This is a genomic window from Streptomyces sp. NPDC059649 (assembly GCF_042734445.1).
GTDB lineage: Bacteria > Actinomycetota > Actinomycetes > Streptomycetales > Streptomycetaceae > Streptomyces.
Window position 1 is genome coordinate 27224 of the sequence record NZ_JBHWDV010000024.1, and the last position, 55368, is coordinate 82591.

Consider the following 55368-nt stretch of genomic DNA (forward strand, 5'->3'; position numbering starts at 1 on the left):
CCCCGCGCCCCCGCCCGCCTCGGGGGGGGGGGGGGGGGGGGGGGGGGGGGGGGGGGGGGGGGGGGGGGTGGGGGGGGGGGGGGTGGGGGGGGGGGGGGGGGGGGGGCCCCCACGCCGCTCTTTGTCGTGCCGCTCCGCGTTTGGGCCGAGTTGGGCCTGATGCTTGGCTCGGCCTGGTCGGGCCTGGTCGGGCCTGGCTTGGCCTGGTCCGGTGAGGGTGGAGCGGGGGCGAGGGGCTCAGGTGGCGGGTGCTCCGGTGGTGGGTCCGGTAGGGGGCTCGGGCTCAGGTAGCGGGAGTTCAGGTGGTGAGGGTGAGGCTCGGGCTCAGGTGGTGCTGGTGCGGTGGACCTTGGTGTTGGAGGCCTGGGCGCGGGGCCGGACCACCAAGAGGTCGATGTTGACGTGGGAGGGGCGGGTGATCGCCCAGGTGATGGTGTCGGCGACGTCCTCCGCGCTGAGCGGCTGGTCCACACCCTCGTAGACCTTGGCGGCCTTGTCGGCGTCCCCACGGAAACGGGTGGTCGCGAACTCGTCGGTCTTCACCATGCCCGGGGCGACCTCGATCACCCGCACCGGCTCACCGCACAGCTCCAGCCGCAGCGTCTCGGCGATGACATGCGCACCGTGCTTGGCCGCGACATATCCGCCGCCGCCCTCGTACGTGGCATGACCGGCGGTGGAGGACAGCACGACGACGGTGCCGTCCCCGGAGGCCGTGAGCCTCGGCAGCAGCGCCTGGGTCATGTGGAGCACGCCGAGCACATTGACCTCGTACATCGCGCGCCAGTCCGCGGGGTCCCCGGTGGCCACCGGTTCCGCACCGAACGCGCCACCGGCGTTGTTGACCAGGACGTCGACGGACGGCAGCGCGTCGAGCGAGGCCGCGAAGGCGTCGACGGCGGCGCGGTCGGTGACGTCCAGCGCATGGGCCTGGGCGTCCGGCAACTCGGCGGCGAGCGCTTCGATGCGGTCCTTACGGCGGGCGGTGAGCACGACGCGGTACCCGGCAGCAGCCAGCGCCCGCGCGGTCGCGGCCCCGATACCGCTACTCGCTCCGGTGACAACAGCGGTACGAGCCTCCGCACCAGAAGTTTCGGCGCTACGGGCATCGGTGCTGCGGGCATCGGTGCTGCGGGCGTCGGTGCTACGGGAGTCGGTGCTGCGGGCATCGGCGGTCATGACGCTCTCCTCGGAGCCGGTGGGGACGACGGAACGGCGGAACGGCGGAACGACGGGACGACGGGACGGCGGATCGGCGGCTGTCGGCACGACCGTTGTGCGACCCGACCGCACTCGCGGTGTGGCCAGGATATGCAGCCCCTGATCAACTGCTGCTCAACTCCCGATGAGCGCTTGATCAATGGCTGGTTTGGTGGACGGTCAGGGTGCGGCCGCCGGACGGTCAGGGCGCGGTCGGCGCGCGCTGTGGCGGGCTGGTGGGGAGCGGCGGCCGGTCAGGGGTTGGTTGGGGGCGGGCGGTGGTCGGGCCCGAGTTTTGAGCGGTCGCGGCGTGGTCGGGGCGGGCTGGGGGTGGCGAGGGGGGTGTGGTCGCAGGAGGGCTGTGGGTGGTGAGGGGTGGTCGTAGGAGGACTGTGTGGGTCGGCAGGGGGTGGCTGGGGAGGCCGGTGGCGACTGGTGTGGGTCGGCAGGGGGTGGCTGGGGTGGCCGGTGGCGGGCGGTGCGGGTGGTCACGGGGGCGTTTGGGCCCGGGCCGTGGGTGGTCGCGGGGTGGCCGGGCCCGGAGCGTGGGTGGTCACGGGAGCGTTCGGGCCCGGGCCGTGGGTGGTCGCGGAGTGGTCGGAGACGGCCGCGGGTGGTCATTGGGCGGTCGAGGGCCGGGCAGTGGGTGGCCGCGGGCTGTTGAGGGAGGGAGCAGTGGGCGACTGGTGTGGGGACGGTCAGCGGCTCCTGGGGGCGTACATGATCACTGCCATCCCGGCCAGGCAGATCAGCGCGCCGATGACGTCCCAGCGGTCGGGGCGATAGCCGTCGGCCACCATCCCCCAGGCCAGCGACCCGGCGACGAAGACACCGCCGTACGCGGCGAGGATGCGCCCGAAGTTGGCGTCGGGCTGGAGCGTGGCCACGAAGCCGTACACGCCGAGCGCGATCACCCCGGCCCCGATCCATGCCCAGCCACGGTGTTCGCGGACCCCCTGCCACACCAGCCAGGCCCCGCCGATCTCGAACAGTGCAGCAACGACGAACAGGGCAGCGGAACGCGCGATGAGCATGCGGCGAGCCTAAGCCCGGCCGGCTCCGGCGCTGCGCGGTCCCTTCCCCCTCTCTCCTCCCTCCCCCACCCACCTCCACCTCCACCTACTCTCCCGCCTCAAACACCCCCCAGCCACCCCCGAGGCACCCCCGGAGCCACCCGCGAGGGCCACCCCGAGCCATCCCCCGGGCCACCCCGAGGCACCCCCCCCGGGCCCACCACCGAGGCACCCCCCGAGCCACCCCTCCCAGGCCACCCCGAGGCCCCCGGGGCCCACCACCGAGGCACCCCGCTCAGCGCTGTCAGTGGTGCATGAGAGCTTCGAGTCATGCTGATTGAACGGGCTTATGTGGACGTTCCGACGGGTACGGGGGCGGCCGAGGACGGCTGGCCCTGGACGGTGCCCTGTGTCCGGCAACTGGCCGCGGAAGGGCTGACCTTCCGCGCGCCCGTCACCTTCCTGGTGGGCGAGAACGGTTCGGGGAAGTCCACGCTGGCCGAGGCCCTGGCAGAGGGCTTCGGTCTGGATTCGTACGGTGGGTCGGCGGGCTACAAGTACGCCTCCTCCCGTGAGGCCTCGCTGCTGGGCGGTCTGCTGCGGTTCGATCCGACGCAGGAGGGGCGGCGGATGGTGCGGGGGCCGCGGACGCGTCGCCGTGGCTTCTTCCTCCGGGCCGAGACCGCGCTGGAAGCACTCAACGGCGAGCGGAGTACCCAGCGGCTCTCCCAGGCCCCGGACGAGATGAGCCACGGCGAGAGCTTCCTGCTGGCCTTCCGCGAACGGTTCGCCGAGCGCGGGCTGTACGTGATGGACGAGCCGGAGGCCGCGCTGTCCTTCTCCTCCTGTCTGGAACTGGTCGGGCTGATGGACGAGTTGGCACGGATCGGAGCCCAGGTCGTGTGCGCCACCCACTCACCGCTGCTGACGGCCCTGCCCGGCGCGGACATCGTGGAGGTCGGCGAGCACGGCATGCGGTCGGTGGAGTGGGCGGAGCTGGGCCTCGTCGACCACTGGCGGCGATACCTCAACGACCCGCGGGCGTATCTGCGTCATGTGCTGACACCGGGCTAGGTGTGCCGGTGCCGGTGCCGGTGCCGGTGCCGGTGCAGACGCAGGCGCCGGGCCAGGGCTAGCCGGGCCAGGGCTAGGTGCGCCGGCGCCGGGCTCAGTCGCGGAGAGTTCCGGCACCTGCCGCGGAGCCGACACCCCCAGCAGAGCTTGCCCCCCAGCAGAGCTTGCCCCCCAGCGGAGCCGGCACCCCCTGCGGAGCCGGCACCCCCTGCGGAGCCGGCACCCCACGGTGGAGCTCCCCCGGGCGGAGCTCTGCCCCGGGCGGAGCTGGCACTCACCCCCCTCGGCGGAGCTGGCCCCCGGTGGAGCCGCCCCCCCCGAAGGAGCTGGCGCGCCCCCGTGGAGCCAGCACCCGTAGGGGCCGGCGCCCCCGCGGAGCCGGCGTCTCCGCAGGGCCGGCGCCCCACAGAACCCACGCCGCCACAGAGCCGGCGCCCCCGCAGAGCCGGCGCCCCCGCAGAGCCGGCGCCCCCGCTCAGCCGTCCGCCTCCGCTCAGCTGTCCGCCTCCGCTCAGCTGTCCGCCCCCGCTCAACCGTTCGTCGGCGCGGCGCCGGTCCACCGTATGAGCGCGCTGCGCAGTGCCGCGGCGCGCTCGGCGGGGGCCGTGGCGTCGGTGGCCCAGGCGATATAGCCGTCGGGGCGTATCAGCAGGGCGGTGCGGCGGCCGCTGTCCCAGGTGGCCGGGATGACGCGGTCGTCGGCCGGACGCAGGCCGGTGGGCTCGTCGGCGGGGGTGATGAGGACGAACTTCCCCTGACGCAGGAGTTCATAGAGCCGACCGCCGCCGGCCAGGCGGATGTCCGGGGCGCGGTGGCCGGCGAGCCGATGGGCACCGGGTCCGGCCGGGTAGCTGATGCCGATGCCGGAAAGCATGCGTATCGCACGGCGGTTTACCGGCCGCAGATGGTTGATGAGCCGCGCGGCGATTCCCCGGACCGCACGCCCGGGAGCGGAGTGCAGCAGGGTCAGCCGCAGGATGGCGCCGCTGCTGCGGAGCACCGCCTTGCCGACGGGATGCCGCTCGGCCTGATAGCTCCCCAGCAGGGATGCGGGGGAGTGGCCGCGTATGACCGCGGCCAGCTTCCAGCTGAGGTTGGCGGCGTCCTGCAGACCGGTGTTCATGCCCTGACCGCCCGCGGGGGAGTGGACATGCGCGGCGTCCCCGGCGAGGAAGACCCGGCCGACGCGGTACTGCGGGGCCTGGCGTTCATCGCTGTGGAAGCGGGAGGTCCAGCGGGCGTCCCGCATGCCGTAGTCCGTACCGAGCGCGAGCCGGGCGACCTCGCGGACCTCCTCGAGATCGGCGGGTACGTCGTCGTCGGCCTGGCGGTGGCGGTTCCAGCCGATGATGCGGTACCAGCCGTCCCCGAACGAGCCGATCAGCGCGAACGCCTCACTCGTGGCGTTGACCGTGAAGGGGGACGGCGGCTCCTCGTCCAGCCGGACGTCGGCGAGTATCACCGAGCGGATCACGGACTTCCCCGGGAAGGGCAGGCCCACGGCCTCCCGGATCGTGCTGCGCACACCGTCGGTGCCGACGAGGTAGGCGGCGCGGGCGCTGCGGATGCCGTCGGCGGTGCGCAGCTCCACCGTCACCCGCTCCTCGTCCTGGTCGAGGCCGAGCACCTCCGAGTCGTACCGGAACACCACGCCGGCCTTCCGCGCCCGCCGCTCCAGCAGCCGCTCGACCTCGAACTGTGGAGTGATCAGGACGAAGGGGAAGCGGGTGGCGAGCTGGCCGGGGTCGAGCGTGGCCTCCCCGAAGAGCCGGAGCCGCGGGATCGGGTGACCGCCGGCGACCAGCTCATCGGCGAGACCGCGGGCATCGAGCTGCTCGAGCGTGCGCGCATGGACGGCGAGGGCGCGGGTGAGGTTGCTGGTGGTGTCACTGCGGCGTTCGAGAAGCGTGACGGACAGGCCCGCCTCGGCGAGGTCCCCGGCCAGCAGCAGCCCCGTGGGGCCGGCACCGACGACGAAGACGTCCGCGATGTCCTCGGCGTCCGCCATGTCTGCGGCGCCGGCACTACCTGCGCTGGGTGCGATGTGCCCGTCGGCCTCCGGGGCGTCCCCTACCTCGGCGTCCCGGGCCGCTCTTACCTCAGCGTCCACGGCCGTTCTCACCTCGGCGTCCCGGGTCGTGCTGGTCCCCTGGTCCCGGGTGCCCGGCCGGTCCGGTGTGCGGTTCGTGGCATCCATGGCTTCCGCCTCCCTTGCGTGCGCCTGGGCCTATGCCAACGCGTGTGGGTCAACGGATGTTGGTCAACACGTGTTGGTCAACGCTTGTTGGCAAGCGTAGGTCGCGTCGGCTTGGCATGTCAACAGTCGTTGGCCTACAGTTGTTGACATGCCGGAAGACCGCTCCCTTACTACTGCTGAGCCCGACGCCCCCACCGATTCCGCGGGCTCCGACACCGCCGCCGGCGCCCTGTCCGCGGGCGGCCCGCCCGCAGGGGCCACATCCGCCGCGGCCCGGCCCGCCGGCCCCGCGGACCCACCCCGCCGGTCCGCCGCGACCCGCGCCGCGATCCTGGCCGCCGCCCGTGACCGCTTCGCCTCGGACGGCTACGAGCGCGCCACGATCCGGGCCATCGCACGCGAAGCGGGCATCGACCCGTCGATGGTCATGCGCTACTACGGCAACAAGGCCGGCCTCTTCGCGGCCGCCTCCGAGATCGAGGTGCATGCGCCCGACCTCAGTCACGTACCGCGGGAAGAAGCCGGCGCCCGGCTCGTACGCCACTTCCTCGAGCGGTGGGAAGGCGACGAGGTGCTGACCGGCATGCTGCGCGTCGGCGTGACGAACGAGGCGGGCGCGGAGCGGATGCGCGGGGTGTTCGCCGAGCAGATCAGGCCGGTGCTCACGGCGGTCTGCCCGGTACCCGAAGAAGCGCCGAAGCGCGCGGCGCTGATCGCCTCCCAGATCCTCGGCATGGCGCTGTGCCGGTACGTCCTGCATCTCCCGCCGGCCGTCGCTTTCAGCCATGAGGAGGTCATCGCCTGGCTGGCGCCCACCATCCAGCGCTATCTCACGGCCGAGCAGCCGTAGGGCGCACGTGCCGGGCGGGGGACGGTAGTTGGGGGCAGTTGAGGCCAAGTGAGGACAGGTAAGGACAGGTAAGGACAGTTGAGGGGTGCTTGACGGGCGGTGCCGGTGCGCCGCCCCTTCAGCCCGCCCCGCCCCGGGCGGGCGCCGCCGTTCAGTCCCCGGACAGCGGTCGCGGCACCCGTGCGGCCACCCGCCCCAGGTGTCCCTCGAAGACCTGGCGCGCCTCCGGAGTCAGCGTGCGGAGCGCCACCATCGCCGTGACGATCACATCGCACAGCTCACTGTGCACGTCGTCCCAGGTGTGGCTGTGGCCCTTGCGCGGGTTCTGACCGGTGGCGCCGATCACCGCCTGTGCGACCTCGCCCGCCTCCTCGGAGAGCTTCAGGATGCGCAACAGCCGCTCCTGTTCCGGTGGCAGCGGGCTCTCGCCGTCGAGCCAGCGCACCAGGTGGTCGACGGTTTCCCAGACGGCTGACGGGGCGTTGGCCGAAGGCGCGGGCGAGGCAACGACCGGGGACGCGGTCGAGGCATCGACCGGCGGAGGAGTATCGGACATGGCCCGATTGTGCCCGTGTCGGGCGGCGTACGCGCCTAGGGTGGATCAACCGCCGTATGTGAAGTGCGGTACGCGAGGCGCGGTAGGTGAACCGCCATAGGTGAAACGCGGCTCACGAACCGCCGTTGATGCACCGCCGTTGACGCACCGTCGTGTACGAAACGCCGCGTACGAACCTCCGTACACGGGCCTTCGTACACAGAGATCCGTGTATGGACATCCGTACTCGGACATCCATACACGAACCCCCCCGTATTGCTGCTGGTTGGTGGAAAGGGGCACGTCGAAGATGGTCGAGCACCGCACGTCCCGCGATCCGCTCCCCGAGGCGCTGGTCGATTTCTACGGTCTGGTGCCGCTGCCGCGTGAGGGCGGACGGTACCGGCGCACGTGGGCGGGGCCGGCCCGGCCCGACGGGCGGCCCGAGGGCACGGCGATCGTGATGCTGCTGACCGCCGAGCCGGGCGACTACTCCGCCCTGCACCGGCTGCCGACCGACGAGATCTGGCACTTCTACCGGGGCGATCCGCTCACCCTCTTCCTGCTGACCGAAGGGCCTGAAAAAGACGGGCAGCTCGGGGCGGCGGAGCGGGCCGGGGCGAGCGCACCGGATGGTGGCGCGGCCCGTACGGTCGTACTCGGGCCGGACGTCCTGAGCGGGCAGCACGTCCAGTTCACCGTGCCGGCCGGTACGTGGATGGCCGCCGAGGTCGCCGAGGGCGGCTCCTGGACGCTGTTCGGCTGCACGATGGCGCCCGGTTTCACCTTCGAGGACTACGAGCACGGGGACGCCGCCGAACTGGCGGCGCGGTTTCCCCGGGAGGCAGCGCGGATCGCCGCGCTGAGCCGGCCATGACAGGGGAGAGGACCCCTTTTGGCCTGAACGGCGGTGGGGCGGGGGCTAGTCCCGGGGAGGGGGGCCCACCGGGCGGATCCGGCCACCTGCCCGATCTCTCCGGGCAAGTGGTGCTCGTCACCGGGGCCGCGGGTGGGGTCGGGCGGGGCATCGCGGTGCGGTTCGCGGAGGCCGGGGCGGCGGTGGTGGTGCACTACCGCGCGGCGGCCGAGGCGGCGCGGGCGCTGGTGGGGCGGATCGAGGAGGGCGGCGGGAGTGCGCTGGCGCTGGCGGCCGATCTGGCCGTCGAGGAGGAGTGCCACCGGCTGGTGGACGAGGCGGCCGGCTGGCGCGGGCGGCTCACCGCGCTGGTGAACAACGCCGGGGTGCAGCCGACGCAGGAACTGGCGGGGATGTCGCTCGCCGACTGGCGGGCCGTGGCGGACCTCAACGTGCACTCGGTGTTCGCCTGCACGCAGGCCGCGGCGGCCGCGATGCGGGAGGGCGGCGGCGGGTCGGTGACGCATATCGCGTCGATCGAGGCGGACCGTCCGGCTCCGCAGCACGCCCACTACTGCGCGTCCAAGGCGGCGGTGGTCATGCATGCGCGCGCCGCCGCGCTGGAGTACGGCCGGTACGGCATCCGAGTCAACAGCGTCTCGCCGGGCCTGATCGACCGCCCCGGGCTGGCCGAGGACTGGCCCGAGGGGGTACGGCGCTGGCACGCGGCGGCACCCACCGGGCGGTTGGGGCGCCCGGAGGACGTGGGCGACGCCTGTGTGTTCCTCGCCTCACCGATGGCGTCCTGGATCACCGGACAGGACCTCGTGGTGGACGGCGGAGTCTCGGCCCGACCTACGTGGTGAGGTCCACGGCACCCGTAGGGGAATGACCCCACCAGCGCACCACCAGCGCCCCGGCCCGCCCCGGACACCAGACCACCCGGGAGACAACGCCGTCCCGGCCACCCCGGCCCGAGGGCCCCGGCGTCCCGGCAACGCCCACCCCGCCCCACCCCCGCCGAACCGTTACGGCCACACCAAGCAATACGCCTGGTGTCCCGCCTCGTGGAGGCGGTGGCTGAAGTCCTGCCATTCGTGGAGGAGCTGGTAGACGGCGAAGGCGTCGCGGGGGCCGCCGCGGTCGGGGACCGTGGACCAGATGAAGGCGGCCGCGCCGACCGATTCCTCGCCGATGCCGCGCAGCGGGTCGACCACGGTCATGGGGAGCTTGACGACGGCGTAGTCGGGGTGGAGGACGACGAGTTCGAGCGGCGGAACCTTATGGAGGGGTATGCCCTCTATGCCGGTGAGGACCATGGCGGCCATGGTCTCCGGCTTGATCTTGGTGAACATCCCGCCCATGCCGAGCTCGTCACCGCCGAGTTCCTCAGGGCGCATGGAGATCGGGACCCGGGCCGCCGTCGCGCCGTTGGGCGCGCCGAAGTATTTGTAGGTCACCCCCATGCGGCCGCCCCTGATGTCCCCACCCTTGATGCCTTCGGTCTCGCGCCGGTGACGGCCGCGCTGGGCGCGCCCGGAACCCCGGTCGTCGGTTCCTTCGCCCAGTTCGCCACCGCGATGCATATCTCCACCCGACCACTCGCAGCCCAAGCCGCGCAACCCGATCATCGTCTCAGAGACCTCCCCCGTCACCGGCGCGCGAAACGCCCGGCCGCACGCCCCCGTGCGCCTCTGAGACCATTGCTTGCGTGACTCACTCGTCCGTCGCCCCAGTTTCGCAGACAAGCGGGGGCTGACGCCCGGTCGAAAGCGAGAGGAATCAAAAAAGGATCGAGCGGGAACCGCGCGGCGCCTTAGGTGGTCCAAGCGGGGATTCCCACGCCGTTGTCAGCCGGGGCCGTGCCCGTACGCCGCCGCCCTCCCTCGTTTATGCAGGTCAGGATCACAGTGTCTTTTCCGTATGAAGCCCCTGTTTCGCAGTCGCTCTTCGAGCGCGCCTCCGTGGTGACGCCCGGCGGCGTCAATTCACCGGTGCGGGCGTTCCGCGCCGTCGGTGGTACGCCCCGGTTCATGGTGTCCGGTACCGGTCCGTACCTCACCGACGCCGACGGCCGCGAGTACGTCGACCTCGTGTGCTCGTGGGGGCCGATGATCCTCGGGCACTCGCACCCCGAGGTGATCGCGGCGGTCCAGGAGGCGGTCGCCCGCGGTACGTCCTTCGGCACGCCCGGCGCGGGCGAGGTCGAGCTGGCCGAGGAGATCGTGGCCCGGATCGAGCCGGTCGAGCAGGTGCGCCTGGTCTCGTCCGGCACCGAGGCGACGATGTCGGCGATCCGTCTGGCGCGCGGGTTCACCGGCCGTCCCAAGGTGGTGAAGTTCGCCGGCTGCTACCACGGGCACGTGGACGCGCTGCTGGCCGCGGCCGGCTCGGGCGTGGCGACCTTCGGGCTGCCCGACACGCCGGGCGTGACCGGCGCGCAGGCCGGCGACACGATCGTGCTGCCCTACAACGACCTGGCGGCGGTGCGGGCCGCGTTCGCCGCGCACCCGGGCGAGATCGCCTGTGTGATCACCGAGGCGTCGGCCGGCAACATGGGCGTGGTGCCGCCGCTGCCCGGCTTCAACCAGGGCCTGAAGGAGGTGTGCGCCGAGAACGGCGCGCTGTACATCTCCGACGAGGTGATGACCGGCTTCCGCGTCAGCAAGGCCGGTTGGTACGGGATTGACGGTGTTCGTCCGGATCTGATGACCTTCGGCAAGGTCATGGGTGGCGGTTTCCCGGCGGCGGCGTTCGGCGGCCGCGCGGACGTCATGGCGCACCTCGCCCCGGCCGGCCCGGTCTACCAGGCGGGCACCCTGTCCGGGAACCCGATCGCCACCGCGGCCGGTGTCGCGCAGCTGCGGCTGCTGGACGACGCCGCGTACGAGAAGGTCGACGCGGTCTCCGCAGAGCTGCGCTCGCTGGTCGGCGGGGCGCTGGCCAAGGAGGGCGTGGCGCACCGGGTCCAGGTGGCGGGGAACATGTTCTCCGTCTTCTTCACCGAGCGGGACGTCACCAACTACGACGAGGCGAAGGCGCAGGAGTCGTTCCGCTTCACCGCGTTCTTCCACTCGATGCTGTCCCAGGGCGTCTACCTCCCGCCGTCCGCGTTCGAGTCGTGGTTCGTCTCGACCGCGCACGACACCGCGGCCGTCGAGCGGATCGCGGCCGCCCTGCCGGCCGCCGCCCGGGCCGCCGCCGAAGCGACGGAATGAGGGGGAAATGAACCAGAACAGCAACGACGTCTCCGCCGGCAACAACGGTGACGACATCACCGTCGTCCACCTCATGCGGCACGGCGAGGTGCACAACCCGGAGGGCGTGCTGTACGGGCGCCGGGCCGGCTACCACCTCTCCGAGCTGGGGCGGAAGATGGCCGACCGGGTCGCCGAGCACCTCGCGGACCGGGACGTCACCCATGTCGTCGCCTCGCCGCTGGAGCGCGCGCAGGAGACCGCGACGCCGGTCGCCGCGGCGCACGGTCTCGACCTGGCCACCGACGAGCGGCTGATCGAGGCGGCCAACGTCTTCGAGGGCAAGACCTTCGGGGTCGGTGACGGCGCGCTCAAGAAGCCCGGCAACTGGAAGTACCTGACGAACCCGTTCCGGCCCTCGTGGGGCGAGCCGTATCTGGAACAGGTCGTACGGATGATGGCGGCGCTCGGCGCGGCGCGGGACGCGGCCCGCGGGCACGAGGCGGTGGCGGTCAGCCACCAGCTGCCGATCTGGATCGTCCGCAGCTTCGTGGAGCGGCGGCGGCTGTGGCACGACCCGCGGAAGCGGCAGTGCACGCTGGCCTCGCTGACGTCGTTCACGTTCCAGGGCGACAAGATCATTTCCGTGGGGTACAGCGAACCGGCGCGCGACCTGGTTCCCTCCCACCTTCTGGCCGGCGCCAAACCGGTGAAGGGGAAGAGCAAGGCCTACGGAGCCTGACACTGCATCAGGTGGCGGAACGTCAAAAGCGCGCAGGAGGAAATATCCGAGCGAGGAACCCGTAGTTCCCGGTGCTCAACATGCCCCCGTCTCCAATGTCCGTTTATATGGATATTGAGTTCGGCGAGCACGGATGGGGACGAGGGTATGCGCGCGATCAGTCGGCGAAACCTGCTGGGCCTCGGAGCGGGGGCAGCCGCGGCGCTGGGCGTCGCCGGCTGCTCCACGTCCGGCCCGCGGGCGAGCGCCGACAAGCAGAAGGTGAAGAGCTCCGTCCAGGCCCGCCCCAAACTCATCGGTGACGGCTCGACAGCGAATTACGGCGCACAGCCGCACCAGCCGGAAGCCCCCGAACGCCTGGAGCCCGGACAGACCCCGCCGCAGTTCGTGGTCTTCTCCTGGGACGGCGCGGGAGAGGTCGGCAACGGCCTCTTCCCCCGCTTCCTCCAGGTCGCCAAGGACCACGGCGCGGCCATGACCTTCTTCCTCTCCGGCCTCTATCTCCTGCCGGAATCCCAGAAGGACCTCTACGAACCGCCCAACAACCCGCGCGGCGCCTCCGCCATCGGCTACCTCAGCGACGACCACATCAAGGAGACGCTGAAATACGTGCGCCAGGCCTGGCTGGACGGCCACGAGGTCGGCACCCATTTCAACGGTCACTTCTGCGGCGACGCCCCGACCTCGGTCAAACACTGGACCCCCCACCAGTGGTACTCCGAGATCGAGCAGGCGATGGACTTCGTCACCAAATGGCGGACCAACACCGGATTCGCCGACACCGAACCGCTGCCCTTCGATTACCGACAGGAATTGGTCGGTGGCCGTACGCCATGTCTGCTCGGCCAGCGAAATCTGCTGCCCGCCGCCCGGGAACTCGGCTGGCGCTACGACGCCAGCGCGCCCGGCGGCCTCCAGATGTGGCCGAAGAAGAAATTCGGCCTCTGGGACTTCCCGCTCCAGCAGATTCCGTTGCCCGGGCACTCCTTCGAGGTGCTCTCGATGGACTACAACATCCTCGCCAACCAGTCCCGGAACTCCACCAAGGCCCCACCGGCCAACTACCCCGGCTGGCGGCAGCAGGCCACCGACGCGTACATCTCCGGATTCCGCCGCGCCTACGAGACCAACCGCGCCCCCCTCTTCATCGGCAACCACTTCGAGCAGTGGAACGGCGGCATCTACATGGACGCCGTCGAGGACGCCCTCAAGCACATCGCCAACGAGCAGAACCCCGATGTCCGCCTGGTGTCGTTCCGGCAGCTCACCGACTGGCTCGACGCCCAGGACCCCGAGGTCCTGTACCGGCTCCAGCAGGTCCCGGTCGGCGAGCGGCCCGCCGAGGGCTGGAAGGAATACCTCTCGGCCATGTGACCCCGAGACCCATGACCCGTGACCCGGCCGGGCGAGGGGGGCGCGGAAGATCCGCAAATGGCCCATGCGAAACTTTTCACATGAGTGCTGACGCCCCACGCCGCCGCACGCGCCGCCGCCGGATCATCCTGCTCGCCGCAGGGGCCGCGGCCGCCTCGCTGTCGCTGAGCGCCTGCGGAGACGGCGCCTCCGGAGGCTCGGCCCAGACCCGCTTCGTCCAGGGCAAGGACGGTGTCGACACCGTCAAGAAGGCCGACCGCCGGCCCGCCCCCGACCTGTCCGGTGAGAGCACCACCGGCAAGAAGCTCGACGTCGCCGACTACAAGGGCAAGGTCGTCATCCTCAACATCTGGGGATCGTGGTGCGGCCCCTGCATCGCCGAGGCCCCCAACTTCGCCAAGGTCGCCAAGGAGACCAAGGACCAGGGCGTCCAGTTCCTCGGCATCAACACCCGCGACTCCCAGAAGTCCCAGGCCACCAGCTTCGAGGAAGAGCACAAGGTGCCCTACCCGAGCCTGTTCGACCCCACCGGCCGGCTCATGCTGCGCTTCCCCAAGGGCAGCCTCAACCCGCAGTCCATCCCCTCCACGATCGCCATCGACCGGCACGGCAAGATCGCCGCCCGCTCGATCGGCCCGCTCACCGAGGACGAACTGCGCGGCATGGTCAAGCCGCTGATCGCCGAGAAGTGATCCCGCCGGAGATGGAACTCACCCAACTCGCCGCCGCCGCGGAGAACCACACCGTCGCCACCGGCACCCTCCTCGCCGCCGTCCCCATCGCGGTCCTCGCCGGCCTCGTCTCCTTCTTCTCCCCCTGCGTCCTGCCGCTGGTCCCCGGCTACATGTCGTACGTGACCGGCGTCACCGGCACCGACCTCGGCGAGGCCCGCCGCGGCCGGATGCTCGCCGGAGCCGGCCTCTTCATCCTCGGCTTCACCGCCGTCTTCGTCTCCGGCGGCGCCCTCTTCGGCTTCTTCGGCAAGACCCTGCTCGACTACAAGGACGTCATCTCCCGCGTCCTCGGCGCCCTGCTGATCCTCTTCGGACTGGCCTTCGCCGGCGTCCTGCAACGCTTCGGGCAGCGAGAATTCCGCTTCCACAAGAAGCCCGCCATGGGCCTGGCCGGCGCGCCGGTCCTCGGCGTCCTCTTCGGCGTCGGCTGGACCCCCTGCCTCGGCCCCACCTTCGCCGCCGTCCAGACCCTCTCCTTCTACGACGCCAGCGCCGTCCGCGGCGCCCTCCTCACCGTCGCCTACTGCTTCGGCCTCGGCGTGCCGTTCATCGCCGTCGCCCTGGCCTTCCGCCGCGTCCTCGGCGCCTTCGGCTGGGTCAAACGGCACTACCAGTGGGTGATGCGGATCGGCGGCGGCATGATGGTCGCCCTCGGCGTCCTCCTCGTCACCGGCATCTGGGACAGCCTGATGTCCGAGCTCCAGAGCTGGGCACAAAGCTCCACCGTTGGGATCTGATCGATGTCCACCAAGACCGACACCCCCCGCGACCCCGGCCCCGGCACCCCCGGCACCGACGACGCGGGCAGCGACCTCGGCGCGGCCGGCTCCCAGCTCTCCACCGCGCCCCGGGAAGACGTCACCCTGCCCTCGCTCGGCCCGGTCGGCTGGGCCCGCTGGTTCTGGCGGCAGCTGACCTCCATGCGGGTCGCGCTGCTGCTGCTCTTCCTGCTGTCGATCGGCGCCATCCCCGGCTCGCTGATCCCGCAGACCAGCATCGACCCCGTCAAGGTCGACCAGTTCAAGGCCGACCACCCCACCCTCGGCGACGTCTACGACACGCTGGGGATGTTCCACGTCTACAGCTCGGTGTGGTTCTCCGCCATCTACCTGCTGCTGTTCATCTCCCTGATCGGCTGCATCATCCCGCGCAGCTGGCAGTTCGTCGGCCAGCTCCGCGGCCGCCCGCCGGCCGCCCCCCGCCGCCTGACCCGGCTGCCCGCCTACACCACCTGGCGCACCGACGCCGCCCCCGACGACGTGCTCGCCGCCGCCGAGCGGATGCTGAAGAAGCGCCGGTTCCGCGCCCACCGCGCCGGCACCGCGGTCGCCGCCGAGAAGGGCTATCTGCGCGAGGTCGGCAACCTCGTCTTCCACCTCGCACTGATCGTGATGCTCGTCGCGTTCGCCGTCGGCAGCCTGTGGAAGTCCGAAGGCGGCAAGCTGATCACCGAGGGCGACGGGTTCGCCAACAGCCTCACCCAGTACGACGACTTCAAGTCCGGCGCCTTCTTCGACACCGACACCATGGAGCCGTTCGGCTTCAGCCTCGACAAGTTCGACGCGACCTACGAACGCTCCGGACCGCAGAAGGGCACCCCGCGGATCTTCCGCGCCCACATCCGGTACTTCTCCGGCGCCGACGGCCAGGAACACAAGACCACCATCGAGGTGAACACCCCCCTCGACATCGCCGGCTCCAAGGTCTACCTGCTCTCCCACGGCTACGCGCCCGACGTCACCGTCAAGGACGGCCGAGGCAAGACCGTCTACAACGGCGCCGTCCCCTTCCTCCCCCAGGACCCGAAGAACTTCACCTCCACCGGTGTCGTCAAGGTCCCCGGCGCCCGCACCAAGGACGACAAGCCCAACCAGCTCGGCTTCCAGGGCTTCTTCGTCCCCACCTTCGGCGGCAAGGGCTCCGGCTCGATGTTCTCCACCTTCCCGGCCCTCGACAACCCGCGCCTGGTGCTCACCGCCTACCACGGCGACCTGGGCGTCGCCTCCGGGCTGCCGCAGAACGTCTACCAGCTCGACAAGAAGAACCTGAAGCAGTACCAGGTCGACGGCCGCGCGGTCGCCCAGATGATGAAGCCCGGCGAGACCATGAAGCTCCCCGGCGGCGACGGCAGCATCACCTTCAACGGCGTCAAGACCTGGGCCAGCTTCAAGATCAGCCACCAGCCCGGCAACGGCCTCGCCCTCACCGGCGCGGTCGCCGCCCTCCTCGGCCTGGCCGGCTCCCTGTTCATCCAGCGGCGCCGCGTCTGGGTCCGCGCCGAACGGACCGAGGAGAACGGCGACGGCGTCACCGTCGTCGAGATGGCCGGACTCGGCCGCAGCGAGTCCGCCCGCCTCCCCGAGGAACTCGGCGACCTCGCCGCGGCACTGGAGCCCGACGCCCCGCTCGCCCCGCACCCCGACCCGGCCACCCCCTCCGAAGACCCCGCGGAGCCCACCGACTCTGACGGTCCTGCTGACCCCTCCGAAGGAGCGCGCGCGTGAACCTCGCCGCCGCAGCCAACGAGACACTGGCGCACAACAGCAATGTCCTGGTCTATTCGGCCATGGCGATCTACACCCTCGCCTTCGTCGCGCACATGGCCGAGTGGGTGTTCGGCAGCCGCAGCAAGGTCGCCCGCACCGCCGCCGCCCTCACCTCCCCCACCACCGCGTCGGCACCCGCCACCGCCACCGCCGAACGCCGCAGCGGCGGCACCGCCGTACTGGAACGGCCCAAGGTCATCACCAAGTCGGCGGCCGGCAGCCGCGACGTCCCCGACGGCCCCGGCGCCGCCGGCGGCACCGAGAAGGGCGACCTCTACGGCCGCATCGCCATCTCGCTGACCGTCCTCGCCTGGGCCCTCCACGTCGGCGGCGTCGTCACCCGCGCCCTGTCCGTACAGCGTGCCCCCTGGGGCAACATGTACGAGTTCTCCACCACCTTCGCCGCCGTCGCCACCGGCATCTACCTGCTGCTGCTCGTCCTGAAGAAGAACGTCCGGTGGATCGGCCTGCCCCTGGTCACCACCGTCCTGCTCGACCTCGGCCTCGCCGTCTCCGTGCTCTACACCGCCAGCGACCAGCTCGTCCCCGCGCTGCACTCCTACTGGCTGTGGATCCACGTCAGCTGCGCGATCCTCTCCGGCGCCGTCCTCTACCTCGGCGCCGTCGCCACCCTGCTCTTCCTCTTCCGCGACCGCTACGAGGCCAAGCTCGCCGACCCCGCCGGCAAGCAGCCCGGCGCCTTCGCCGCCTCCGTCCTGGAGCGCCTGCCCTCCGCCGCGTCCCTGGACAAGTTCGCCTATCGCGTCAACGCCACCGTCTTCCCCCTGTGGACGTTCACCATCATCGCGGGCGCCATCTGGGCCGAGGCCGCCTGGGGCCGCTACTGGGGCTGGGACCCCAAGGAGGTCTGGTCCTTCATCACCTGGGTCGCCTACGCCTGCTACCTGCACGCCCGCGCCACCGCCGGCTGGAAGGGCCGCAAGGCCGCCTGGCTCGGCCTGATCGCCTTCGCCTGCTACCTCTTCAACTACTACGGCGTGAACATCTTCGTCACCGGCCTGCACTCCTACGCCGGCGTCTGAACCACCCGAACCACCACACGGTGCCGTACGGAAAGCCCCCGGGCCCACCCGTACGGCACCGTCGTCATGACGACCACTCGACCCGGACCACGGCCACCCGACCCTGATCACGGCCAGTCGACACCGATCACGGCCACTCGACCCGGTCCGTCACCGCCGCCGGCGCCGCCCCCGCTCCTGCCGCGGCGGCACCTGTCCCGCCCCCGGCAACGTCGGCTTCGGCAGATGCGCCACCTCCCACTGCGCCTCCGCCAGCTGCTCCGCCGTGTCGTCCGGCAGCCGCGGCGGCCGGCGCGCCGCATGCCGGAAGCCGAACGCCGACGTCAGATCGCCGAACGCCGTCCGCCGCCAGTCACTGATGTTCGGCTCCTCCACACCCGTCCAACGCTCCAGGAACTGCAGCACCGACGTGTGGTCGAACGGATCACCGGCCGCCCAGCCGCCCACCGTCCACGGCGACACGATCAGACACGGCACCCGGAACCCCCCGCCGATCGGCAGCCCCCTGACGAACTCGTCCGCGGTCCCCGGCGGCGGCACCGGCGGCGGCACATGGTCGAAGAGCCCGTCGTTCTCGTCGTAGTTGAGGATGAAGACCGTCTTCGCCCACACCCGCGGATTCGACGCGATCGCCTCCAGCTTCTGCGCCACGTACGCCGCGCCCGCCGCCGGCAGATAGTCCGGATGCTCCGACTGGTGACTCGTCGGGATCAGCCACGACACCGCCGGCAGCCGGTCGTTGCGGGCATCGTCCTCGAACGTGCCCGCCGGCTGCGGCCGCACCCCCTTCTCGTACAGGGGATCACCCGGCTGGGAGTCCCGGAACGTCTGGAACTGCTCCAGCAGATTGCAGCCGTAGTCGTCCTCCTCCTGGTACACCTTCCAGCTGATCCCCGCCGCCTCCAGCCGCTCCGCGTACGTCGTCCAGCGGTACGGCTTCGGCGCGGTGTTGTTCAGCACCGGCCCGCCCCGCGTGCCGCCCGGGTCCAGCGTGCCGGTCATCCAGTACAGACGGTTCGGCCAGGTCGGCCCGAAGACCGAGCAGAAGTAGTTGTCGCACAGCGTGAACGCCTCCGCCAGCGCGAACTGGAACGGGATGTCCTCACGCGTGTGATAGCCCATCACATACGGGCCGTTGACCCCGTCCGCCTTCCGGTGCGCCGGCAGCCAGCGGTCCATCTTGCCGCCGTTCCACGCCTCGTGCTGCACCGACCAGGCATGACTCGTGGAGGGAATGGCCTGCGCGCTGGAGGTGTGGGTGTTGAGCCGGAACGGCAGCAGATAACCGTCCGGATTCTCCGCGTCCGGCTGGTGGAAGACATCACGGCCGTCCGGGAGCGTCAGCGCGTCCGGGTCGGCGAAACCACGGACACCGCGCAGCGTGCCGAAGTAGTGGTCGAACGACCGGTTTTCCTGCATGAGCATGACGACGTGCTCGACGTCGTGCAGCGAACCGTGACGTGCGGGTCCGGCGGCGACGGCCTTTTGCACGCTGGGCGGCAACAGCGTCAGCGCGGCGGCGCCACCGACCGCGCCGGCCGCGGAGCCGAGGAGTCTGCGTCGGGTCATGTCGGGCATATGTGCCACTCTCCCTGAGTCGCGTGAGCCCTCAGTGGGCCGACATGACTGTGGCGGCGGGAGAGTTTCCCGGGCAGCGGCAGGAATCTGGACGATGCCTCAATTGGCCGTGAAAGGCCGTCAGTTGGCCATTCCGCGCTACGCCTCGTACGCCACACGAAGCAGTCCCCCACGGACCGCGCGGTGGCCGGAATTACGGGTTTACCGGGCCGCGTCAGGACACGCGGCCGAGCCCCGGAGTTCCCTCGGGTGCAGGGTACGGACACTCCTCGGGCAGCAACCCGGCCGCCCCCGCCACGTCCCCCGCCGCCATCCGCGCCCGCACCTCACGCGCCAGCCCGGTCACCTCCGTGATCCCCACCGTCCACTCGTCCGCGTACCGCCGCGACGCCTCCCCGGCCAGCCCCAGCTGCAGCGAACGGTACGGCAGCGGCCGCAACCACAGATCCCGCTCCGGATCCCACTGCACCCGCGCCGGCGACTCCCGCAACCGCCGCCGCCAGGAGTCCCGGTCCGCGTGCTCGTCCCGGTCGAAGTGCGACAGACACGCATGCCGCAACGCCCAGTCGAAACCCGCCCGGTCGATCTCGACCGCCAGCACCGTCTCCTGCCCGGCCTTCGATGCCCAGCCGCAGCGGTACATCATCCACAGGAACGACGGCTTGATCCACGTCATCCGCTCACGCTTCCACGCCACCGGAAACCGACCGTCCCGCGCCGCCGGCAGCCCCAGCTCGGGCGGATAGGCCTGATAGACCGTGACGGTCCGTTCGGTGTAACGGGCGCGGATCCGACGGAGGGGTTCGGCGCTGGCGTGGTCGGTGCCGGCGGGCTCGGTGACGTGGCGCTCGGTGACGTGGCGCTCGGAGTCGAGGCGCTCGGTGTCGTGCGGGGCGATGCTCATGAGCGGTCATCCTGACCGACGACGACCGGACCGGGCCACCGAATTGCCGCGCCGCGGCAGGGGCGGGACTACCGGCCCGTCAGACCACTGGTCCGCGGCTGATCCATGGCCGGTCCGTCGCTGTTCCGTGGCTAGTCCTTGGCCGACGGCGGCGTGTCCTCGTTGTTGCCCTCCGACGCCTCACGCGCCTTGCGCCGCAGCTCCTCCTCGCGGCGCCGCAGATCCGCCTCCCAGTCCTTCAGCAGCGCCTCGTCCTTCTTGTTCTCCTCCTTGAGGGAACGCAGGAACTCCGGATTGTCGTCCGGCGCCACCCACTTCGCCGTGCTGTGGTTGCGGTGCCACTCCGAAGGCGTACTGCCGCCCCCGCCCGCCACCGCATGCCGGTGCTTGCCCGCCACCAGCCACGCGATCGGACCGATCAGCACCTCACCGAAGAGCAGGATGACGATCACCCAGACCACCTTCGGCAGTCCGCGCACCTGCGACTCGGGGGTGTTGAGGCAGTCGATGAACGCGTAGATCCACAGTGCCAGCACCAGAAGGAACGGCAGATACCTGAGCATTGCGGAACGCGCCCCCTGCACACGACGGCGGGCCCACGGCAGGGCCCGGTGACCCGCCCAGGGTAGTGCGTACCCGATACTGGAACGCATGGCTTACGACGATCTCCGCTCGTTCCTGCGCGCTCTTGAGCGGGAAGGCGACCTCAAGCGCATCAAGGCCGAGGTCGACCCGTATCTCGAAGTCGGCGAGATCGTGGACCGGGTGCAGAAGGCCGGCGGGCCCGCGCTGCTCTTCGAGAACGTCAAGGGCTCGGCGATGCCCCTCGCCATGAACGTCTACGGCACCGACCGCCGCCTCCTCAAGGCCCTCGGCCTCAAGGCGTACGAGGACATCAGCGCCAAGATCGGCGGCCTGCTCAAGCCCGAACTCCCGCACGGGTTCGTGGGGATCCGCGAGGCGTTCGGCAAGCTCGCCGGCATGACGCACGTCCCGCCCAAGAAGGTCAAGGGCGAGAGCGCCCCCGTCCAAGAGGTCGTGCTCACCGGCGATGACGTCGACCTGGACATGCTCCCCGCCCTCTTCACCTGGCCCAAGGACGGCGGCTCGTTCTTCAACCTCGGCCTCACCCACACCAAGCACCCCGAAACCGGCGTCCGCAACCTCGGCCTCTACCGCCTCCAGCGCCACGACAAGCGCACCATCGGGATGCACTGGCAGATCCACAAGGACAGCCGCAACCACTACCAGGTGGCCGCCAAGCGCGGCGAGAAGCTGCCGGTCGCCATCGCCTTTGGCTGCCCGCCGGCCGTCACCTACGCCTCCACCGCCCCACTCCCCGGCGACATCGACGAATACCTCTTCGCCGGCTTCCTCCAGGGCAAGCGGATCGAGATGGTCGACTGCAAGACCGTCCCGCTCCAGGTCCCGGCGAACGCCGAGGTCGTCATCGAGGGCTGGCTGGAGCCCGGCGAGATGCTCCCGGAAGGCCCGTTCGGCGACCACACCGGCTTCTACACCCCGCAGGAGCCGTTCCCCGCGCTGACCATCGACTGCGTGACGATGCGCAAGCGCCCGCTGCTCCAGTCCATCGTCGTCGGCCGCCCGCCGACCGAGGACGGCCCGCTCGGCCGGGCGACGGAACGCTTCTTCCTGCCCCTGCTCAAGATCATCGTCCCGGACATCGTGGACTACCACCTCCCCGAGTCGGGCGGCTTCCACAACTGCGCGATCGTCTCGATCGACAAGAAGTACCCCAAACACGCACAAAAGGTGATGCACGCGATTTGGGGCGCGCACATGATGTCCCTCACCAAACTCATCGTCGTCGTCGACGCCGACTGCGACGTCCACGACCTCCACGAGGTCTCCTGGCGCGCCCTCGGCAACACCGACTACGCCCGCGACCTGACCGTCGTCGAAGGCCCCGTCGACCACCTCGACCACGCCTCCTACCAGCAGTTCTGGGGCGGCAAGGCAGGTATCGACGCGACGAGGAAGTGGCCCGAGGAGGGCTACACCCGCGACGGCGGCTGGCCCGACATGGTCGAGTCCGACCCCCGCACGGCGGCCCTCGTCGACCGCCGCTGGAAGGAGTACGGCCTCTGATGAGCAGCGCCTCCGCCGCCCTCCCGCAGCCCGGCCGCACCAGGGCCTTTTTGCGGCTCGTCATGATCGAGCACTCGGTCTTCGCGCTGCCCTTCGCCTACATCGCCTCCCTGACCGCGATGTACCAGCGCGACCGGCGCATCGACTGGCTCCTGCTGCTCCTCGTCACCGTCTGCATGGTCGGCCTGCGCACCTTCGCGATGGCCGCGAACCGGATCATCGACCGCGAGATCGACGCCCGTAACCCCCGCACCGCCCACCGCGAACTCGTCACCGGCGCGGTCTCCGTGAAGTCCGCCTGGACCGGCGCCCTGATCGCCCTCGCCGTCTTCCTCGGCGCGGCGGCCCTGCTCAACCCCCTCTGCCTGGCCCTCGCCCCGGTCGCCGTGGTGCCGATGGTGGTCTACCCGTACGGCAAGCGCTTCACCAACTTCCCCCAGGCCATCCTTGGCCTCGCCCAGGCCATGGGCCCGATCGGCGCCTGGATCGCCATCACCGGCACCTGGTCCTGGGACGCCGTGGTCCTCGGCCTCGCGGTCGGCATCTGGATCGGCGGCTTCGACCTGATCTACGCCTGCCAGGACGTCGACACCGACCGCGAGATCGGCGTCCGCTCGGTCCCGGCCCGCTTCGGCATCCCCGCCGCGATCCGGGGTGCCCGCGGCTGCCACCTCGTCACCACGGCGCTCTTCGCCTGGTACGCGCTGGCCACCGGCGCCGGCCCGTTCTTCTGGCTCGGCCTGCTGATCGTGGCAGCCGCCTTCCTCTACGAGCACACCATCGTCCGGCCCCACGACCTCACCCGCCTCAACCGGGCCTTCTTCCAGGTCAACGGCTTCATCGGGATCGCACTGTTCGTGTGCGCGCTGCTGGATCTGGTGGTGCGGGGGCTGTCGGTCTGAACGGCCCCGGCTGGGGCCTCAGCGGGCGCTGCCCATGGTGCGGTCGGAAGCGGAGCCCTGGAGCATCAGGGTGGTCTCCTCGATGCGGTCGAAGCGGCCGTCGGCCGCCAGGTCGGCGAACACGTACACCTCCATCCGCACGCTCGTGCCGTCCTTCTTCGTGAGGTGGGCGGTGTGCCGGTCGGCGTACCTGCTGCCGTCGTGCAGCTCCTCGTGGACCTCGACGTGGCCGTCGGCGACGAGGGTGCGCAGGTGGGCGATGTGCTCCAGGAACTCGGTGCGGTCCGCCCACTCTCCATCGGTGCGCTGACGGTACTCCGGGGTGAAGTGGCGGTCGGCTGCCTCCTGCAGGGTGAGGTCGCCGTTGAAGAGCAGGTCGGTCAGGGCGGCCTCGATGCCGGTACGGGTCATGGAACTTCCTTCCGAGAGGGAACCAAGAAGCGTGCGCCGCGCACGCTTCTCCTTGACCGTAGCATCAAACGCGTGCGTCGCGCACGCTATTGTTGAGGTGTGGAGAAGGAAGTAGGACACGAGATCGCCGATGCGCTGGGAATCCTGCTGCGGCGCACCACCCGTACGCAGCTGCACCGGAAGCTGACCGAAGGCATGGGCGAGGCGGTGGACGAACTGACCTACCCCGTGCTCAGCACGCTCGCCCGGACCGGCCCCTGCAGCGCGGCCGACCTGGCGCCCGACGTGGGGCTCGACCGCTCCGGCGTCACGCGCCGGGCCTCCCGGCTGGAGGACGCCGGCCTCATCCGACGCGAACCGGACCCCGCCGACCGGCGCGCACATCTCCTCGTCCTCACCGAGCAGGGCCGGCACACCGTGGCCGAGCTGCGCGCACGGCTGGCCGCCCACATCATGGCGAGCCTCTCCTCGTGGCCACCGGGTGAGGCCCAGGACTTCGCCCGCCACCTGCGCCGCTTCGCACTCGACGGCCCGTTCACCTGAGACGCGAACAGGGCTTCCCCGACGGGAGGCTCAGGCACCTGGGCGGGGCCGCTGCACGATCCGAAGGGCCCGTCCAGGTCGCGGCCTAGATGTTCGTGGGGAGTGCGGGGCTCGAAAGGGCGGGGCGGGTGCGGAGGGTGAAGGCCGCGGTGATGCCGCCCAGGAGGCCGAAGAGGTGGGCCTGCCAGCTGACTTGGCCGGCGGTCATGGGGAGGGCGCCCCAGAGGATCGAGCCGTAGACCACGCCGACGGCGAGGCCGATGGCGATGTCGAGGAGGGAGCGCTCGATGAAGCCGCGCACCAGGAGGTAGCCGAAGAGGCCGAAGATGATGCCGGAGGCGCCCGCGGTGTTGCTGCCGGGTGCGGCGGTGAGCCAGACGCCCAGGCCGCTGGCGAGGGTGATCAGGAGCACGACGGCGAGGAAGCGGCGGATGCCGCTGCGGAGGGCGGCGAGGAAGCCGAGCAGCAGCAACGGCAGGGTGTTGGCGGCCAGGTGGCCGAAGCCGAAGTGGAGGAAGGCGGCCGGTACGACGTCGACGAGCTCGGAGGGCTCGCGCGGCTCTATGCCGAAGGTGTCCAGGGCGCCGCCGGTGACGACGTCGACGCCTTCCAGCAGCCAGAGCAGCGCGACCCAGCCCAGCATCAGCACCAGGCATGCCGCCGGCTTGGCCCGTCCTTGTCGCATCCCGGTGCGCCCTGTCGCTGTCATCCCTGCCCGCCCGTCAGTCGTCCGGTGGCCGTCACGGTTGCCCGTTCTGCGCCCGCTCGGCCCCCACCTCACAGCTAAGAACGGCCATGACCGGGTTCCTGGTTCCGCCGGATAGGCTCGATGCGTGGAGCCGCCGCACAACAACACCAGTCACGACACGAGTCGCCACGTCCCTCAGGACGCTCGCCACGACACCGGCCCGCCGGCCGCCGAGCGCCGTCGGCCGTGGGTCGTCGGGGTTTCCGGGGCGTCCGGGACGCCGTATGCGGCTTCCGTGGTGCGGGGGCTGCTCGCTGCCGGTGAGGCGGTGGATCTGGTCGTGAGCCGGGCGTCGCGGTTGACGTTGCTGGATGAGACCGGGATCGCGTTCCGGGACGCGCATTGGCGTGCTGACCTGCGGGAATGGCTGGCGCGCGGGGCGGACGGGAAGCCGGGGACGTTTCGGGTGACGGACGCGGAGCTGGCGCGGGTGCGCTACTGGGCGGCCGGGGACCTGGCGGCGGGGCCGTCGTCGGGTTCGTACCCGGTGAAGGGGATGCTGATCGTCCCCGCCAGTACGGCGTGCGTGGCCGGGGTGGCGCTGGGGCTGTCGAAGGACCTGCTGCAGCGGGTGGCGAGCGTGACGCTCAAGGAACGGCGGCGGCTGGTGGTCGCGGTGCGGGAGACTCCGTTGAGCGGGCCGACGCTGAAGCAGCTGGTGATGCTGGACGAGGCGGGCGCGATCGTGCTGCCCGCCTCGCCGGCGTTCTATGCGGGGGCGACGCACATCCAGGATCTGGTGGATTTCGTCGCGGGCCGGGTGCTCGATGCGGCGGAGGTGCCGCACGGGTTGTACCGGCGCTGGGAGGGGGAGCTTCGGGGTGGCTCCAAGGACGAGGAGGAGGCCCCGGACGCTCCTTAGCGCTTCTTCGCCGCGGCGGCGCGCCCGAAGCGGCGCCGGGCCCGCGGCTCGGCGGGCTTGTGGGCACGTGAACGATTGGCCTGGTCCTGCAGCTCGCGCATGCGGGCGTAGGCCATCTCGATCGAGTACACGGTGACAACTCCTGTGAGATCGTCTTTGATCGCTTGAAAATCGCAGGGACTTGGCCCTGTGTGCCTTAGATTCTACATGCAGAACTCGAATATGCGTAAAGATTGGAAGGCTTGAGGGCATGGACGCGGTGGATAGGCAGCTCATCCAGGCGCTGCGCGAGAACGGCCGGGCGTCGTACGCGGAGCTCGGCCGGCTCGTCGGCCTCTCCGGGCCCAGCGTCACCGACCGGATCAACCGCCTCGAAGCGGCCGGGGTGATCACCGGTTACCGCGCGACGGTCAACGCCGCCTCGCTCGGCCTCGGCGTCACCGCCCTGGTCGGCATCTCGCTGTCGGACGCGGCCGACCACGAGGACGTCGCCCGCCGGCTGCGCGACCTCGAAGAGATCGAGGACTGCTGGTTCATCGCGGGCGACGACTCGTACATGCTCAAGGTGCGGGTGGGCGACGTCGACGGCCTGGAGCGCACCATCCGGCGGCTGTCCGGAACCAAGGGCGTCTCCCGTACGCGCACCACGATCGTGCTGTCCACCAAGTGGGAGAACCGCGTCGGGGAACTGCCCGAAGAGGCGGAGTAGCGACCAGGAGTGCCGACCAGGGCGCAGTGACCAAGGAAGCGGCGGCCAAGGAAGAGGCGACCGAGGGGCCGAGTGAGCGGGTGAAGTCGAGGGGCCGGGCGCGCCACCGAGCCCGGCCCCGGCCCCGGTCCTGGCCACGCCCCGCCGCGCCCCGGCCGGGAGCGCACCCCGCCCCGGCCGGCAGCGAGTCCGGCCGCAGCAAGCGGCCCCCGCGCAGACACACCGGCCGTGGGCGGGCGCGCCAAGGGCGGCCCGTCCCCGCCGATTACGGGGGAGTACGCTCGACGAAGCCCGTTTTTGGCACCGAAACCGTGCCGCGGGTCGGCACAGATACGGCAGAGACTGGGAGGCGACCGGATGGCTGCGTCGATGGATGTGGGCCTCAAGCGTGAGCTGGAGGCGAAGGTCCACGCCGGGGAGCGGCTGACCCGCGAGGACGGTATCGCCCTCTACGAGTGTGACGATCTGGCCTGGCTGGGCGGTCTCGCCCATGAGGTGCGCACCCGCAAGAACGGTGACGTCGTCCACTTCAACGTCAACCGTCACCTCAACATGACGAACGTGTGCACCGCGTCCTGCGCGTACTGCTCCTTCCAGCGCAAGCCGGGCGAGAAGGACGCGTACACGATGCGCATCGAGGAGGCCGTCCGCCTCGCCAAGGCGATGGAGAACGAGAACCTCACCGAGCTGCACATCGTCAACGGTCTGCACCCCAACCTGCCGTGGCGCTACTACCCGCGCTCCCTGCGCGAGTTGAAGAAGGCCCTGCCGAACGTCTCCCTCAAGGCCTTCACCGCAACGGAGATCCACCACTTCGAGACGATCTCCGGCATGACCGCCTCCGAGATCCTCGACGAGCTGATCGACGCCGGGCTGGAGTCGCTCACCGGTGGTGGCGCCGAGATCTTCGACTGGGAGGTGCGGCAGCACATCGTCGACCACCGCACCCACTGGGAGGACTGGTCGCGCATCCACCGCTTGGCGCACGAGAAGGGCCTCAAGACCCCCTCGACGATGCTCTACGGGCACATCGAGGAGCCCCGGCACCGCGTCGACCACGTGCTGCGGCTGCGTGAACTCCAGGACGAGACCGGCGGTTTCCAGGTCTTCATTCCGCTGCGCTACCAGCACGACTTCGTCGACATGAAGGACGGCAAGGTCCGCAACCGCCTCCAGGCGCGGACGACCATGGCGACCGGCGCCGAGGCGCTGAAGGTCTTCGCGGTCTCCCGTCTGCTGTTCGACAACGTCCCGCACGTCAAGTGCTTCTGGGTGATGCACGGTCTGCAGACCACCCAGCTCGCGCTCCAGCACGGTGCGGACGACATGGACGGCTCGGTCGTCGAGTACAAGATCACGCACGATGCGGACAACTACGGCACGCCGAACAAGCTGACCCGCGAGGACCTGCTGGAGCTGATCCGCGACGCCGGTTTCCGTCCCGTCGAGCGCAACACCCGTTACGAGGCGATCCGCGAGTACCCGGGCCCGGACCCGGACCGCCGCGAGTCGCCCCAGCCGATGCGCGTCTGAGCACCCTGGGGGGCGCGCAGGCATGCGGCAGGGGCCCGGAAGATCGCCCCTGCCGTTGTGCTTGACTGGAGGCGACCCTTTCGGTTGCCGTTGAGAAGAAGGTCCCGTCCGTGAGTAGCCACAAGTTCGCCACGCTCCGCTACACCGCCCTTCGCCTCGGCCTGTTCGTCGCCTGCTTCGCGGTGGTGTGGGCGCTGGCCTACTTCCAGATCATTCCGCTCGCGGTGGGCGCGTCGAACACCGTCTGGATGCTGCTGCTCGCCATCGTGCTCTCCGCGCCGCTCAGTTTCGTACTGCTGCGCAAGCAGCGGGACGCGATGTCCGAGCAGATCGTCGCCAAGGTCGACCGCCAGCGCGAGCGCATCGCGGCCAGCGCGGGCCAGGAGGACGACCTCGCCTGACGCCGCCACCCCCCCCCCGGCGTCCACCGCACGACACCCCGCGGCCGATCACACGACACCCCCCCCGGCATCGCCCCCCGGCAGTGAGACACCTCACGCCCCCTCATCCCTCCGGCAGGCGCCGGTCCCTGGAGCTCCCCTCCACGGACCGGCGCCTGCCGCGTTGTTGACGCCCGTTCGGCTGCCGGCTCTCCGGGGCCATCCATGGAACCCAAAGATTTTCTTTGGGTTCCTCAAAGTTCGAGTGTTAACGTATTTGTCATGAAGACAGCAGCTGCGCCTCCGTCCCCCATGAGCGTTCCGCTCGTGGTGCGCCTGCACGTCGATCTTTGCCGCTGTATGTCCGCGGCCTGTCGTCGCCGCTGACCGACCTCATGCAGCGGCCGGAGATCCTGCTCTTCCGTACGGACCTCCTGGCGCTTTTCCACGCCGTTTCCCGACCCTCATCGGTCCTCGGTATCTGTCCTCGGTTATCTGTCCCCGGAGTGTGTCCGTTGTCCACGTCGTCCGCGCCGTCCACGAAGGCGCCGAAGTCCTCCCGCATACCCAAGGTTCCGTTCTGGGCCCAGATCCTGGCGGGTCTCGTCCTGGGTGTGCTGCTCGGCTGGATGGCCAAGAGCAATGACCTCGGCTGGCTCACCTCGACGCTCCAGCACATCGGTGACCTCTTCGTCCAGCTGCTGAAGCTGGCCGTCGCCCCGCTGGTGTTCTTCGCGATCCTGGTGTCGATCACCAACCTGCGGCAGGTCAACAACGCCGCCCGGCTCGCCACCCGCACCCTGCTGTGGTTCATGGCCACCTCGCTGATCGCGGTGGCGATCGGCCTGGCCATCGGCCTGCTCACCCACCCCGGCGCGGGCACCGGCCTCACCCCCAAGGACGGCAAGCTCCCCGAACACGCCGGCTCCTGGATCGACTTCCTGACCGGCATCGTCCCGACCGACGTCATCACCCCGTTCACCGAGCTGAACGTGCTGCAGATCGTCTTCATGGCGGCCGTCGCCGGAATCGCCGCGCTCCAGCTCGGCGAGAAGGCCGAACCGGTCCTGCGGCTCAGCCGCTCGGTCCTCGAACTGCTACAGAAGGCCCTGTGGTGGGTCATCCGCCTCGCCCCGATCGGCACCGTCGGCCTCATCGGCAACGCCATCGCGACGTACGGCTGGAACCTGATCGGCAAGTACGCGACCTTCACCGTCGACATCTACGTCGGCTGCGCGCTCGTCCTCTTCGGCGTCTACCCGCTGCTGCTGGCGACCGTCGCCAAGGCCAACCCGCTGCAGTTCTTCCGCGGCGCCTGGCCCGCCATCCAGCTGGCCTTCGTCTCCCGCTCCTCGGTCGGCACCATGCCGGTCACCCAGAAGGTCACCGAGCGGCTCGGCGTGCCGCGCGAGTACGCCTCCTTCGCGGTGCCGTTCGGCTCGACGACCAAGATGGACGGCTGCGCCTCGATCTACCCGGCGATCGCCGCGATCTTCATCGCCCAGATCTTCGACGTCCACCTCGGGATCGGCGACTACATCCTGATCGCGTTCGTCTCCGTCATCGGCTCCGCCGCCACCGCCGGCCTCACCGGCGCGACCGTCATGCTGACCCTGACCCTCTCCACCCTGGGCCTGCCCCTGGAGGGCGTCGGCCTGCTGATGGCCATCGACCCGATCCTGGACATGATGCGCACGGCCACCAACGTGGCCGGTCAGTCGGTCATCCCGATCCTGGTCTCCGCCAGGGAAAAGATCCTCGACCGCGACGCGTACGCGAGCGCGACGAGCATCCGGATCGGTGACGGCGAGGCCCCGGCCGCCGCGCCGGAGCCCACCGCGGTGCCCGCCGCGGCCTCCGTGAGCTGAGCGGGCGACAGCCCGCGCCCGTAAGACCCCGTAAGGGCCGGAGGGTCCCGTACGAGTCGGCAACGGCTGGCAACGGCCCGCAACAGGTCAAGTGACGCCCCTGCTACCGGAGTTATCGGTCCGGTAGCAGGGGCATCGTCATGTCCGCGGAGTCCGAGCCTCGTTGCGTTCGCGGAGTCTGTGGGGGGTGGATCGCCTAGCTGCGCTGGCGGACACGGCGGGCGGTGGGGCCCGGGCTCGGGGTGGGGGTGCTCAGGTGGCCGGTGGCCAGGTGGGTGAGCAGGCGCAGGAAGGTCTCGCGGTCCTCGGCGGGAAGGGCGGCGAGGGCCCGTTCGTGCACCTCGTCCACGATGCGCTGGCTGCGCTCGGCGGTGCGTGCGCCCTCCTCCGTGACGGCGATGATCCGGGCCCGCCGGTCGGTGCTGGAGGGGCGGCGCTCGGCGAGCCCGGCCTTTTCCAGGGCGTCGACGGTCACCACCATCGTGGTCTTGTCCATGTCGCCGATCTCGGCGAGCTGGATCTGGGTGCGTTCCTCCTCCAGCGCGTGCACCAGGACGCAGTGCATACGGGCGGTGAGGCCGATCTCGGCGAGCGCCGCCGCCATCTGGGTGCGCAGCACATGCCCGGTGTGGTCCAGCAGGTAGGAGAGGTCCGGCTGGGTGCGGGTGGGGGGCGGCGACATGGCGGTCATGGATCCAGCGTAATCCACGTTCGGTCCGAGAAATATAGTCTGCAACGGAACTATCTGTTACGGTCCTTCTGTTGCGCCGCCCGGCGCGCCTCCCGTACGTACTGCGACAGGAGGGCCGCGTGCCCATGTCCCGTTCCGTGCTTCCCCGTTCCGTACCTTCCCGTTCCGCGCCTGCTCGTTCCGTGCCTTCCCGGCCACCGCGGCGCGGCCTCGCCCTCGGTGTCATCGCCGCGAGCACGCTGATGATCGTGCTGGACGGCTCCATCGTCACCGTGGCCATGCCGGCCATCCAGCACGACCTCGGGTTCCGCCCCGCGGGCCTGAGCTGGGTCGTCAACGCCTACCTCGTCGCCTTCGGCAGTCTGCTGCTCCTGGCCGGGCGGCTCGGCGACCTGCTCGGGCGCAAGCGGATGTTCGTCGCCGGCACCGCCGTCTTCACCGCCTCCTCGCTGCTGGCGGGTCTCGCCTCCGGCCCCGCCGTACTGCTCGCCGCCCGCTTCCTGCAGGGCGTCGGCAGCGCCATGACGGCCGCCGTGGGCCTCGGCATCCTCGTCGCGCTCTACCCCGAGGGGCGTGAACGGGCCCGTGCCCTGGCGGTGTTCAGCTTCACCGGTGCCGCCGGGGCCTCGATCGGCCAGGTGCTCGGCGGCCTGCTGACCGACGCGCTGGACTGGCACTGGGTCTTCCTGATCAACCTGCCCATCGGGGCCGCCGTCCTCGCCCTGGCCGGACCCGCACTGCCCGCCGGCCGGGGGCCCGGTCTGCGGGCCGGGGCCGACGCGTGGGGCGCGCTCCTGATCACCTCAGGGCTCATGGCGACGCTGTACGGCATCGTCAACACCGCGGCGCACGGCTGGACTTCGCCGCACGCGCTGGTCCCGGCGCTCGGCGGTACGGCCCTGGTCGCCGCCTTCTTCGTGCGCCAGTCCCGGGCCCGCACCCCGCTGCTGCCGCTGCGCATGCTCCGCTCGCGCGCCGTGGTCACCGCCAATCTCGTCCAAATGCTCATGGTCGCCGCCCTGTTCGCGTTCCAGGTGCTGGTGGCGCTCCATCTGCAGGGCGTACTGCACTACGACGCGGCCCGTACCGGACTGGCGATGCTCCCCGCCGCCCTGGCCATCGGTGCCGTCTCGCTGGGCGTCTCGGCCCGGCTGATCGCCCGCTACGGGGAGCGCGCCGTCCTGCGCGCCGCCCTGGTCCCGCTGATCGGCGCCCTCGCCCTGCTCACCCGGCTGCCCGTGCACGCCGTCTACGTCACCGACCTGCTGCCCGTGATGCTGCTCGCGGCCGGCTTCGGCTTGGCCCTGCCCGCGCTCACCGCACTCGGTATGTCCGGCATCGACAACCGGGACGCCGGGCTGGCCTCGGGTCTGTTCAACACCACCCAGCAGCTCGGCTCGGCGCTCGGCGTCGCGGTGCTGTCCACCCTGGCGGCCGGCCGCACCGACGCCCTCACCCAGCAGGGCAGCCCCCGCCCCGAAGCCCTCACCGCCGGCTATCACGTCGCCTTCGCCACCGGCGCGGGACTCCTCGTCGTGGCTCTGCTGGCCGCGACGGTCCTGCTGCGGAGGACCGTGGGGCGGGATGTACCGGTGGTGCCGGATGTACCGGTGGTGCCCGACGTAACCACGGTGCCGGACGTGTCTGTGGTGGTGCCGGACGTGTCTGTGGCGGTGGAGCCCGTCGGCGTCGCCAAGGGGGCCGCGGCCGCCCCGATGCCAGGTGAACAGCCTGCGTGAACAGCCGTTGTGAACAACCCGCGTGAACGCCCGCGTCGGCCGCCGTTCCGGCCACCTGACCCGGCACCCGACATCAGACGCCCCGACCCACCCACCCCACCCGAACCCCGCACCACCCCACCCCGAACCCCGCACCACCCCACAAGGAGCACCCCATGCCCGGCCCCGCCCCCCGCGTCCTCACCGAGACCGAACTCGACGGCATCCTCCAGGAGCAGCAGTTCGGCGTGCTCGCCAGCGTCCGCAAGACCGGCCACCCGCACCTCGCCACCGTCCTGTACCGCTGGGACCCAGCGGAGCGGATCGTGCGGATCTCCAGTACGCAGGACCGCCTCAAGCCCCGCCACCTGCGCGCCGATCCGCACGCCGCCCTGCACGTCAGCCGCGATGTGTGGGCCTACGCGGTCGCCGAGGGCGAGGTGGAGGTGTCGGCCCCCACCACCGTCCCCGGTGACGCGGTCGGCCGCGAACTGCTCGCCATGGCGGCCGCGGGCGGGGCCCCGCTGGACGAGGACGCCTTTCTGGCGGAGGCCGTCACCGAACGGCGCGTCGTCCTCCGTCTCAAGGTGTCCCGCCTCTACGGCACGGCACTCGACATCACCGAAGGCGCCTAGGTGTATTGACCTGGAGCGTTGTTCACGCGGCTGATGGGTGGCTTGCCGCCGAGTGCGGTGTGGCTGCGGTGGTGGTTGTAGGTGTGGAGGAAGCCTGTCAGGGCTTGGGTGCGTTCGGTGTTGCTGGTGTAGGGCCGGTTGTAGGCCCATTCGTCGAGCAGGGTGCGGTTGAAGCGTTCCACTTTGCCGTTGGTCTGTGGCCGGTACGGCCGGATGCGTTTGTGGATGATGCCGGCTGCGGTGAGGGTCCGGGTGAACAGCTTGGACTTGTAGCAGGAGCCGTTGTCGGTCAGGACGCGCTCGACGGTGATCCCGTGCGAGGCGAAGAAGGCTTGGGCCCGGCGCCAGAAGGCGATCGCGGTTTCCTTGCGTTCGTCGATGAGGACTTCGCTGTAGGCCAGGCGGGAGTGGTCATCGACGGCGGAGTGGATGTAGCTGTAGCCGATCACCGGCTTGCAGTTTTTGCGCTGGTCGGTGGTGGCCTGCTTGTTGTGGGCGCCTGCGGTCCTGCCGACCGTGCGCCAGCCGCCTCCGGCGGGGATGTTGCCGAGTTTTTTGATGTCGACGTGGACCAGTTCGCCGGGCCGGGCTCGTTCGTAGCGGCGGATCGGCTGGCCGGTGGGCCGGTCGAGCCAGGCCAGTCGGTGCAGGCCACGGCGGGTCAGGACCCGATGGACGGTCGAGGCCGGCAGGCCCAGGATGGGGCCGATCCTGGCCGGGCCCAGTTTGCGGGTTTGTCGCAGGGTGCAGATGCGGTCTTCGACGTCAGGCGCTGTGCGGTGCGGGGTCCTGTGCGGTCGGCTGGAGCGGTCTTGCAGGCCGGCGTCGCCTTCTGCCCGCCACCGCCGTATCCACTTGTGGGCCGTGGGCCGCGATATGCCCATCTCGGCGGCGACGTGGGCCACGGGCTGTCCACAGCGGACACGTTCGACCAGCAGCCGCCTGCCATGAACAGTCAGCCGGGCATTACGGTGGGACACGAAGACCTCCGTGTGGTGAAGCGTAGACACCTCCACCACACCGGAGGTCTTCGCCATTGATCAAACCGAGCGGCTGTTAACAACGCTCGTGATCAATACACCTAGGAGGGGTGACCAAATGCTCCTAGGAGGCGGGAGCGGTCAGACTCCTAGAAGGCGGGGGCGTCTCCCTCAGCCCGTGGCAAGCACGCGCCGGTCAGGCCCCCGCCCCCGTCGCCGCCCCCGTCCCCACCGCCGTCGCCGCCCGCGTGTGCGCCAAGATCGCCTCCGCCAGTGGCCCCTGTACGGCCGGCGGCAGGGCGTGCCCCATCCCCGGGATCTCGACGACGTGCGCGCCGCCGATGCACTGCGCGAGGTGCTGCGGATGCGGCGGCGGGAACACCGGCTCGGCGGGCGCCGCGATCACCAGCGTGGGCACCTCGTTCCGCGCCAGCTGCTCCGTACGCAGCATCCCGCTGTCGTCCGCCCGCCCGTGCGCGGTGCCCACCCGGTGGTGCCCGGTGTGTTCGATGACCCGCCGCTCCAGAGCACTGTAGTAGTCGGCGTCGAACGGGAGTTGACCACCGGCGAGTACCCGCCAGTGTTCGAGCCGGCGCGCCACTTCCGCCTCCGGCCCGTGGTCCTCGACCGGGCGGGCCCACAGCTCCAGGACCTCGGGCCTGATGCCGGGGAGTTCACCGACCGGGACGACGGTGCCGTCCGGTGCGGTGTAGGGGGTGGTGCTGAGGGCCATGGTGCCGATGAGAGTGGCGCCGATCCATCGGTCGGGGTGGTCGGCGAGCACCATCTGGGCGAGCATGCCGCCCAATGACATGCCGACGAGATGCGCGCGCTCGATGCCCAGACCGTCCAGGACGGCGATCACGTCGTCCGCGAGATCAGCGATCCGGTACGGCCGGTCGTCCCACGACCAGGTGGAGCGGCCGGTGTCGCGGTGGTCGTAACGGATCACCCGGTGGTGCTCGGCCAGCGCGTCGACCAGCTCATCCGGCCAGCCGACGCCGGTCGCCTGGGCCCCCATGACGAGGAGCAGCGGGGGTGCATCGGCGGCGCCGCGCTGCTCGGTCCACAGGCGGATGCCGGGGGCGACGTCGATGAACTGCTGCACGGTGAGTCCTCCAGGAAGAGCGGATGAAGGGGTAGCGGGTACGGGTAGCCGGCACGGCCCCTCGACCCCCGTCAGTGGAACGAGACGTATCGTCTCGTCATGCGCGTCCGGCTGTCAAGAAGAGCCCACGAGCAGCCGCCGCGCAGGACTTCTGAGCAGCTCCGCCGAGCAGGACTTCTGAGCAGCTCCGCCGAGCAGAGGCCCTGAGCAGCCGCCAAGCACGCCAAGCGGAACTCCTGGGCAACCGTCAAGAAGAGCTCATGCGCAGCCATCAACGGGCTCATGCGCAGATAGCCGTCAAAGCGAACGAAAAAGAGCAGGCGGAAAAGGTGAGGGGTGAGGTGGGTGCTGCTCAGCGGATGCCGGGAAGCCGTCGGGAAACCGGGCTCGAAAGGCGAAGATCGTAAACTTACTTTGCGGTAAAGGGGCGGGACGGAGGGATATTCAGGGTGGGAGCTGTGAAGAGCAAGCGGGTGCCGAGAGCCGTCCGGGAGCAGCAGATGCTCGATGCCGCGGTGCGGACCTTCGCCCGGCGCGGCTACCGAGCGGCATCGATGGACGAGATCGCCGAGGTGGCCGGGGTCTCCAAACCGCTGGTCTACCTCTATCTGAACTCGAAGGAAGAGCTGTTCAGCGCGGTGATCCGGCGCGAGTCGGCGGCGCTGGTGGCGGCCGTGACCGCGGCCGTCGAGCCCCGTGCCGCGGCCGACCGTCAGCTGTGGTGCGGCCTGCGCGGCTTCTTCGCGCACACCGCCGAGCACCCGGACGGCTGGGCCGTGCTTCACCAGCAGGCCCGGACGCACGGCGAACCGTTCGCGCGTGAAGTCGCCGCCATGCGCGCGGAGATCGTCTCCTTCGTCACGGATCTGATCGGCGTCGCCGCGAAGGAGGCGGGCTGCGCCGGCGAACTGGCCGAACGTGAGGTGGCCGGGCTCGCGCACGCGCTGATCGGCGCGGCCGAGTCGCTCGCGGAATGGGCCAACGTCCGTACGGACGAAGGGCCTTCGGAGGAATGCCTGCATCCGACGGCGAAGGACGCCGCGGCCACGATGATGAACTTCGCCTGGGCCGGCCTGGGCCGGCTGATGGCGGGGGAGCGCTGGGCGCCGGGCGGTCCGGCCGGCCCGATGGATCCGCCCGGCGCCTACGGGTAAGCGCGCTCCTCGAACGTCCGAGAGCGGTCGGAGAACGGCCCGAGAGCGGCCCGAGAACGGCCCGAGCGCGGCCCGATGAAGCCGGTGCGCGGGCGAACGCACAGGCAGGCGAGCCGATGTGCGGACGGACGAAGCCGATGCACGGGCGAATGAAGCCGATGCACGGGCGAATGAAGCCGATGCACGGGCGAATGAAGCCGGTGCACGGGTGAATGAAGCCGGTGTACGGGCATTGGCCGGCTCGAAGTCCTCGCGTAAATTTACCTGGCAGTAAGGTTACTGCCGGGTCAGGGGATGGAGTACGGGGCCCAACTCCGCGATGACACACGGCAGTCGGACCGCGCGGGCGCGAGACCAGGCGGCCGGTGCGGTCCCGACCGCGCTGCAGCACTCCACCGGAGAAACCGCACTCCACCGGAGAGATGCACTCCACCGGAGAAACGAGGAGCCGCTCGTGTCCAGCCAGGAAAGTGCACCCGCCCCTACTTCCCCCGGAACCACCGCCAACACCGCCCCCAGAGCCACCGCCCGCCCCCGTCCCGGAACCACCCCGCAGCCCCCCGCCCTCGTCGAGCCCCACCGGACGACCCTGCCCGACGGCACGGTCCGCGAGGTCTACGTCCCCCCGCTCGCCCCGCCCGTGACCCACGGCTCCCTCGGTGACCTGCCCTTCACCAACGCCGCCGAGGCCCCCGCCGACGTCGTCCTGGCCCGCAAACAGCCCAGCGGGGCCTGGCGCGACATCACCGCCGCCGAGTTCGCCGCCGAGGTCCGCGCCGTCGCCAAGGGCCTGATCGCCCACGGCCTGGGCCCCGGCGACCGGCTCGCCATCATGGCCCGCACCACCTACGAGTGGACCCTCCTCGACTTCGCCGCCTGGGCCGCGGGCCTGGTCACCGTCCCCCTCTACCCGACGTCCTCCGCCCACCAGGCGGAAGGGATCCTGAACGACTCCGGCGCCCGCGCCTGCGTCGTCGAGGGCGTCGACGCAACCCGCCTGATCAGCGGCATCCGCGGCCGGCTGCCCGCCCTCGACCACCTGTGGCAGTTCAAGACCGGTGCCGTCGCCCAACTCGTCGCCGCCGGCCGCGACCTCCCCGACGAGGCCGTCGACGCACGCCGCGCCGCCACCGGCCCGCACGCCCTCGCCACCCTCATCTACACCTCCGGCACCACCGGCCGCCCCAAGGGCTGCGCCCTCACCCACGGCAACTTCTTCGCCGAGGTCGACAACGCCGTCGAACTCCTCCACCCCGTCTTCCGGTCCGTCAGCCAGGAACCCGCCGCCACCCTCCTCTTCCTCCCCCTCTCCCACGTCTTCGGCCGGATGGTCGCGGTCGGCTGCCTCCGCGCCCGGGTCCGCCTCGGCCACGCCCCCAGCATCCAGACCGACGACCTCCTCGCCGACCTCGCCGGCTTCCGCCCGACCTTCCTCCTCGCCATCCCCTACGTCCTGGAAAAGGTCTTCAACACCGGCCGCGCCACCGCCGAGAAGATGGGCCGCGCCGCCTCCTTCGACCGCGCCGCCCGCATCGCCCGCGCCTACGGCGAGGCCGTCGAGGCCAGGGAACACGGGAACGGTCCCGGCCCGGGCGTCGCCCTCAAAGCCGCCCGCAAGCTCTACGACCCCCTCGTCTACCGCCGCATCCGCGCCGCCCTCGGCGGCAAGGTCCGCTACGCGATCTGCGGCGGCTCCCCCCTCGGCCACCGCCTCGCCGCCTTCTACTCCGGCGCCGGCATCGAGATCTTCGAGGGCTACGGCCTGACGGAGACCACCGCCGCCGCCACCGTCACCCCGCCCCTGCGCCCCCGCATCGGCACCGTCGGCTGGCCGCTGCCCGGCACCGCCGTCCGGATCGCCGACGACGGCGAGATCCTCCTCCACGGCGGCCACGTCTTCGCCGGCTACTGGGACGCCGACCTCGGCGCCGCCCGCCCCGCCACCGACCCCGACGGCTGGCTGCCCACCGGCGACCTGGGCGCCCTCGACGCGGACGGCTACCTCACCATCACCGGCCGCAAGAAGGAGATCATCGTGACCACGGGCGGCAAGAACGTCGCCCCCGCCCCCCTGGAGGACCGCCTCCGCAGCCACCCCCTCGTAGGGCAGTGCATGGTCATCGGCGACAACCGCCCCTACGTCACCGCCCTGCTCACCCTCGAACCGGACGGCCTCGCCCACTGGCGCCAGATGCACAAGAAGACGGACGTCCCGCTCGCGGACCTGGTCCACGACGAACGGCTCCTCGCCGACCTCCAGCGCGCCGTCGACGACGCCAACGCGCTCGTCTCCCGCGCCGAGTCCATCCGCGGCTTCGCGGTCCTGCCCGCGGAATTCAGCGAACAGACCGGGCATCTCACCCCCTCCCTGAAGCTGCGGCGGGCCGCCGTGGCGCGAGATTTCGCCAAAGACATAGAAGCCCTTTACGAAAGGACGTGACCCCCCTCTGGAGCCAGGGCCGTCCGCGCGTCAAACTGGAACCCCGTGTCACCTCTGTGGGGGAGGTGGCACGGGGCCTTTCGCGCTGCCCTGGGCCGGCTAGGCGCCGAATCCGCCGACCTCGCACCAGACGGTCTTCCGGTCCGCCCCCTGCCGTACGCCCCACCGCACCGCGACCGCGGCCAGCAGCGCCAGCCCCCGCCCCGCCTCGTCGTCCTCCGCCGCCCGCACCGGCACCGGCAGCGCCCGCGGATCCGGATCGGTCACCTCCACCCGGGTACGGCCCCCGGCCGCACCCCTGATGTGCACCGTCACCGGCGTGCCCTCCCCGAGATGCCGGATCACGTTCCCCACTATCTCGCTCACACACAGCTGCACATCCGCACACGGCCCGCCCAGATGCGCCCGCACCGCCCGCCGCAGCCCCGGCACCTCCTTCGGCACGGCGAGCAGCGCGAGGGTGAGCGGCCCGCCGCCCGGTGGCCCGCCCGGCGCTCTCACCGCCCGGCCGCCTTCCGCAGCGCCTCGGTCAGCCGGCGGGCGGTGTCCGTGTTGCAGTTACCGAGCGCCACGAGCGGCAGCGCGTAACTGCCCGCGAAACCCGGCAGATCGACACCGAGCGACGGCAACGTGATGTCGTGCGCCCGCAGCGCGCTCCGCAGCAGCTCGGTGCAGTCGTGGACCTCGTCGTGGAGGTGGCTGGGCATGGTGGTACGCCTTCCTGTCAGGCCCTTAAGGCCGTGTGCGGATGGTGACGAACACCTCACAGAGTGCCGTCACCCGGCGTAACGTTGAAGGGGATCGGACCCCACTGCGCGAACTGTGGAACGGTGAACCATGCCCGCACGCAAAGACGTTGACGGATCGGCGAGCGTCCCCGCCTTCTATGGCGCCGAGTTGCGCTGGAAGCGCGAGGACGCCGGTCGCACACTCCAGGAAACGGTCGACGGCAGCTTCTACGGCGCGAGCTACCTCAGCGAGATCGAGCGGGGGACGCGGCGGATGCCGCTGGATCTGGCCCGGCATGTGGACCGTGTCCTCGCCACGGACGGCTTCTTCGAGCGCCGCTGCGAGGACGCGAGGAAGGCGCGGCGGCGCGGGCACGCGGAGTACTTCATGGATGTCTTGGAGTGCGAGAAGCGCGCCCTGGAGATCGAGGAATGGGGTCCCACCCTCATTCCCGGCCCGCTGCAACTGGAGCCATATATCCGGGCGGTTGTCCGCGCTGCGCACCCAACGGAGGCCGAAGACAAAGTTACCGAGAAGGTAGTAGCGCGGAGGGAGCGCGCCTGGCTCTTCGAGGACGCTCGAAGCCCCGAGTCCTGGGTCGTGCTACACGAATCGATCCTTCGGCAACCACTCATCGGTGCCAATGACATGGCGGAGCAGCTCGCGCACATCGTCGAGGTGGCCCAGCATCGCCGCTTCATTCCACAGATCCTGCCGATGAACACAGGCGCGCACCCGTTCATGATGGGTACGGCGAGGCTCATGACCTTCGCCGATGCCCCACCGATCATGTACACGGAGGACATGTACAACGGGCAGGCCAATGACGATCCGATGCTCGTGAGGCAGTACATGAAGGCATACGATCGCCTCAGGGCCGCCGCATTGCCGCCGGAAGCGTCCCTGGCTCTGATCGAGGCGGCGGCAGAGGACTACCGAAATGGCAAGGAAATGCGTGGACTTGACCGCGGCCGCATGGAGTAAGTCCAGCTACAGCAACATCAGCGGCGGAGACTGCGTCGAAGTAGCGGAAGGGTTTGCCGGCGCTCCGAAATGGCGTAAGTCGAGCCACAGCAACGGGGACGGTGGCCACTGCCTCGAAGTCGCCGACAACGCAAGCGGCGGCCTCGTCCCCGTGCGCGACTCCAAGAACCCCCAAGGCCCCGCCCTGGTCATCCCCGCGGCGGCCTGGTCCGCCTTCGTCTCCGCGGTCAAATCCGCAACGTTCTCGCCTCGCGGAGCGCGGTGACGCGGCGGCGCGTCAGTTGGGGCACGTCGCTCACCGCCTGGCGGAACGCCCGGTGTTTGGCCTCGTGCGCCAGCCAGTCGTCGAGGGTCTGCCAGGCCGCCGCGTATCCCGTGGCCAGCCGCTGGATCGTCCGGGCGTTCAGGCGGGTCACGCCGCCCGCGGCGGCCTCCCTCAGCACCCGCTGGCCCTTGTGGCAGTTCACGTAGGGCCGTCCGGGAGTGCCCGGCGAACGGAAGACCACCCATCGCCTTTCCAAGTCGCGCTGGAGACCGGTCAGCCTCTTCTCGATCAGGCGGGAACTGGAGTGGCCGTCCTGAGTGACCTTTTCCTCCGGGACCAGCGGCGGCGGGAAGCCCAGCGCGGAGGCCGCCGCGGGCTGGCAGTTCGCCTGGAGGTAACGGATGAAACTCACCCGGTCCTGCCATCTGCGCCTGCTGTTCGGATCGGCGATCTCCCGTACCGATTTCCAGATGCTGCGCTCGGTGCGAAGCCATTCCGTCACGCGCTGGATATCGGTGTCGCCCTGATCGTGGCGCCGGCTCCAGACCTCTTGCATGAGCTTGGAGATCTCTTCGAGAAGCCGGTAGTCGTAGGCCCGCAATTGCGCTTCGGTACGGCTGCTGGGCGGGCTCTGCTCGAACGTCTCCGCGCTGGGGTACATCGTCCGCACGAAGTTGGTGAAGTGCGGGTTCCCGGGGCTGCCCGGGGCCCGCAGCAGCGCCAGGTCCGGGTCCTCCTCGACCAGCCAGGACCGCTCGACGGTGGCGGCCTCCTTCCGCGTGGCCTGTACCGCATGGTCGAGGCGGGCGAGGGCGTACCGGACGAGCCTGCCCTGGTCGGGCGTGTCCCACTGGCCCGCGTTCATGGCCACGGCATAGACGCATGCGGCGTTGTAGTGCGTGTGCCAGTCGCGCCGCGTCCAGAGGAGCGCGGAGAGACCGAGCCGCCAACGGAGGGACCAGATCTTCAGCCGGTCCCAGTCGAGCCGGCTGACCGGGAGGCGCCAGGTGTAGGGCCGCCGCCACTTGTACGTGGGCGTGGTCCGGGGGCCCTGCCCGGTGGAGGCGTCGTACGCGCTGGTCGCCCAGGTGAGCCGCAGCGGCGCCCACACCCTGCGGTTGATGTGGAACGCGCCGCGGGTGACGGGGGAGGGCGCCCCGCGCACGCTCTGGTAGTAGGCGACCGGCCAGAAGAACCGGACCCAACTCCACAACCGGGCGGGCCAGTACAGCCAGACGCGGGCCCAGGCGTCATCCGCGGCGAGGCGGGCCGTCTCCTGCACCGCGACGCGCTGCATCACGACCCGGATTTCCGCCGGATCCTTCCTCCACAACGTCTTTTCGAGCGATTCCCGGCCCACCTCTGCCCGCTCCTTCCGCCGTTTCCGGCGCAGCGGAATGCGCGGGGCCACCCCGAGGGCCGCCGGCCAGTAGCGGTCCACGAACAACGGAATCAGGTTCTCGCAGGTCTGCCAGCCATGAGTGCCCGCGCCCTCGACCCATTGCCGGGCGGTCGTCTCGGCCGTACCCAGAATGACCGAATTGCGGTACCGGAGCCCGATCAGATCGCGGTAAAGGTGGGGGTGCAGGAAATAGCGCAGCCGCCGGGGGTGCGGATTCCAGTGGCTGAGCCACAGCCGTTTGCCATAGGCCCGCGCGCTCTGCCCGTCGAGGGTGAGCGCCCGCTGGCAGGTGTCCAGCGCATCGATGTGCAGCCCCATCTTCTCCTGCGTCTCGGCGAGTTCCGCCCGCAGATAGGGGTTGGTCGGGTCGAGGCGTACGGCGCGGAAGTACTGCTCCAGCGCCTCGTGGTGGCGTCCCACGCGGCTCAGCGCGTTCGCCTCCTGGTAGGCCTCGTACAGCTCGTAGGCGATCTCCTGGCCCCACCAACGGCGCCAGGGTGGCAGCCGGCCCGCGCGGGTCACCGGCAGCAGGGTGCTGACGGTCCAGCTGCCGGCCTTGCGGATCACGTCGTCCCAGTCGCTGCCCCAGACGTCCTTCGACCGCGAGCCGCCGAACAGGAACGCGGTGACGGTGACCGTCATGCCGTACGGGTCCGGTGTGCCGTCCCGGTACTGGAGGACGCCGCTGACGCGGTAGGCCAGCTTGGGGCGCAGCCGTCCGAGCAGCTTCGGTAGTGCGGTCCCCAGCTTGTCCGGGTTGATCTCGACGTCGCCGAGCAGTTCCAGGAAGGACTCGGCGGGGGCCTGGGCGGGGAGCGTGGCCGGCGGGTACATGCTGCTGTCGGAGAGACGGCGGCGCAGTCTGGCGGTGAGGTCCACATCGCTCGGCTTCGGCGTGCCCTCCGGGGTGGCGTCCTCCAGCTGCTGGACGTCCACGGCGCCGGGCTTGTACGCCAGCCATGCGCGCGTGGCCCGCCACAGGAAATACAGCAGCACCAGCAGGATCAGCACGAATGCCAGCCGCGACCCGATCGAGGCGCCGCCGGGCTTGGTCGGCTTGAAGACCGCGCCGAGCCCGCCGAAGACCTGGCCCGTGAAACCGACCAGCCCCGGGCCTCCCCAGGCCGGGCGGCCGTCTCCCGCCTGCCACAGGGCGGCGATCAGTCCGGCGAAGCCGAGGCCGCTCCACCACCACCAAGCCACGTATCTCGGCGCCGGCAGCGGTGCCGAGAGGCTGCGTTCGGATTCTGCTCGGCTGTTGAACATGGCGGCGGCGTAACGGCTCGTGCGCGGCGCAACGGTTCGGCCGCGATCGTGTCAGGCTCAGGTCATGCCTTACGGCCCACGCTACCCGCGGAACGGGTGGTAGACAGCGCAACCAACGGGCACGGGCACCCGGGGGAGGTGCCTGCCGGGGCGACCCCCGGGGCTACGCCGCATGGCCGCCGCCGATCACTGCGGCGGCAGCGCCACCGCCGTCTGCATCTCGCAGGAGTTGCACCAGAACGCCCAGCCGTTCGCGTCCACGGACCGCGAACCGCACGCCAGACACGGATCCCCGACGAAACTCGCGGCGACCCAGCCCCCGGCCGTCGCCGCCCGCCGGCCGGCCGCGGCGCACTCGTCGGCGTAACAGGGGATGCACACCCCGCCCTGGCGCCCGGGCAGCTTCATCGACCGTATGCCGCAGAGGCAGCACGGCAGCCTGCCGACGTACTGCGCGTCCAGGCCCACCGGCTTGCCGTTCCTACCGAAGGCCGCTGCTGCTGCCATGCGTCGCCTTCGCCTCCTCTACGCCAGGACGGTGCCGGTGCCGCCGCACCCTGAGCACTGCGTGGTGACCTTGTCGCCGGCCGGTGTTTCCCATTCCACGGTTCCGCTGCCGCTGCAGTCGGGGCAGGGCTTCTGCGGAGGCAACTGCTCGCTCATTCTGCCCACGGTAGGCCGCGTCATGTTGTCATGTGACCACTTTCCGTGATCACTTTGGCGCGCACTTATCGCACATTTGTTTGCCGGGTCTCTGTTGCCCTCGGGGTACTGCGCCGGAACCTGCGTGGTCCGCGCGCGCCAGGCGCATCAGCCGTAATCCGTGCGCCGGGAAAAGTTCATCAACGTGCCATGAGATGACTGCCGTGAAAGGTGCCGCACGTCGAATGCGGCCGCATTCAAGACATGCGGCGGTATTCCAAGGCGTGCCAAGGCGGTCCAAGGCGTTCCGAGGCGCGCCTAGGCGTTCCGAGATGTTCCGAGGTGACATGCATGCGCCAGGTGGCATGCATGCGCCACGAACACCCGGCACAAAACCGTGTCGGGAAAGGCGGCGCAAAGGCAGGAGCCCCGCTCGCCACCGGAGTGGCGGAGCAGGGCTCCTTGGGTACTACTACTCAGATGCGACCAGGAGAAATTCCGGGCCGGGCAACTTAGCTAGGGGTCACGTTCTCCGCCTGCGGACCCTTCGGGCCCTGCGTGACGTCGAAGGTCACCTGCTGGTTCTCTTCCAGGGAGCGGAAGCCAGAGGCGTTGATAGCGGAGTAGTGGACGAAGACATCCGGGCCGCCGCCGTCCTGGGCGATGAAGCCGAAGCCCTTTTCAGCGTTGAACCACTTGACGGTTCCGGTAGCCATAAGCCCTCCTTGGGCCAAAGGGTTGCCCTGCTCCAGAACCTGCAAACAAGTCTGAAAACTACAAAAGCCTGCGGGTCACATGCTCCGCAGGCTCTGTACTGCAAGGGAAACCAAACTGCAACTTGCGCTGAGCGTAGCATGGTGACCTCGTGAGGCGGAAGAGCCAAAGATCACGTTTAACCCTCAGCACTAACGTCCATAGGTTGCCTCTGTCTGAGGGGCGATCGGAGGGACGATCGGAGGTCGATGGGCCGTCGATCGGAGGTCGATCGGCTGTCGATTGAGCGCCCCGCCACCGTGCGCGCGCCAGGGCCGCCACCGTCCGTGCCTCGCCCCCGCCGCTCCGGCCCGGAGCCGCCGGGTCTAGCCTCCGCATGTGGACAATTCAACCTTCGAAGACGCGCCCGCAGACGCCGAAGCCGACCACCGTCGCAGCCGGCCGCGGGTGGGCCACATCCAGTTCCTGAACTGCCTGCCCCTCTACTGGGGCCTCGCCCGCACCGGCACGCTCCTCGATCTGGACCTCAGCAAGGACACGCCGGAGAAGCTCAGCGAGCAGCTGATCCGCGGCGAACTCGACATCGCGCCCGTCACCCTCGTCGAATTCCTCCGTGCCGCCGACGACCTGGTCGCCTTCCCGAACCTCGCGGTCGGCTGCGACGGCCCGGTGATGTCCTGCGTGATCGTCTCGCAGAAGCCGCTGGAGCAGCTCGACGGCGCCCGGATCGCCCTCGGCTCCACCTCGCGGACGTCCGTACGCCTCGCGCAGCTGCTGCTCGCCGAGAAGATCGGCGTACGGCCCGACTACTACACCTGCCCGCCGGACCTCGGCCTGATGATGCAGGAGGCGGACGCCGCCGTACTGATCGGTGACGCCGCGCTGCGCGCCAACCTGCACGACGGTCCGCGGCTCGGCCTGGAGGTCCACGACCTCGGCCAGATGTGGAAGGACTGGACGGGCCTGCCGTTCGTCTTCGCCGTATGGGCGACGCGGCGCGACTACCTGGAGCGCGAGCCGGCCGTGGTGGAAAAGGTGCACGAGGCCTTCCTCGCCTCCCGCGACCTGTCCCTGGAGGAGGTCGGCAAGGTCGCCGAACAGGCCGCCCGCTGGGAGGCCTTCGACGAGCCCGTACTGGAGCGCTACTTCACCACCCTGGACTTCCGCTTCGGCCCCGACCAGCTGCGCGGCGTCACGGAATTCGCCCGGCGGGTCGGCCCGACGACCGGATTCCCGGCGGACGTGAAGGTGGAACTGCTGGGGGCGACGGACAACCGCTGAGGGCGGGGCCGCCCTCAACCTCCAAGCCCCCTGCACCATTCCCCTGCCCCGTCCCTGGACCGCCCGTGCCCGCCCGCGGACCCCTCCGTGCGTGCCGCGTGGTCCTAAGCTGGGGCCGCCGTATCGAGGGGGAGGCGGGGCCATGGAGCCGCTGTCAGGGGACGATCCGCGGGTCCTGGGCGGGTACCGGCTGCTCGGCCGGCTCGGCGCGGGCGGTATGGGCCGCGTGTACCTGGGACGCAGCGCCGGCGGGCGCACGGTCGCCGTGAAGGTCGTACACGCCCACTTCGCGGTCGACGACCAGTTCCGGGCCCGCTTCCGGCGGGAGATCGAGTCCGCGCGGCGGGTCGGCGGCGCCTGGACCGCGCCCGTATTGGACGCCGACCCGGACGCCGCCGTCCCCTGGGTCGCCACCGGCTACGTCGCCGGGCCGTCGCTCACCCAGGCCGTCACCGAGTACGGGCCGCTGGCCGAACGCTCCGTACGGGTGCTGGGCGCCGGCCTCGCCGAGGCACTGGCCGCCGTCCATGCGCTCGGCCTCGTCCACCGGGACGTCAAACCGTCCAACGTGCTGCTGACCCCGGACGGCCCGGTACTGATCGACTTCGGCATCGCGCGGGCCACGGAAGGCACCGCATCCCTCACCACCACCGGGGTCTCGGTGGGATCCCCCGGCTACATGGCGCCGGAGCAGATCCTGGGGAGGGGCGCGGAGGGCGCCGCCGACATCTTCTCGCTGGGCGCGGTCCTCGCGTACGCGGCGACCGGCACCAGCCCGTTCCCGGGCGACTCCTCGGCCGCCCTGCTCTACAAGGTCGTCCACGAGGAGCCGGAGCTCGGGCCCCAACTGGACGGCGAACTACGGGAGTTGGTGGCCCGCTGCCTCTCCAAGGACCCGGCGGACCGCCCCGCGCCGGCCGAACTCGCGGCACGCCTCGCGGGCGAGGGCAGCGGCGGCGCGGCAGACCTCGTACGGGCCGGCTGGCTGCCCGCCCCCTTGGTCGAACGGGTCAGCCGCCAGGCCGTGGAACTGCTGAACCTCGACGCGAACCTCGACGTGAACGTCGACCCGAACCGCGACGTCGGGGGCGGCGGGGCGGGGGAGACCGGGGTGGGCGAGACCGGGGTGGGGGAGGTGGCGTCGGGAACGGGCGCGTCGGGAAGGGCCACGTCGGGGGACGCGGCGTGGGGGGAGACGGCATCCGGGGTGGCCGCGCCCGGGGCCGCTGCGCCTGGGGTGGCCGCGTCCGGGGTTGCCGCATCGGGGCTGGTGCCGTTCGACGCGCCGGCGCAGGGCCCGGGGGCCGGCTACCTCGGCGGAGCCCATCCGCCGACCGCCCCCGACCTCGCCGGCCTGCCGACGGACACGGGCGGCGGAGCGGGCCGTGGAACGGGCCGTGGAACCGGCGGCGGTGCGGGTGGCGGAACGGGCGGCGGTGCGGGCCGTGGAACGGGCAGCGGTGCGGGTCACGGCGCGAGCGGGGACACGGGCCGTGGTGTGGGGCACGGCATGAGCGGGGACACGGGCCGTGGTGTGGGCGGGTTCGGCCCGGAGGGGCAGCGGCCGGCGGGCAGGGAGCGGAGGTTCGCGCTGACCGGTGCGGTCGGTGGCAAGGACCCGGACCGCCCACGCCGGGTGAGCTGCACCCTCGTCCTCTCGGTGGCCGGTGCGCTGGCCGCCGCAACGACCGCGGCCTTCGTCTTCACCCTGCTGCCCAAGACGGGCGGTGCCGCCGCCGGCGGCGACCAGGCCGGCGCCAAGCCACCGGCGACGGGCCACACGCCCTCCGGCCGCCCCACCGACCCCGGTGGCTACGAAGGCCCACCTGCCGTGGCCAAGCCGTTCCTCGGCACCTGGACGGGCAGCATCACCACGTCGCACGGCATCCCCAACGGCACCATCACCAGCACCATCACCCCCGGCGGCAAGGGCGACTACGTCATCCACACCACCTACGACGCGGTCCTGGTGCGCTGCGAGGCCAAGGCGAAACTGGAATCCGCGACCGACCGGCGCCTCATCCTCATGGAGCGCCCCGACGGCAAACAGGGACCCGGCTGCACCGGCAACAAGTCCCGGGTGACGTACACGCTCGCCAAGGACGGCACCACGATCGAGTTCATCTCGAACGACCCGGCGGGCGGCACACCGAAGGCAACACTGACGAAGAGATGAGCGACTCGGCGCTCGCCGCCGGCACGGCACTGACGACACGGCACTGGCGACACGGCAGTGACGACACGGCTGGGACGGCACGGCACTGGCGATACGGCAGTGACGGAGTGCCCAGGTCACTGGCGGGTCAGTAGGGGTCAGTGGTCAGCCCAGTGTCCATGTCAGCGCTCAAGTCAGTGCTCGGGTCAGTGGTCAGGGGCTGCCAAGGGGCTGTCAGAGGGCTGACGTACGCTGGGTCCGTTGTGATGCCCGCCTGCGAAAGGGACGCCCCGGTGACCGAGAACGCCGACCTCCAGTCCGTGCTCGACCGCGCCGCGCAGGGCGGCCGCATCACGCCGGAGGAAGCCCTCGACCTGTACCGTTCCGCGCCGCTGCACGCGCTGGGCCGGGCCGCCGACGCCGTGCGCCGTCGCCGCTACGCCGGTACCGAGCACATCGCGACGTACATCATCGAGCGCAACATCAACTACACCAACGTGTGCGTGACGGCCTGCAAGTTCTGCGCCTTCTACGCCGCGCCCAAGGACACCGCCAAGGGGTGGACGCGGGATCTGGACGACATCCTGCGGCGCTGCGCGGAGACCGTGGAGCTGGGCGGCACCCAGATCATGTTCCAGGGCGGCCACCACCCCGACTTCGGCGTCGAGTACTACGAGAAGCACTTCTCGGCCATCAAGAAGGAATTCCCGCAGCTGGTCATCCACTCCCTCGGCGCCTCCGAGGTGGAGCACATGGCCCGCATCTCCGGCGTCTCGATCGAGGAGGCGATCCAGCGGATCCACGCCGCCGGCCTCGACTCCTTCGCGGGCGCCGGTGCCGAGCTGCTGCCGGCCCGTCCCCGTAAGGCGATCGCCCCGCTGAAGGAGTCCGGCGAGCGCTGGTTGGAAATCATGGAGGCGGCCCACAACCTGGGTGTCGAGTCGACCTCCACGATGCTCATGGGCACCGGCGAGACCAACGCCGAGCGGATCGAGCACCTCCGGATGATCCGCGACGTCCAGGACCGTACGGGCGGCTTCCGCGCCTTCATCCCGTACACCTACCAGCCCGAGAACAACCACCTGAAGGGCCAGACGCAGGCCACGATCTTCGAGTACCTGCGGATGATCGCGCTCGCCCGGATCTTCTTCGACAACGTCGCCCACATCCAGGGCTCCTGGCTGACCACCGGCAAGGAGATCGGCCAGCTGTCGCTCCACTACGGCGCGGACGACCTGGGCTCCATCATGCTGGAGGAGAACGTCGTCTCCTCGGCCGGTGCCAAGCACCGCTCCAACCGCATGGAGATCATCGACCTGATCCGCAAGTCGGGCCGGGTCCCCGCGCAGCGCGCGACGACCTACGAGCACCTGGTCGTCCACGACGACCCCGCCAACGACCCGATCGACGAACGCGTCGTCTCCCACCTCTCCTCAACGGCCATCGAGGGCGGCACCGCCCACCCCGAACTGAAGCTCATCGAAGCCAAGTAGGCCCCAGGGCCCCGTCGGGACACAGGACCCCGTTACGGCAAGAACCCTGTCGGGACACAGGACCCCGGCAAGAACCTTGCTGGGGCCAGGATCCCGTTGGGACAAAGGATCCGGTTGGGACAAAGGATCCGGTTGGGGCATAGGGCAGCAACAGCGTTAGGCCACAGGGCAGGACAGGACAGGACACCGTGCTGACACTTCACCGAGCCCGGCGAGGTGTCCACCTCACCGACACCCCTGACACTGCCCATGCCCGCAACAGCGACGCGGTTGCCGGCATGGGCAACGTCAGCGGTGTCGGTCAAAGCGAGGTGCTGACCGGTGACAGCGGCGTGGTCGTCGACGGATCCCGCATCGCCGCCATCGGCCCGTACGACGAACTCTCCACGACCTACGGCGACCGCGCCCGCCTCCGCGACTGGAACGGCACCCTCACCCCCGGCCGCTACGAACCCGACGGCGCCGCACTACTCGAGGCGGCCTACCACCCGGACCCGCGCGAGGCCGACGAACTCGGCACCGAACCCCTGACGGGCGAGGCGCTCGCAGCCCTCGACATGACCGAGGCCCGCTGGGGCGCCAGCGCCCGCCGAGGTCTGCAACGCCTCCTGGCCACCGGCACCACGGCCCTGACCGGCCCCTTCACCCGCCCCGCGGTCCGCACCGCCGTACAACGCTCCGGCCTCGAAGAACTCCCCACGCCCCGCCCCCGAACCCTCCACGTGGGCGGCCCCGCCAACTTCGCCCTCTTCGCCCCCGACGGCACCCCCCTGGCCACCGTCCTCTCCGGCCGCCTCCTCCACCGCCGCCACTAGCCAGATCCCCTCACTCTATGTAACGATGCGGGGAACAAATAACTCTCCGTAATCGTTGCCGTAACAAGGAAGAGGGCAAGGCGGCCAAGGGAGGCAAGGCAGGCAAGGCAACAACCAAGGCAGCCAGGCGGGAAGGCGACAAGGTGGCAGATGGCAGATGGCAGGTGGCAAGGCGCCAGGCCTCCCGGTCTCCCGGTCTCCCGGCTCCCCGGCCCACCAAGGGACGAGCCCGCCAAGGAAACGAGCCTGTCAAAGATCCGCCAACACCCCGACCAAGGGCCCGAGAAAGCTGGCCCGAGACACCGGCCCGAGACACCGCCCCGAGACACGCGGAGCCGCAGGTCGCAGGGCCACCCCGGCGAGGCGAGGGGTCGCAGGACGTACCCACCCCCCCCCCGCGAGCGGGCGAGGGGCTGAGGCAGGGCGGCCGGTCCCGCGACGGGGCGATGGGGCGACGGGCCGTTGGCCGCTGGGGCAGAGGTGGCTGGTGGGGTGGGGCGTGACGGGGCCAGGGGCGGCCGGTGGGGTGGGCGCCCCGCGGTCAGGGGCGTGCCCCGGGCGGGGAGCGGGCGGGGGACGGTGGAGAATGGCCGGGTGACCCGAGCATCCCTGGACAAGCAGCCGCACGAAGTCGCCGCGATGTTCGACGACGTGGCGGCGCGGTACGACCTCACCAACGACGTGCTCTCCTTGGGGCAGGCGCGGTTGTGGCGCAAGGAAGTGGAACGCGCGGTGGCCGCGCGGCCGGCCGAGCGGGTGCTCGACCTCGCGGCCGGGACCGGCACCTCCTCGCTGCCGTTCGCCCGGACCGGGGCGTTCGTCGTGCCGTGCGACTTCTCCGTGGGCATGCTGACCGAGGGCAAGAAGCGGCACCCGTGGTTGCCGTTCACCGCGGGGGACGGCACGCGGTTGCCGTTCGCGGACGAGGTGTTCGACGCGGTCACGATCTCCTTCGGGCTGCGCAACATCCAGGACACCAACGCGGCGCTGGCGGAGCTGTACCGGGTCACCAAGCCCGGTGGGCGGGTCGTCATCTGTGAGTTCAGCGAGCCGACCTGGGCGCCGTTCAGGACCGTTTACACCGAGTACTTGATGCGGGCGCTGCCGCCGGTCGCGCGGGCGGTGAGCAGCAACCCGGACGCGTACGTCTACCTGGCCGAGTCCATCCGTACCTGGCCCAACCAGCCCGAGCTCGCGGCGCGGTTGCAGGGGGTGGGGTGGACGAAGGTGGCGTGGCGGAACCTGACCGGGGGGATCGTGGCGCTGCACCGGGGTAGCAAGCCGGCCTAGGCGTCACCAACCTCACCGATCAGCACACCTAGAGCCTGTCCGGCGGATCGTGTGACCGTCCGGCCCCTGGATCGTCCTTCGGCTCGTGGGGCGGGACGATTTGACGAACGACGAGTGGGCGCGACTCGCGCGCGCGTCTGCTGAAGCAGGGTCGCCGGGGCGGGTGATCCGCGACTCGTTAGTCGTCCGAGCCGGTGGCCGAAGGCGGCACCTCGGCAACGAAGAACAGGAAGCAGGGTTTGGCCGAAAGCTCGTGGAAGCCGTCGGGGAAGAGTTCACGGGCGGCCGGGTCGGGCTGCGGCTCGCTGATGGTGGAAAGGCGGAAGCCGGCGGTGGTGAAGGCATCGGTCATCGCGTGCAACGGCTTGCGCCAGAACTTCATCGGGACGGTCTGCCCGCCAAACGTCCAGTCGAAGGTATAGCTGGTGGTCGCGAAGTAGTCGGGCCGCGGTTCCTGGATCGTGTAGGCCACGAACGGGTGGTCCACCGACGCGATCAGCCGGCCGCCGGGCCTGAGCACGCGCCGCAACTCGGCCAGCGTCGGCCCCCAGTCCTCCAGGTAGTGCAGGACCAGTGAAGAGACCACGTCGTCGAACGCGCCATCGTCGAACGGCAAGCGGTCACGAAGGTCGACCTGGTGCACGTCCGCGTCGTCACCGAGCCGTCGCTTGGCCAGTGCCAGCATCCCGGCGCTGGTGTCGATGCCGGTGACGACGGCGCCGCGGTCGCGCAGTGATGCGGACAGGGGGCCGGAGCCGCAGCCGGCGTCCAGGATCCGGCGGCCGGCCACGTCTCCGGCGAGGTCCAGCATCGCGGGCCGCGCGTAGTACGCATTCACGAGGCCGCACTCGTTCTCCGCCGAGTACGCCTCGGCGAAACTGTCGTAGTCATTCACACGGGCCGGATCCGCAGACCGGGCGAGGCGCTCGGGCACATCGGGTACGCGTTCCATCGGCGCAGCCTAGTAGTCACAAGTCCGCCGGACAGGCCCTAGACATCAAGCCTGACTGGCCACGCCTGACTGGCCACGCCTGACTGGCCAAGTTTGTCTGGGCGTTTGGGCTGTGGGGCGGGTGGGGTTGGGGGGAACCGGGGGTGCCTGGGTGGTGTCTGTAGGTTACGGTCGCTCGCGGTAGGCGCGGGCGATGTTTCTTGACCTGACCTTCCCGGAGTCCGTCTTGTCGTCGTTCTGTCCGGATTGTGGTTCCGCCTCGCCGCCGGAGGCCCGTTTTTGTATGGGTTGCGGGCGGGAGCGGCAGGGTGCCGTAGCGCCTGAATCTGAGTCACCTTCCTCCGCACCATCCGCACCGTCCGCACCGTCCGCACCGTCCGCACCGTCCGCACCGTCCGTGCCCTCCGTGCCGTCTGTGCCCTCTGCGCCGCCCGTTCCGAGTGCGCCGCCTGGTGTGTCTGTTTCGGCTGCGCCGCCTGCTGTGACCGGCCCGCCTGTCGTGAATGCCCCGCCTGCGCCTGGGGCGTCGGGTGGGGTGGCTGGGCGGTCTTCGCCTTTGGGGGTGCTGCTGGTTCGGGTGGCTAAGGGGGACTGGCTGGCGGCGGTGAAGGTTGCCGTGTGGCCGACCTTGTTGTTGCTGGTGCTCGCCGGTGTGGCGGCGATGTTCGTCGCGGACGATGCGCACTCGGGTGGGCTCGGGTGGGGCGTGCGGATGCGGATCGCGCTGGCGTTGCTGCTGCAGAGTGTGGGCGGTGGCGTCACGATATCGGGCAACATGTCTGAATCGTTCGGGCCGTTCGGTGGGCGGCTCGCGGGGGAGGCGACGCTGTCGCTGGTGCCCCTGGTGGTGACCGCGGCCTGGGCGGGGGTGTTGGTGTTCGCCGCCCGGCGGGTGCTGCGGCCGGCCTTCCTCTCCTCGTCCTCGGGTGGTGCCGCGATGGCCCTTGGGGCTTCTGGGGTACCGGGGAGCAGCGCGGCCGGTGTGGTCGGTGTGGCCGGTATGGCCCGTGCGCCTCGTACGGCCGGTGTGGTGGAAGCGGTGCTGCGGGTTGCGGTGCTGTGTGGTGCCGGGAGTTTCGTGCTGGGGCTGCTGGCGCAACCTTCGTACGACGGTGTGGAGTTGTCGTCGGCGCCGTTCCTGTCGTTGCTGTGGTCGTTCTTGCTGGCGGCCGTGGTTGCCGGGGTGGCGACGGCCGGGGCCGAGGCGGGGGCGTGGCTCGCTGCCCGGCCCGCGTGGCGGCTCGCCGTCGGCGCGTTGCGTACCGCGCTGCTGGCGCTGCTGATCGTGGTCACCGTGGCCGGGATCGTCACGGTCGTGACGCTGCTCGCCACGGCGAAGGAGGACATCAGCGGCGGCGCTGTAGTGGCCATGCTGATCCTGCTGCCCAACATCGGTGCGCTGGCGCTCGCGGTGGCCTGGGGTGCGCCGTTGAACGCGGCGTGGACGCTTCCCGACATTCCGTTCCTCGACCCCTCGGGCCATCAGTCGATCGGCTACGGAGAGTTGGGGGATCAGGGCGGCGGCTGGTTGTTGTTCGGGGTCATCGTCGGCGGGCTGGTGGGTGCGCTGCTGGTCGGTTTCCTGGTCGTACGGCGCAGCGCCGATCGTCGTGAACAGCTGTTGTCCGCGGGCTTCTTCGTGGCTTCCCTGATGGCGCTGGTGCTGGTCGCGGGGGCGAGCGCGAGCGCGGCGTTCCGGGCGGGCGGAGGCTACGGCTCCGGTGGTGGCTCCGGTGGTGGCTCTGGTTTCGGCGACGGCTACGGCGACGGTTACGGCGGTTACGGCGGTTACGGGGGTGGGTACGGCGGCGACGGCCTCGGTGCTCATGGCGAGATCGGCGTGGGTGGGGCGGAGACGCTGCTGTTCGCGCTGCTGTGGGTGTTCGGAGCGGTCTTGGTCGTTTCGTATCTGTGGCGGATGAGGGGGGTGTCGGGGGCGCAGTTGATGCCTCCGACGCCGACGCCGCCGCTGGTGCCTGGGCAGCCGGGTGCGGCGCCTGGGGCTGTGCCGTTCGTTGCGTCGCAGGCGGCTGGCGGGGCTTTCGTTCCGCCCGCCGCTCCGGTGACTGCCCCGGAGGTTCCTCCGGTGCCCCATTCCTCCCCTGAGGCCGCCACGGCCGCCCCGGCCGGTCCGCCTGCTCCGGCCGGTCCGCCCGTTCCGTCCACTGCCCCGGCAGCAGAAGCCCCCGCAGCAGAAGCCCCCGCAGCAGCAGCCTCGGCAGCAGAAGCCCCGGGAGCAGACGCCCCACCAACCGCCGCCACCCCCACCCCCACCGCCGCCACCCCCACCCCCACCGCCGTCACCCCCACCCCCACCGCCGTCACCCCCACCCCCACCGACGCCCCGTCCCAGGGCCGGCCGCGGCGCCGGGTCGGGAAGTGGGTGGCGCTGGCGCTGGCCGCGTTTCTGGTCGGTGGGGGTGCGATGGCGGGAGCGCTGTATTTCATGAGCCATCGGGACGCGGGCAACAACAGGGACGCCGGAAATCACAAGGACACCGGCAACCACACGGACGCCGGCAACCAGAAGTCCGACGGTGCCGGAAAGGGCGGCGGGGCTTCGGAGTCCGGATCGGCGTCCCCGTCGCCGTCCCCCGCGCCCACGGGCACCGGCGGGCCGGGGGCGACGGCCACCGGTGACCCCGCCGGAGGCCCCACCCCGGGCTCGACCGCCGGCCTCCCCGACGGCTTCGTCCAGAAGTACGACCCCTACGGGTTCTCGCTCGCCGTGAAGAGTGACTGGACG

Annotated in this window: 53 protein-coding genes (1 of these 53 running past the window's edge); 32 read left to right on the forward strand and 21 right to left on the reverse strand. The window is 70.7% G+C overall.

The window, feature by feature from the left end:
• Positions 1 to 324: 324 nt before the first annotated feature.
• Both ACFV1J_RS23420 and ACFV1J_RS23425 read right to left on the reverse strand, forming a co-directional pair.
• Positions 325 to 1179 (reverse strand): SDR family NAD(P)-dependent oxidoreductase, encoded by an 855-nt coding sequence (locus tag ACFV1J_RS23420; RefSeq protein WP_385860912.1) that lies wholly within the window; start codon positions 1177 to 1179, stop codon positions 325 to 327.
• A gap of 719 nt (positions 1180 to 1898) precedes the next feature.
• Entirely contained in the window at positions 1899 to 2234 is a 336-nt protein-coding gene (locus tag ACFV1J_RS23425) for a YnfA family protein (RefSeq protein ID WP_385860914.1), read from the reverse strand.
• A 309-nt stretch (positions 2235 to 2543) separates the two neighbouring features.
• On the opposite strand from ACFV1J_RS23425, the gene ACFV1J_RS23430 reads away from it, so the two are divergent.
• Entirely contained in the window at positions 2544 to 3287 is a 744-nt protein-coding gene (locus ACFV1J_RS23430) for an AAA family ATPase (protein ID WP_385860916.1), read from the forward strand.
• Between the two features lie 529 nt (positions 3288 to 3816).
• On the opposite strand, the gene ACFV1J_RS23435 is transcribed toward ACFV1J_RS23430, so the two are convergent.
• A complete protein-coding gene (locus ACFV1J_RS23435) occupies positions 3817 to 5295 on the reverse strand; it encodes an FAD-dependent oxidoreductase (protein WP_385861084.1) in 1479 nt (492 codons plus the stop codon).
• A gap of 337 nt (positions 5296 to 5632) precedes the next feature.
• Between ACFV1J_RS23435 and ACFV1J_RS23440 the strand changes: the two genes are divergently transcribed.
• Positions 5633 to 6334, forward strand: coding sequence for a TetR family transcriptional regulator (locus tag ACFV1J_RS23440; RefSeq protein WP_385860918.1), 702 nt, complete (start codon positions 5633 to 5635; stop codon positions 6332 to 6334).
• A gap of 151 nt (positions 6335 to 6485) precedes the next feature.
• Here ACFV1J_RS23440 and ACFV1J_RS23445 read toward each other — a convergent pair whose 3' ends face one another.
• The gene (locus ACFV1J_RS23445) at positions 6486 to 6890 is read right to left on the reverse strand and encodes a MazG-like family protein (protein ID WP_385860919.1); all 405 of its coding nucleotides are present in this window, start codon (positions 6888 to 6890) and stop codon (positions 6486 to 6488) included.
• A gap of 289 nt (positions 6891 to 7179) precedes the next feature.
• Here ACFV1J_RS23445 and ACFV1J_RS23450 point away from each other — a divergent pair, with 289 nt between their 5' ends.
• The gene (locus tag ACFV1J_RS23450) at positions 7180 to 7746 is read left to right on the forward strand and encodes a cupin domain-containing protein (RefSeq protein WP_385860921.1); all 567 of its coding nucleotides are present in this window, start codon (positions 7180 to 7182) and stop codon (positions 7744 to 7746) included.
• Between the two features lie 86 nt (positions 7747 to 7832).
• A complete protein-coding gene (locus ACFV1J_RS23455; protein WP_385861086.1) occupies positions 7833 to 8591 on the forward strand; it encodes an SDR family NAD(P)-dependent oxidoreductase in 759 nt (252 codons plus the stop codon).
• Between the two features lie 162 nt (positions 8592 to 8753).
• Here the strand turns inward: ACFV1J_RS23455 and ACFV1J_RS23460 are convergent, their stop codons facing one another.
• Positions 8754 to 9311, reverse strand: a complete 558-nt coding sequence (locus ACFV1J_RS23460; protein ID WP_078866473.1) for a hypothetical protein — start codon at positions 9309 to 9311, stop codon at positions 8754 to 8756.
• A gap of 324 nt (positions 9312 to 9635) precedes the next feature.
• Between ACFV1J_RS23460 and hemL the strand changes: the two genes are divergently transcribed.
• From hemL to ccsB, 7 genes are all read left to right on the forward strand, one after another.
• Complete coding sequence (gene hemL / locus ACFV1J_RS23465) at positions 9636 to 10943, forward strand: glutamate-1-semialdehyde 2,1-aminomutase (protein ID WP_385860924.1); 1308 nt, start codon at positions 9636 to 9638, stop codon at positions 10941 to 10943.
• A gap of 7 nt (positions 10944 to 10950) precedes the next feature.
• Positions 10951 to 11664, forward strand: coding sequence for a histidine phosphatase family protein (locus tag ACFV1J_RS23470; protein WP_385860926.1), 714 nt, complete (start codon positions 10951 to 10953; stop codon positions 11662 to 11664).
• A 147-nt stretch (positions 11665 to 11811) separates the two neighbouring features.
• Positions 11812 to 13038, forward strand: a complete 1227-nt coding sequence (locus tag ACFV1J_RS23475) for a hypothetical protein (protein WP_385860928.1) — start codon at positions 11812 to 11814, stop codon at positions 13036 to 13038.
• A gap of 80 nt (positions 13039 to 13118) precedes the next feature.
• Complete coding sequence (locus tag ACFV1J_RS23480) at positions 13119 to 13730, forward strand: TlpA family protein disulfide reductase (RefSeq protein WP_385860930.1); 612 nt, start codon at positions 13119 to 13121, stop codon at positions 13728 to 13730.
• 11 nt (positions 13731 to 13741) lie between these two features.
• A complete protein-coding gene (locus ACFV1J_RS23485; RefSeq protein ID WP_385860932.1) occupies positions 13742 to 14509 on the forward strand; it encodes a cytochrome c biogenesis CcdA family protein in 768 nt (255 codons plus the stop codon).
• 3 nt (positions 14510 to 14512) lie between these two features.
• Entirely contained in the window at positions 14513 to 16276 is a 1764-nt protein-coding gene (locus ACFV1J_RS23490; RefSeq protein ID WP_385860934.1) for a cytochrome c biogenesis protein ResB, read from the forward strand.
• Positions 16273 to 17361 carry a c-type cytochrome biogenesis protein CcsB gene (gene ccsB / locus ACFV1J_RS23495; protein WP_385860936.1) on the forward strand — a complete coding sequence of 363 codons (1089 nt, stop codon included), beginning with the start codon at positions 16273 to 16275 and terminating at the stop codon, positions 17359 to 17361. The genes ACFV1J_RS23490 and ccsB overlap by 4 nt, the downstream gene beginning before the upstream one ends.
• Positions 17362 to 17511: 150 nt before the next feature.
• Here ccsB and ACFV1J_RS23500 read toward each other — a convergent pair whose 3' ends face one another.
• The 3 genes from ACFV1J_RS23500 to ACFV1J_RS23510 form a co-directional block, all read right to left on the reverse strand.
• Positions 17512 to 18939 (reverse strand): alkaline phosphatase family protein, encoded by a 1428-nt coding sequence (locus ACFV1J_RS23500; RefSeq protein ID WP_385860938.1) that lies wholly within the window; start codon positions 18937 to 18939, stop codon positions 17512 to 17514.
• A gap of 214 nt (positions 18940 to 19153) precedes the next feature.
• Positions 19154 to 19843 carry a DUF4291 domain-containing protein gene (locus ACFV1J_RS23505; RefSeq protein WP_385860939.1) on the reverse strand — a complete coding sequence of 230 codons (690 nt, stop codon included), beginning with the start codon at positions 19841 to 19843 and terminating at the stop codon, positions 19154 to 19156.
• A gap of 131 nt (positions 19844 to 19974) precedes the next feature.
• Positions 19975 to 20406: a PLD nuclease N-terminal domain-containing protein gene (locus tag ACFV1J_RS23510; protein WP_385860940.1), complete on the reverse strand. Its 432-nt coding sequence runs from the start codon at positions 20404 to 20406 to the stop codon at positions 19975 to 19977.
• Positions 20407 to 20494: 88 nt separating this feature from the next.
• On the opposite strand from ACFV1J_RS23510, the gene ACFV1J_RS23515 reads away from it, so the two are divergent.
• Positions 20495 to 21952, forward strand: a complete 1458-nt coding sequence (locus tag ACFV1J_RS23515) for a menaquinone biosynthesis decarboxylase (RefSeq protein ID WP_385860942.1) — start codon at positions 20495 to 20497, stop codon at positions 21950 to 21952.
• On the forward strand, positions 21952 to 22854 hold the full coding sequence (mqnP, locus tag ACFV1J_RS23520; RefSeq protein WP_385860945.1) for a menaquinone biosynthesis prenyltransferase MqnP: 903 nt from the start codon (positions 21952 to 21954) through the stop codon (positions 22852 to 22854). Before ACFV1J_RS23515 ends, mqnP begins: the two co-directional genes overlap by 1 nt.
• Positions 22855 to 22872: 18 nt before the next feature.
• Here mqnP and ACFV1J_RS23525 read toward each other — a convergent pair whose 3' ends face one another.
• Positions 22873 to 23265 carry a nuclear transport factor 2 family protein gene (locus ACFV1J_RS23525; RefSeq protein ID WP_385860947.1) on the reverse strand — a complete coding sequence of 131 codons (393 nt, stop codon included), beginning with the start codon at positions 23263 to 23265 and terminating at the stop codon, positions 22873 to 22875.
• A 99-nt stretch (positions 23266 to 23364) separates the two neighbouring features.
• Between ACFV1J_RS23525 and ACFV1J_RS23530 the strand changes: the two genes are divergently transcribed.
• Positions 23365 to 23808, forward strand: a complete 444-nt coding sequence (locus ACFV1J_RS23530; RefSeq protein ID WP_385860948.1) for a MarR family winged helix-turn-helix transcriptional regulator — start codon at positions 23365 to 23367, stop codon at positions 23806 to 23808.
• Between the two features lie 85 nt (positions 23809 to 23893).
• Here the strand turns inward: ACFV1J_RS23530 and ACFV1J_RS23535 are convergent, their stop codons facing one another.
• Entirely contained in the window at positions 23894 to 24493 is a 600-nt protein-coding gene (locus ACFV1J_RS23535) for a rhomboid family intramembrane serine protease (RefSeq protein ID WP_385860950.1), read from the reverse strand.
• Positions 24494 to 24641: 148 nt separating this feature from the next.
• On the opposite strand from ACFV1J_RS23535, the gene ACFV1J_RS23540 reads away from it, so the two are divergent.
• On the forward strand, positions 24642 to 25418 hold the full coding sequence (locus ACFV1J_RS23540; RefSeq protein WP_385860951.1) for a UbiX family flavin prenyltransferase: 777 nt from the start codon (positions 24642 to 24644) through the stop codon (positions 25416 to 25418).
• Here ACFV1J_RS23540 and ACFV1J_RS23545 read toward each other — a convergent pair.
• Entirely contained in the window at positions 25415 to 25549 is a 135-nt protein-coding gene (locus ACFV1J_RS23545; protein WP_267881512.1) for a hypothetical protein, read from the reverse strand. The two genes, ACFV1J_RS23540 and ACFV1J_RS23545, sit on opposite strands and share 4 nt — an antisense overlap.
• A gap of 119 nt (positions 25550 to 25668) precedes the next feature.
• On the opposite strand from ACFV1J_RS23545, the gene ACFV1J_RS23550 reads away from it, so the two are divergent.
• The 4 genes from ACFV1J_RS23550 (at position 25669) to ACFV1J_RS23565 (ending at position 29908) form a co-directional block, all read left to right on the forward strand.
• Positions 25669 to 26127, forward strand: a complete 459-nt coding sequence (locus ACFV1J_RS23550; RefSeq protein ID WP_030416168.1) for an Lrp/AsnC family transcriptional regulator — start codon at positions 25669 to 25671, stop codon at positions 26125 to 26127.
• A gap of 369 nt (positions 26128 to 26496) precedes the next feature.
• Positions 26497 to 27660: an aminofutalosine synthase MqnE gene (gene mqnE, locus ACFV1J_RS23555; protein WP_385861088.1), complete on the forward strand. Its 1164-nt coding sequence runs from the start codon at positions 26497 to 26499 to the stop codon at positions 27658 to 27660.
• Positions 27661 to 27770: 110 nt separating this feature from the next.
• The gene (locus ACFV1J_RS23560; protein WP_385860953.1) at positions 27771 to 28061 is read left to right on the forward strand and encodes a DUF4229 domain-containing protein; all 291 of its coding nucleotides are present in this window, start codon (positions 27771 to 27773) and stop codon (positions 28059 to 28061) included.
• Between the two features lie 494 nt (positions 28062 to 28555).
• Positions 28556 to 29908 (forward strand): dicarboxylate/amino acid:cation symporter, encoded by a 1353-nt coding sequence (locus ACFV1J_RS23565; protein ID WP_385860955.1) that lies wholly within the window; start codon positions 28556 to 28558, stop codon positions 29906 to 29908.
• Between the two features lie 196 nt (positions 29909 to 30104).
• On the opposite strand, the gene ACFV1J_RS23570 is transcribed toward ACFV1J_RS23565, so the two are convergent.
• Positions 30105 to 30599, reverse strand: coding sequence for a MarR family winged helix-turn-helix transcriptional regulator (locus ACFV1J_RS23570; RefSeq protein ID WP_385860958.1), 495 nt, complete (start codon positions 30597 to 30599; stop codon positions 30105 to 30107).
• 125 nt (positions 30600 to 30724) lie between these two features.
• On the opposite strand from ACFV1J_RS23570, the gene ACFV1J_RS23575 reads away from it, so the two are divergent.
• Complete coding sequence (locus ACFV1J_RS23575) at positions 30725 to 32338, forward strand: MFS transporter (RefSeq protein WP_385860960.1); 1614 nt, start codon at positions 30725 to 30727, stop codon at positions 32336 to 32338.
• A 155-nt stretch (positions 32339 to 32493) separates the two neighbouring features.
• Complete coding sequence (locus ACFV1J_RS23580) at positions 32494 to 32952, forward strand: TIGR03618 family F420-dependent PPOX class oxidoreductase (RefSeq protein WP_385860962.1); 459 nt, start codon at positions 32494 to 32496, stop codon at positions 32950 to 32952.
• On the opposite strand, the gene ACFV1J_RS23585 is transcribed toward ACFV1J_RS23580, so the two are convergent.
• Both ACFV1J_RS23585 and ACFV1J_RS23590 read right to left on the reverse strand, forming a co-directional pair.
• Positions 32949 to 33932, reverse strand: coding sequence for an IS481 family transposase (locus ACFV1J_RS23585; RefSeq protein WP_385861090.1), 984 nt, complete (start codon positions 33930 to 33932; stop codon positions 32949 to 32951). The genes ACFV1J_RS23580 and ACFV1J_RS23585 overlap by 4 nt on opposite strands.
• Before the next feature lie 196 nt (positions 33933 to 34128).
• Positions 34129 to 35040 (reverse strand): alpha/beta fold hydrolase, encoded by a 912-nt coding sequence (locus ACFV1J_RS23590; protein ID WP_385860964.1) that lies wholly within the window; start codon positions 35038 to 35040, stop codon positions 34129 to 34131.
• Between the two features lie 449 nt (positions 35041 to 35489).
• Here ACFV1J_RS23590 and ACFV1J_RS23595 point away from each other — a divergent pair, with 449 nt between their 5' ends.
• The 3 genes from ACFV1J_RS23595 (at position 35490) to ACFV1J_RS23605 (ending at position 38634) form a co-directional block, all read left to right on the forward strand.
• On the forward strand, positions 35490 to 36194 hold the full coding sequence (locus ACFV1J_RS23595; RefSeq protein WP_385860966.1) for a TetR/AcrR family transcriptional regulator: 705 nt from the start codon (positions 35490 to 35492) through the stop codon (positions 36192 to 36194).
• Positions 36195 to 36312: 118 nt separating this feature from the next.
• Entirely contained in the window at positions 36313 to 36468 is a 156-nt protein-coding gene (locus tag ACFV1J_RS23600; protein WP_385860967.1) for a hypothetical protein, read from the forward strand.
• 315 nt (positions 36469 to 36783) lie between these two features.
• Positions 36784 to 38634, forward strand: coding sequence for an AMP-dependent synthetase/ligase (locus ACFV1J_RS23605; RefSeq protein ID WP_385861092.1), 1851 nt, complete (start codon positions 36784 to 36786; stop codon positions 38632 to 38634).
• A gap of 99 nt (positions 38635 to 38733) precedes the next feature.
• Here the strand turns inward: ACFV1J_RS23605 and ACFV1J_RS23610 are convergent, their stop codons facing one another.
• On the reverse strand, positions 38734 to 39135 hold the full coding sequence (locus ACFV1J_RS23610) for an ATP-binding protein (RefSeq protein WP_385860969.1): 402 nt from the start codon (positions 39133 to 39135) through the stop codon (positions 38734 to 38736).
• On the reverse strand, positions 39132 to 39341 hold the full coding sequence (locus ACFV1J_RS23615) for a hypothetical protein (protein WP_385860971.1): 210 nt from the start codon (positions 39339 to 39341) through the stop codon (positions 39132 to 39134). The genes ACFV1J_RS23610 and ACFV1J_RS23615 overlap by 4 nt, the downstream gene beginning before the upstream one ends.
• A 130-nt stretch (positions 39342 to 39471) precedes the next feature.
• Here ACFV1J_RS23615 and ACFV1J_RS23620 point away from each other — a divergent pair, with 130 nt between their 5' ends.
• Both ACFV1J_RS23620 and ACFV1J_RS23625 read left to right on the forward strand, forming a co-directional pair.
• Positions 39472 to 40347, forward strand: coding sequence for a helix-turn-helix transcriptional regulator (locus ACFV1J_RS23620; protein ID WP_385860973.1), 876 nt, complete (start codon positions 39472 to 39474; stop codon positions 40345 to 40347).
• On the forward strand, positions 40304 to 40612 hold the full coding sequence (locus ACFV1J_RS23625; protein WP_385860974.1) for a DUF397 domain-containing protein: 309 nt from the start codon (positions 40304 to 40306) through the stop codon (positions 40610 to 40612). The genes ACFV1J_RS23620 and ACFV1J_RS23625 overlap by 44 nt, the downstream gene beginning before the upstream one ends.
• On the opposite strand, the gene ACFV1J_RS23630 is transcribed toward ACFV1J_RS23625, so the two are convergent.
• The 4 genes from ACFV1J_RS23630 to ACFV1J_RS23645 form a co-directional block, all read right to left on the reverse strand.
• Positions 40575 to 43280: a tetratricopeptide repeat protein gene (locus tag ACFV1J_RS23630; protein ID WP_385860975.1), complete on the reverse strand. Its 2706-nt coding sequence runs from the start codon at positions 43278 to 43280 to the stop codon at positions 40575 to 40577. The two genes, ACFV1J_RS23625 and ACFV1J_RS23630, sit on opposite strands and share 38 nt — an antisense overlap.
• A 186-nt stretch (positions 43281 to 43466) precedes the next feature.
• The gene (locus ACFV1J_RS23635) at positions 43467 to 43787 is read right to left on the reverse strand and encodes a hypothetical protein (protein ID WP_385860977.1); all 321 of its coding nucleotides are present in this window, start codon (positions 43785 to 43787) and stop codon (positions 43467 to 43469) included.
• Positions 43788 to 43805: 18 nt separating this feature from the next.
• Positions 43806 to 43943 (reverse strand): hypothetical protein, encoded by a 138-nt coding sequence (locus ACFV1J_RS23640; RefSeq protein WP_385860978.1) that lies wholly within the window; start codon positions 43941 to 43943, stop codon positions 43806 to 43808.
• A gap of 491 nt (positions 43944 to 44434) precedes the next feature.
• Positions 44435 to 44638 carry a cold-shock protein gene (locus tag ACFV1J_RS23645; RefSeq protein WP_261956986.1) on the reverse strand — a complete coding sequence of 68 codons (204 nt, stop codon included), beginning with the start codon at positions 44636 to 44638 and terminating at the stop codon, positions 44435 to 44437.
• Positions 44639 to 45014: 376 nt separating this feature from the next.
• Between ACFV1J_RS23645 and ACFV1J_RS23650 the strand changes: the two genes are divergently transcribed.
• The 5 genes from ACFV1J_RS23650 (at position 45015) to ACFV1J_RS23670 (ending at position 51670) form a co-directional block, all read left to right on the forward strand.
• A complete protein-coding gene (locus ACFV1J_RS23650) occupies positions 45015 to 45917 on the forward strand; it encodes a menaquinone biosynthetic enzyme MqnA/MqnD family protein (protein WP_385860981.1) in 903 nt (300 codons plus the stop codon).
• Positions 45918 to 46059: 142 nt separating this feature from the next.
• Positions 46060 to 48093: a serine/threonine-protein kinase gene (locus ACFV1J_RS23655; protein WP_385860982.1), complete on the forward strand. Its 2034-nt coding sequence runs from the start codon at positions 46060 to 46062 to the stop codon at positions 48091 to 48093.
• A gap of 272 nt (positions 48094 to 48365) precedes the next feature.
• Complete coding sequence (gene mqnC, locus ACFV1J_RS23660; protein WP_385860984.1) at positions 48366 to 49565, forward strand: cyclic dehypoxanthinyl futalosine synthase; 1200 nt, start codon at positions 48366 to 48368, stop codon at positions 49563 to 49565.
• Positions 49566 to 49843: 278 nt separating this feature from the next.
• The gene (locus ACFV1J_RS23665) at positions 49844 to 50380 is read left to right on the forward strand and encodes a hypothetical protein (RefSeq protein WP_385861094.1); all 537 of its coding nucleotides are present in this window, start codon (positions 49844 to 49846) and stop codon (positions 50378 to 50380) included.
• A 594-nt stretch (positions 50381 to 50974) separates the two neighbouring features.
• The gene (locus ACFV1J_RS23670) at positions 50975 to 51670 is read left to right on the forward strand and encodes a demethylmenaquinone methyltransferase (RefSeq protein ID WP_385860986.1); all 696 of its coding nucleotides are present in this window, start codon (positions 50975 to 50977) and stop codon (positions 51668 to 51670) included.
• Positions 51671 to 51848: 178 nt separating this feature from the next.
• Here the strand turns inward: ACFV1J_RS23670 and ACFV1J_RS23675 are convergent, their stop codons facing one another.
• Positions 51849 to 52622, reverse strand: a complete 774-nt coding sequence (locus tag ACFV1J_RS23675) for a class I SAM-dependent methyltransferase (protein ID WP_385860988.1) — start codon at positions 52620 to 52622, stop codon at positions 51849 to 51851.
• 577 nt (positions 52623 to 53199) lie between these two features.
• Here ACFV1J_RS23675 and ACFV1J_RS23680 point away from each other — a divergent pair.
• Positions 53200 to 55368, forward strand: the 5' portion of a protein-coding gene (locus tag ACFV1J_RS23680; protein WP_385860990.1) for a hypothetical protein. The gene runs 384 nt beyond the window's last position; 2169 of the gene's 2553 nt are visible here — the first part of the coding sequence; the start codon lies at positions 53200 to 53202; the stop codon falls past the right edge of the window.

Excerpts from the sequence above, each read along its gene's own strand:
- ACFV1J_RS23420 (WP_385860912.1), bottom strand. The coding sequence starts at position 1,179 with ATGACCGCCGATGCCCGCAGCACCGACTCCCGTAGCACCGACGCCCGC.
- ACFV1J_RS23425 (WP_385860914.1), bottom strand. The coding sequence starts at position 2,234 with ATGCTCATCGCGCGTTCCGCTGCCCTGTTCGTCGTTGCTGCACTGTTC.
- ACFV1J_RS23430 (WP_385860916.1), top strand. The coding sequence starts at position 2,544 with ATGCTGATTGAACGGGCTTATGTGGACGTTCCGACGGGTACGGGGGCG.
- ACFV1J_RS23435 (WP_385861084.1), bottom strand. The coding sequence starts at position 5,295 with ATGGCGGACGCCGAGGACATCGCGGACGTCTTCGTCGTCGGTGCCGGC.
- ACFV1J_RS23440 (WP_385860918.1), top strand. The coding sequence starts at position 5,633 with ATGCCGGAAGACCGCTCCCTTACTACTGCTGAGCCCGACGCCCCCACC.
- ACFV1J_RS23445 (WP_385860919.1), bottom strand. The coding sequence starts at position 6,890 with ATGTCCGATACTCCTCCGCCGGTCGATGCCTCGACCGCGTCCCCGGTC.
- ACFV1J_RS23450 (WP_385860921.1), top strand. The coding sequence starts at position 7,180 with ATGGTCGAGCACCGCACGTCCCGCGATCCGCTCCCCGAGGCGCTGGTC.
- ACFV1J_RS23460 (WP_078866473.1), bottom strand. The coding sequence starts at position 9,311 with ATGCATCGCGGTGGCGAACTGGGCGAAGGAACCGACGACCGGGGTTCC.
- ACFV1J_RS23470 (WP_385860926.1), top strand. The coding sequence starts at position 10,951 with ATGAACCAGAACAGCAACGACGTCTCCGCCGGCAACAACGGTGACGAC.
- ACFV1J_RS23475 (WP_385860928.1), top strand. The coding sequence starts at position 11,812 with ATGCGCGCGATCAGTCGGCGAAACCTGCTGGGCCTCGGAGCGGGGGCA.
- ACFV1J_RS23480 (WP_385860930.1), top strand. The coding sequence starts at position 13,119 with ATGAGTGCTGACGCCCCACGCCGCCGCACGCGCCGCCGCCGGATCATC.
- ACFV1J_RS23485 (WP_385860932.1), top strand. The coding sequence starts at position 13,742 with ATGGAACTCACCCAACTCGCCGCCGCCGCGGAGAACCACACCGTCGCC.
- ACFV1J_RS23490 (WP_385860934.1), top strand. The coding sequence starts at position 14,513 with ATGTCCACCAAGACCGACACCCCCCGCGACCCCGGCCCCGGCACCCCC.
- ACFV1J_RS23500 (WP_385860938.1), bottom strand. The coding sequence starts at position 18,939 with ATGCCCGACATGACCCGACGCAGACTCCTCGGCTCCGCGGCCGGCGCG.
- ACFV1J_RS23505 (WP_385860939.1), bottom strand. The coding sequence starts at position 19,843 with ATGAGCATCGCCCCGCACGACACCGAGCGCCTCGACTCCGAGCGCCAC.
- ACFV1J_RS23510 (WP_385860940.1), bottom strand. The coding sequence starts at position 20,406 with ATGCTCAGGTATCTGCCGTTCCTTCTGGTGCTGGCACTGTGGATCTAC.
- ACFV1J_RS23515 (WP_385860942.1), top strand. The coding sequence starts at position 20,495 with ATGGCTTACGACGATCTCCGCTCGTTCCTGCGCGCTCTTGAGCGGGAA.
- mqnP (WP_385860945.1), top strand. The coding sequence starts at position 21,952 with ATGAGCAGCGCCTCCGCCGCCCTCCCGCAGCCCGGCCGCACCAGGGCC.
- ACFV1J_RS23525 (WP_385860947.1), bottom strand. The coding sequence starts at position 23,265 with ATGACCCGTACCGGCATCGAGGCCGCCCTGACCGACCTGCTCTTCAAC.
- ACFV1J_RS23535 (WP_385860950.1), bottom strand. The coding sequence starts at position 24,493 with ATGCGACAAGGACGGGCCAAGCCGGCGGCATGCCTGGTGCTGATGCTG.
- ACFV1J_RS23550 (WP_030416168.1), top strand. The coding sequence starts at position 25,669 with ATGGACGCGGTGGATAGGCAGCTCATCCAGGCGCTGCGCGAGAACGGC.
- mqnE (WP_385861088.1), top strand. The coding sequence starts at position 26,497 with ATGGATGTGGGCCTCAAGCGTGAGCTGGAGGCGAAGGTCCACGCCGGG.
- ACFV1J_RS23570 (WP_385860958.1), bottom strand. The coding sequence starts at position 30,599 with ATGACCGCCATGTCGCCGCCCCCCACCCGCACCCAGCCGGACCTCTCC.
- ACFV1J_RS23575 (WP_385860960.1), top strand. The coding sequence starts at position 30,725 with ATGTCCCGTTCCGTGCTTCCCCGTTCCGTACCTTCCCGTTCCGCGCCT.
- ACFV1J_RS23580 (WP_385860962.1), top strand. The coding sequence starts at position 32,494 with ATGCCCGGCCCCGCCCCCCGCGTCCTCACCGAGACCGAACTCGACGGC.
- ACFV1J_RS23615 (WP_385860971.1), bottom strand. The coding sequence starts at position 39,341 with ATGCCCAGCCACCTCCACGACGAGGTCCACGACTGCACCGAGCTGCTG.
- ACFV1J_RS23620 (WP_385860973.1), top strand. The coding sequence starts at position 39,472 with ATGCCCGCACGCAAAGACGTTGACGGATCGGCGAGCGTCCCCGCCTTC.
- ACFV1J_RS23625 (WP_385860974.1), top strand. The coding sequence starts at position 40,304 with ATGGCAAGGAAATGCGTGGACTTGACCGCGGCCGCATGGAGTAAGTCC.
- ACFV1J_RS23630 (WP_385860975.1), bottom strand. The coding sequence starts at position 43,280 with ATGTTCAACAGCCGAGCAGAATCCGAACGCAGCCTCTCGGCACCGCTG.
- ACFV1J_RS23635 (WP_385860977.1), bottom strand. The coding sequence starts at position 43,787 with ATGGCAGCAGCAGCGGCCTTCGGTAGGAACGGCAAGCCGGTGGGCCTG.
- ACFV1J_RS23640 (WP_385860978.1), bottom strand. The coding sequence starts at position 43,943 with ATGAGCGAGCAGTTGCCTCCGCAGAAGCCCTGCCCCGACTGCAGCGGC.
- ACFV1J_RS23645 (WP_261956986.1), bottom strand. The coding sequence starts at position 44,638 with ATGGCTACCGGAACCGTCAAGTGGTTCAACGCTGAAAAGGGCTTCGGC.
- ACFV1J_RS23655 (WP_385860982.1), top strand. The coding sequence starts at position 46,060 with ATGGAGCCGCTGTCAGGGGACGATCCGCGGGTCCTGGGCGGGTACCGG.
- ACFV1J_RS23665 (WP_385861094.1), top strand. The coding sequence starts at position 49,844 with ATGGGCAACGTCAGCGGTGTCGGTCAAAGCGAGGTGCTGACCGGTGAC.
- ACFV1J_RS23675 (WP_385860988.1), bottom strand. The coding sequence starts at position 52,622 with ATGGAACGCGTACCCGATGTGCCCGAGCGCCTCGCCCGGTCTGCGGAT.